Annotated in this window: 45 protein-coding genes; 27 read left to right on the top strand and 18 right to left on the bottom strand. The window is 73.8% G+C overall.

Annotated elements, in window-relative coordinates; translation table 11 throughout:
- Window positions 1-55: 55 nt before the first annotated feature.
- Window positions 56-889: an isocitrate lyase/phosphoenolpyruvate mutase family protein gene (locus tag ACIG3E_RS37900; RefSeq protein ID WP_399625108.1), complete on the top strand. Its 834-nt coding sequence runs from the start codon at window positions 56-58 to the stop codon at window positions 887-889.
- A gap of 67 nt (window positions 890-956) precedes the next feature.
- Here ACIG3E_RS37900 and ACIG3E_RS37895 read toward each other — a convergent pair whose 3' ends face one another.
- On the bottom strand, window positions 957-1373 hold the full coding sequence (locus ACIG3E_RS37895) for an SsgA family sporulation/cell division regulator (RefSeq protein ID WP_399625106.1): 417 nt from the start codon (window positions 1371-1373) through the stop codon (window positions 957-959).
- 468 nt (window positions 1374-1841) lie between these two features.
- Here ACIG3E_RS37895 and ACIG3E_RS37890 point away from each other — a divergent pair, with 468 nt between their 5' ends.
- Window positions 1842-2858 carry a WD40/YVTN/BNR-like repeat-containing protein gene (locus ACIG3E_RS37890; RefSeq protein ID WP_399625203.1) on the top strand — a complete coding sequence of 339 codons (1017 nt, stop codon included), beginning with the start codon at window positions 1842-1844 and terminating at the stop codon, window positions 2856-2858.
- Here the strand turns inward: ACIG3E_RS37890 and ACIG3E_RS37885 are convergent.
- A complete protein-coding gene (locus ACIG3E_RS37885) occupies window positions 2855-3154 on the bottom strand; it encodes a YciI family protein (RefSeq protein WP_399625104.1) in 300 nt (99 codons plus the stop codon). The two genes, ACIG3E_RS37890 and ACIG3E_RS37885, sit on opposite strands and share 4 nt — an antisense overlap.
- Before the next feature lie 347 nt (window positions 3155-3501).
- The gene (locus ACIG3E_RS37880) at window positions 3502-6594 is read right to left on the bottom strand and encodes a BTAD domain-containing putative transcriptional regulator (RefSeq protein ID WP_399625101.1); all 3093 of its coding nucleotides are present in this window, start codon (window positions 6592-6594) and stop codon (window positions 3502-3504) included.
- A 220-nt stretch (window positions 6595-6814) separates the two neighbouring features.
- Between ACIG3E_RS37880 and ACIG3E_RS37875 the strand changes: the two genes are divergently transcribed.
- Window positions 6815-9376 (top strand): ATP-binding protein, encoded by a 2562-nt coding sequence (locus ACIG3E_RS37875; protein WP_399625099.1) that lies wholly within the window; start codon window positions 6815-6817, stop codon window positions 9374-9376.
- Here ACIG3E_RS37875 and ACIG3E_RS37870 read toward each other — a convergent pair.
- Both ACIG3E_RS37870 and ACIG3E_RS37865 read right to left on the bottom strand, forming a co-directional pair.
- Window positions 9280-9669, bottom strand: a complete 390-nt coding sequence (locus ACIG3E_RS37870) for a hypothetical protein (protein WP_399625098.1) — start codon at window positions 9667-9669, stop codon at window positions 9280-9282. The two genes, ACIG3E_RS37875 and ACIG3E_RS37870, sit on opposite strands and share 97 nt — an antisense overlap.
- Entirely contained in the window at window positions 9666-10871 is a 1206-nt protein-coding gene (locus ACIG3E_RS37865) for a hypothetical protein (protein ID WP_399625096.1), read from the bottom strand. Before ACIG3E_RS37865 ends, ACIG3E_RS37870 begins: the two co-directional genes overlap by 4 nt.
- A 208-nt stretch (window positions 10872-11079) precedes the next feature.
- Here ACIG3E_RS37865 and ACIG3E_RS37860 point away from each other — a divergent pair, with 208 nt between their 5' ends.
- Window positions 11080-13227: a hypothetical protein gene (locus ACIG3E_RS37860; RefSeq protein WP_399625094.1), complete on the top strand. Its 2148-nt coding sequence runs from the start codon at window positions 11080-11082 to the stop codon at window positions 13225-13227.
- A gap of 10 nt (window positions 13228-13237) precedes the next feature.
- Here the strand turns inward: ACIG3E_RS37860 and ACIG3E_RS37855 are convergent, their stop codons facing one another.
- Window positions 13238-14926: a hypothetical protein gene (locus ACIG3E_RS37855; protein ID WP_399625093.1), complete on the bottom strand. Its 1689-nt coding sequence runs from the start codon at window positions 14924-14926 to the stop codon at window positions 13238-13240.
- A gap of 225 nt (window positions 14927-15151) precedes the next feature.
- On the opposite strand from ACIG3E_RS37855, the gene ACIG3E_RS37850 reads away from it, so the two are divergent.
- The gene (locus ACIG3E_RS37850; protein ID WP_399625091.1) at window positions 15152-15856 is read left to right on the top strand and encodes an endonuclease V; all 705 of its coding nucleotides are present in this window, start codon (window positions 15152-15154) and stop codon (window positions 15854-15856) included.
- A 21-nt stretch (window positions 15857-15877) separates the two neighbouring features.
- Here the strand turns inward: ACIG3E_RS37850 and ACIG3E_RS37845 are convergent, their stop codons facing one another.
- Window positions 15878-17065 (bottom strand): saccharopine dehydrogenase family protein, encoded by a 1188-nt coding sequence (locus ACIG3E_RS37845; protein ID WP_399625089.1) that lies wholly within the window; start codon window positions 17063-17065, stop codon window positions 15878-15880.
- Between the two features lie 206 nt (window positions 17066-17271).
- On the opposite strand from ACIG3E_RS37845, the gene ACIG3E_RS37840 reads away from it, so the two are divergent.
- The 4 genes from ACIG3E_RS37840 to ACIG3E_RS37825 all read left to right on the top strand — a co-directional run bounded on the left by ACIG3E_RS37840 (window position 17272) and on the right by ACIG3E_RS37825 (window position 23164).
- Window positions 17272-18414, top strand: coding sequence for a CaiB/BaiF CoA transferase family protein (locus ACIG3E_RS37840; protein WP_399625087.1), 1143 nt, complete (start codon window positions 17272-17274; stop codon window positions 18412-18414).
- A 79-nt stretch (window positions 18415-18493) separates the two neighbouring features.
- Complete coding sequence (locus ACIG3E_RS37835; RefSeq protein ID WP_399625085.1) at window positions 18494-19636, top strand: acyl-CoA dehydrogenase family protein; 1143 nt, start codon at window positions 18494-18496, stop codon at window positions 19634-19636.
- An 87-nt stretch (window positions 19637-19723) separates the two neighbouring features.
- Entirely contained in the window at window positions 19724-20938 is a 1215-nt protein-coding gene (locus ACIG3E_RS37830) for an acetyl-CoA C-acetyltransferase (protein ID WP_399625083.1), read from the top strand.
- A gap of 48 nt (window positions 20939-20986) precedes the next feature.
- Complete coding sequence (locus ACIG3E_RS37825) at window positions 20987-23164, top strand: 3-hydroxyacyl-CoA dehydrogenase NAD-binding domain-containing protein (protein ID WP_399625081.1); 2178 nt, start codon at window positions 20987-20989, stop codon at window positions 23162-23164.
- Window positions 23165-23189: 25 nt separating this feature from the next.
- Here ACIG3E_RS37825 and ACIG3E_RS37820 read toward each other — a convergent pair whose 3' ends face one another.
- Window positions 23190-23978 (bottom strand): MerR family transcriptional regulator, encoded by a 789-nt coding sequence (locus ACIG3E_RS37820; protein ID WP_399625079.1) that lies wholly within the window; start codon window positions 23976-23978, stop codon window positions 23190-23192.
- A gap of 262 nt (window positions 23979-24240) precedes the next feature.
- Between ACIG3E_RS37820 and ACIG3E_RS37815 the strand changes: the two genes are divergently transcribed.
- Together ACIG3E_RS37815 and ACIG3E_RS37810 are read left to right on the top strand one after the other, a co-directional pair.
- Entirely contained in the window at window positions 24241-26046 is a 1806-nt protein-coding gene (locus ACIG3E_RS37815) for an AMP-dependent synthetase/ligase (RefSeq protein WP_399625077.1), read from the top strand.
- A 184-nt stretch (window positions 26047-26230) separates the two neighbouring features.
- A complete protein-coding gene (locus ACIG3E_RS37810) occupies window positions 26231-27700 on the top strand; it encodes an amino acid permease (RefSeq protein WP_399625075.1) in 1470 nt (489 codons plus the stop codon).
- Window positions 27701-27761: 61 nt separating this feature from the next.
- Here ACIG3E_RS37810 and ACIG3E_RS37805 read toward each other — a convergent pair whose 3' ends face one another.
- Window positions 27762-29264 carry a M1 family metallopeptidase gene (locus ACIG3E_RS37805; protein WP_399625073.1) on the bottom strand — a complete coding sequence of 501 codons (1503 nt, stop codon included), beginning with the start codon at window positions 29262-29264 and terminating at the stop codon, window positions 27762-27764.
- A 269-nt stretch (window positions 29265-29533) separates the two neighbouring features.
- On the opposite strand from ACIG3E_RS37805, the gene ACIG3E_RS37800 reads away from it, so the two are divergent.
- The 3 genes from ACIG3E_RS37800 (at window position 29534) to ACIG3E_RS37790 (ending at window position 34706) form a co-directional block, all read left to right on the top strand.
- Entirely contained in the window at window positions 29534-31555 is a 2022-nt protein-coding gene (locus tag ACIG3E_RS37800; RefSeq protein WP_399625071.1) for a Xaa-Pro dipeptidyl-peptidase, read from the top strand.
- A complete protein-coding gene (locus tag ACIG3E_RS37795; protein WP_399625069.1) occupies window positions 31552-32874 on the top strand; it encodes a M14 family metallocarboxypeptidase in 1323 nt (440 codons plus the stop codon). Before ACIG3E_RS37800 ends, ACIG3E_RS37795 begins: the two co-directional genes overlap by 4 nt.
- Before the next feature lie 140 nt (window positions 32875-33014).
- A complete protein-coding gene (locus ACIG3E_RS37790; RefSeq protein ID WP_399625200.1) occupies window positions 33015-34706 on the top strand; it encodes a BCCT family transporter in 1692 nt (563 codons plus the stop codon).
- 244 nt (window positions 34707-34950) lie between these two features.
- On the opposite strand, the gene ACIG3E_RS37785 is transcribed toward ACIG3E_RS37790, so the two are convergent.
- Window positions 34951-35934 (bottom strand): FAD-dependent oxidoreductase, encoded by a 984-nt coding sequence (locus ACIG3E_RS37785; protein ID WP_399625067.1) that lies wholly within the window; start codon window positions 35932-35934, stop codon window positions 34951-34953.
- Between the two features lie 66 nt (window positions 35935-36000).
- Here ACIG3E_RS37785 and ACIG3E_RS37780 point away from each other — a divergent pair, with 66 nt between their 5' ends.
- Complete coding sequence (locus tag ACIG3E_RS37780) at window positions 36001-37014, top strand: oxidoreductase (protein ID WP_399625065.1); 1014 nt, start codon at window positions 36001-36003, stop codon at window positions 37012-37014.
- 69 nt (window positions 37015-37083) lie between these two features.
- A complete protein-coding gene (locus ACIG3E_RS37775; protein ID WP_399625063.1) occupies window positions 37084-38727 on the top strand; it encodes an ABC-F family ATP-binding cassette domain-containing protein in 1644 nt (547 codons plus the stop codon).
- Window positions 38728-38867: 140 nt separating this feature from the next.
- On the opposite strand, the gene ACIG3E_RS37770 is transcribed toward ACIG3E_RS37775, so the two are convergent.
- From ACIG3E_RS37770 to ACIG3E_RS37760, 3 genes are all read right to left on the bottom strand, one after another.
- The gene (locus ACIG3E_RS37770) at window positions 38868-41243 is read right to left on the bottom strand and encodes a Tex family protein (protein WP_399625060.1); all 2376 of its coding nucleotides are present in this window, start codon (window positions 41241-41243) and stop codon (window positions 38868-38870) included.
- 67 nt (window positions 41244-41310) lie between these two features.
- Window positions 41311-41475, bottom strand: coding sequence for an LPFR motif small protein (locus ACIG3E_RS37765; protein ID WP_399625058.1), 165 nt, complete (start codon window positions 41473-41475; stop codon window positions 41311-41313).
- 107 nt (window positions 41476-41582) lie between these two features.
- Complete coding sequence (locus ACIG3E_RS37760; RefSeq protein ID WP_399625056.1) at window positions 41583-42509, bottom strand: hypothetical protein; 927 nt, start codon at window positions 42507-42509, stop codon at window positions 41583-41585.
- Between the two features lie 144 nt (window positions 42510-42653).
- Here ACIG3E_RS37760 and ACIG3E_RS37755 point away from each other — a divergent pair, with 144 nt between their 5' ends.
- Both ACIG3E_RS37755 and ACIG3E_RS37750 read left to right on the top strand, forming a co-directional pair.
- Complete coding sequence (locus ACIG3E_RS37755) at window positions 42654-43652, top strand: GlxA family transcriptional regulator (RefSeq protein WP_399625053.1); 999 nt, start codon at window positions 42654-42656, stop codon at window positions 43650-43652.
- The gene (locus ACIG3E_RS37750; protein WP_399625051.1) at window positions 43643-44284 is read left to right on the top strand and encodes a DJ-1/PfpI family protein; all 642 of its coding nucleotides are present in this window, start codon (window positions 43643-43645) and stop codon (window positions 44282-44284) included. Before ACIG3E_RS37755 ends, ACIG3E_RS37750 begins: the two co-directional genes overlap by 10 nt.
- Here ACIG3E_RS37750 and ACIG3E_RS37745 read toward each other — a convergent pair.
- Window positions 44265-45038: an enoyl-CoA hydratase/isomerase family protein gene (locus tag ACIG3E_RS37745; RefSeq protein WP_399625049.1), complete on the bottom strand. Its 774-nt coding sequence runs from the start codon at window positions 45036-45038 to the stop codon at window positions 44265-44267. The two genes, ACIG3E_RS37750 and ACIG3E_RS37745, sit on opposite strands and share 20 nt — an antisense overlap.
- Window positions 45039-45112: 74 nt before the next feature.
- Between ACIG3E_RS37745 and ACIG3E_RS37740 the strand changes: the two genes are divergently transcribed.
- Together ACIG3E_RS37740 and ACIG3E_RS37735 are read left to right on the top strand one after the other, a co-directional pair.
- Window positions 45113-45808 (top strand): HdeD family acid-resistance protein, encoded by a 696-nt coding sequence (locus ACIG3E_RS37740; RefSeq protein ID WP_399625046.1) that lies wholly within the window; start codon window positions 45113-45115, stop codon window positions 45806-45808.
- Between the two features lie 129 nt (window positions 45809-45937).
- The gene (locus ACIG3E_RS37735; protein ID WP_399625198.1) at window positions 45938-46414 is read left to right on the top strand and encodes an ATP-binding protein; all 477 of its coding nucleotides are present in this window, start codon (window positions 45938-45940) and stop codon (window positions 46412-46414) included.
- Between the two features lie 39 nt (window positions 46415-46453).
- Here ACIG3E_RS37735 and idi read toward each other — a convergent pair whose 3' ends face one another.
- The 4 genes from idi to galE all read right to left on the bottom strand — a co-directional run bounded on the left by idi (window position 46454) and on the right by galE (window position 50783).
- Window positions 46454-47047, bottom strand: a complete 594-nt coding sequence (gene idi / locus ACIG3E_RS37730) for an isopentenyl-diphosphate Delta-isomerase (RefSeq protein WP_399625044.1) — start codon at window positions 47045-47047, stop codon at window positions 46454-46456.
- A gap of 123 nt (window positions 47048-47170) precedes the next feature.
- Window positions 47171-48463, bottom strand: coding sequence for a GNAT family N-acetyltransferase (locus tag ACIG3E_RS37725; protein WP_399625041.1), 1293 nt, complete (start codon window positions 48461-48463; stop codon window positions 47171-47173).
- A 226-nt stretch (window positions 48464-48689) separates the two neighbouring features.
- A complete protein-coding gene (locus ACIG3E_RS37720; RefSeq protein ID WP_399625039.1) occupies window positions 48690-49622 on the bottom strand; it encodes a cation diffusion facilitator family transporter in 933 nt (310 codons plus the stop codon).
- 171 nt (window positions 49623-49793) lie between these two features.
- Window positions 49794-50783 carry a UDP-glucose 4-epimerase GalE gene (gene galE / locus ACIG3E_RS37715; protein WP_399625036.1) on the bottom strand — a complete coding sequence of 330 codons (990 nt, stop codon included), beginning with the start codon at window positions 50781-50783 and terminating at the stop codon, window positions 49794-49796.
- A 276-nt stretch (window positions 50784-51059) separates the two neighbouring features.
- Here galE and ACIG3E_RS37710 point away from each other — a divergent pair, with 276 nt between their 5' ends.
- The 7 genes from ACIG3E_RS37710 to ACIG3E_RS37680 all read left to right on the top strand — a co-directional run.
- A complete protein-coding gene (locus ACIG3E_RS37710) occupies window positions 51060-52862 on the top strand; it encodes a DUF5941 domain-containing protein (RefSeq protein WP_399625196.1) in 1803 nt (600 codons plus the stop codon).
- Window positions 52859-53611 (top strand): sugar phosphate nucleotidyltransferase, encoded by a 753-nt coding sequence (locus ACIG3E_RS37705; RefSeq protein ID WP_399625034.1) that lies wholly within the window; start codon window positions 52859-52861, stop codon window positions 53609-53611. The genes ACIG3E_RS37710 and ACIG3E_RS37705 overlap by 4 nt, the downstream gene beginning before the upstream one ends.
- Window positions 53599-54663, top strand: coding sequence for an iron-containing alcohol dehydrogenase family protein (locus ACIG3E_RS37700; protein WP_399625031.1), 1065 nt, complete (start codon window positions 53599-53601; stop codon window positions 54661-54663). Before ACIG3E_RS37705 ends, ACIG3E_RS37700 begins: the two co-directional genes overlap by 13 nt.
- Window positions 54641-55420, top strand: coding sequence for a CDP-alcohol phosphatidyltransferase family protein (locus ACIG3E_RS37695; protein WP_242726371.1), 780 nt, complete (start codon window positions 54641-54643; stop codon window positions 55418-55420). The genes ACIG3E_RS37700 and ACIG3E_RS37695 overlap by 23 nt, the downstream gene beginning before the upstream one ends.
- 44 nt (window positions 55421-55464) lie before the next feature.
- Window positions 55465-56310 (top strand): glycosyltransferase family 2 protein, encoded by an 846-nt coding sequence (locus tag ACIG3E_RS37690; protein ID WP_399625193.1) that lies wholly within the window; start codon window positions 55465-55467, stop codon window positions 56308-56310.
- A gap of 116 nt (window positions 56311-56426) precedes the next feature.
- Window positions 56427-57356: an ABC transporter permease gene (locus tag ACIG3E_RS37685; protein WP_399625029.1), complete on the top strand. Its 930-nt coding sequence runs from the start codon at window positions 56427-56429 to the stop codon at window positions 57354-57356.
- A partial coding sequence (locus tag ACIG3E_RS37680) for an ATP-binding cassette domain-containing protein (protein WP_399625027.1) occupies window positions 57349-57671 on the top strand: 323 nt, incomplete at its 3' end. The genes ACIG3E_RS37685 and ACIG3E_RS37680, both read left to right, overlap by 8 nt.

The following is a 57671-nucleotide window of genomic DNA, read 5'->3' as shown; positions in this document are numbered from 1 at the left end:
GACCGTGTCGGATTCCTGCCGGACCGGGTGCGGCGGGGCTGGTTGAGTGCTGCGCATGACGCATGAGAACGACCTCGCGACCGCCTTCCGTGACCTGCACGTCCCCGGGTCCCCGCTGGTCCTGCCCAACGCCTGGGACGCCGCCAGCGCCCGGCTCGTGGAGACGGCGGGAGCCGCCGCCGTCGCCACCACGAGCGCCGGGCTCGCCTGGGCCCTCGGTGCCGGTGACGGCGACCGGCTCACCCGTGACCAGGCGCTCGCCGCCGTGGCCCGGATCGTGGACACGGTCTCCGTGCCCGTGACCGCCGACGTTGAGGGCGGCTACGCCGAGGACGCCGCGGGCGTCGCCGAGACCGTCCGGGCGGTCCTCGCCGCGGGCGCGGTCGGCGTGAACATCGAGGACGGCCGCCACACCGGGGGCGAGCCGCTGCGGCCCGTCGCCGAGCAGGCCGGGCGGATCGCGGCCGCGCGCGGCGCCGCCGACGCGGCGGGCGTGTCCCTGTTCGTGAACGCGCGCGTCGACACCTATCTGCGCGGCGCGGGGGAGGGGGTGGCGGAACGGCTCGCGCTGACCCTGGAGCGGGCCGCCGCGTTCCTCGACGCCGGGGCCGACGGCGTCTTCGTCCCCGGGGTGGTGGACCCGGAGACCGTCGAGGCCCTGGTCGCGAAGGTCGACGGTCCCGTCAACGTGATGGCGGGGCCGGGGGCACCGCCGGTGGCGCGGCTCGCCGCCCTCGGCGTGGCGCGCGTCAGCGTCGGCTCGGGCCTCGCCCAGGCGGCGCACGCGCTGGTGCGCGGGGCGGCGCGGGAACTGCTCACCGAGGGAACGTACGGATCACTGACGGGCGGGCTCGACTTCGGCGAGGTCGACGGCCTCTTCCGCCGCTGACGGCGGGGCGCGCGGGGGCCCGGCGTGACGGGTGCGGCGGCCCCGGTGTGGCGGGTGCGGCCGCGCCTCAGCAGGCGTCGCGCATCAGATCGGCCAGGTCCTGGTCCAGGTCCACGTGCCGGTGCTCCTGGCCCGCGGGGACGAGGACCATCGTGCGGTGCAGGAACCGGCGCAGGTCACCGGTGCGGATGTGCACGATGGCCGTTCCCTCGGGGGCGTGGAACTCCAGGACCGTGCGCTCGTAGCCGTACGGCCGCACCCGGACGTCGCCGTCGCCCACCGTGTTCTCCACGCCCTGGCTGAGCAGGTCGCGGGCGAAGGTCCAGTGCACCTCGACGCCCTCCAGGGTCGCCGGGGCCGGGAAGCTCATGCGCACCGCGAAGGGGTCGCGCTGGTCGTAGTGGAGCGTGGCGGGGATGGTCGGCATCCGGGGCGCGGCGGCGACCAGGCGGGCCTCGACGGCCTGCTCGATGACAGTGGACAAGGCCTGCTCCCTTGACTCTGGCGACTGGACGACCTGGGTGTGCACGACGGTGGTCGGGCACTTGAATAGACGTGGGAATCGGGGAATCCGTGCATGCGAGGCCCGGTCGGACCGAGTGACCTCTGTCACCGCGACACCGTGAACCGCGGCGCGGTTCCGGCCGTCGGCCGCACGAGTGCCCCGGTTCGGCCATCTGGACGCCACCCGCGCCGTGGGCTAGCTTCGCCCGCCAGGAGATCCACGGGGCAGCTGAGGCATGCGGATGTCAGGGGGCGTGTGGTGCGTACGGGACGTGTGACGCGACACGGGGCGAGCGGTCTGGGAGTGGCGCTGGGCGCGGTGGCGCTCGCGGCGGCGTCCCTGGTCGCGCCGGGAGCGGCCGGGGCGGCGGACGGGGCCGGGGCGGGGTCCGGGGCCGGGACGGCGGCCGGGGTCCGGGGCGGTGCGGCTGCGGAGGCCGGTGGGTCCATGGAGGCCGGTGGCGGCGGGGTCGCCGCGCACCGGGGCGGCTCCCCGCGCTGGGACCTCAAGCCCACCGGCACCGACGCCCGGTTCCGCGGCCTCGCCGCCGTGAGCCGGAGCACGGCCTGGGCGGCCGGTTCGAAGGGCACCGTGCTGCGCACCGCGGACGGCGGCGCGCACTGGCGGAACGTCTCGCCGCCCGGGGCGTCCGGCTTGGAGTTCCGCGACGTCGAGGCGTTCGACGCACGCCGGGCCGTGGCCCTCGCGATCGGCGAGGGCGAGGCCTCGCGGCTCTACCGCACCGCCGACGGCGGCAAGACCTGGACGGAGGCCTTCCGCAACGCGGAGCCCAAGGCCTTCTACGACTGCATGACCTTCTTCGACCGCCGCCACGGGCTCGCCATGAGCGACCCGGTGGACGGCACGTACCGCATCCTGTCCACCGCGGACGGCGGCCGCTCCTGGGAGGTCCTTCCGGCCACGGGCATGCCCGCCGCCCAGGAGGGCGAGAGCGCCTTCGCCGCGAGCGGCCAGTGCCTGGTGAGCGCGGGCCCGCGCGACGTGTGGCTGGCCACGGGGGGCGCCGCCCGCGCCCGGGTCCTGCACTCGGCCGACCGGGGCCTGACCTGGACGGCCACCGACGCGCCGATCCCGGCGGGGGACCCGGCGCGCGGCGTCTTCGGCCTCGCCTTCCGCGACCGTACGCACGGGCTCGCCGTCGGCGGCGACTACCGCGCCGGGGAGGCCTCGCCCCGGGCCGCCGCCGTGACCCGCGACGGCGGGCGCACCTGGCAGGCGGCCGCGCGCCCGGTGCCCGCCTACCGCTCGGGCGTCGCCTGGCTTCCGCACAGCCGCACCACGGCCCTCGCCGTCGGCCCCACCGGCACCGACCTCACGACGGACGCGGGGCGCTCCTGGCGCACGGTCGACGCCGGTTCGTACGACACCGTGGACTGCGCGCCGGACCTCGGCTGCTGGGCGGCGGGCGAGAAGGGCCGCGTGGCGCGCCTCGAACGGCGCTAGGCGGGCAGCTGCTGGCGGTACTCGGCCAGGGCGGGCGCCGTCTTCGTGGCCAGGAACTCGGTGATCCGGTACGTACACACCCCGCCGGTGACGAACGGGTCGAGCGCCGCCACCCGCTCGATCTCCTCCCGGCTGTCCCCCACGGCCAGGATCACCCCGCCGTCCCGCGGGTTCTTCCGCCCCGAGGCGAGGAACACCCCGGCGGCATACTGCGCGTCGAGCCAGGCGACGTGCTCGGCGAGCAGGGCGTCGACGCGGTCGACCGGGGCGGTGTAGGTGAGCTCCATGACGAACATGGGCTGAGGCTACTCCGCCCCGGGGCGAGCGATCAGACGCGGTCGGCGCCGCCGGTCCCGGGCATCGCCGACACATGGTGGCCGACGGGTGCGGAAGACGGCACGGACGTCCCTACCAGGGAGGGGATGCATATGGCGGTTACGAGGGCGACCGCCAAGACCACTCGCCGCATGAACTTGTTTTTCATGTGCTTGGAAATTACCTCTCAGTAGAACCCGCATGGGAAATGAGGCACCCCCGTCGCCTCGATCGCAGAGTCTTGAGCAACGGGCCTGGATTAGGCAAGACCTCTGCGGAAAGTGGTCCCGAAACGTGGGTGGTGTGTGACCGAGGCGCGTTTCCTCTGCTATTGCAGGGGATTTCCGCGAGCATGTTCGCCGCTGCGGCCGTCCGCCGCCGCGCGGGTGCGCGGCTCGCGCTGCCGGGTGTGCAGTTCGCGCAGAATCGCGCGGGCCCGGTCCGCCTCGTGGGCCATTCCCGAGCGGTCCGCCACCTCGATGGCCGCCTCCAGGTGCCCGGCCGCGGCCGCGGGCTCCCCGGTCTGCTCCTCGGCGGCGCCGAGGCCGAGCAGCGCCTGGACCTCTTCGTGGGCGGCGCCGATGCTGCGGGCCAGATCGAGGGCGCGCCGATGCTGGTCGGCCGCCTCGTGGGCGTGGTCGGCCGCGCTCAGCGCGAGGCCCATGTCGTGCAGCGTGATGGAGGCGTTGCGGCGGTCGCCGATGCGCCGGAACGTATTCAGGGAATCGCGATACAGGTCCAGCATCGCGTCGAGCTCGGCGGGCGAGTTCATGGTGTGCGCGAGATTCACCTGGGTAATGGCGTGTTCCGACGGGCTGCCCGATTCCGCCAGTAATTCGAGGGCGCGGCGCAGGAAATCCCGCGCGGATTTCTGATTGCCGAGGTTTCCTTGGAGGTCGGACAGGTTGTTGAGTACATGCGCCTTTTCTCGGTCGTCGCCGGAGGCGTGAAATCCCGAGAGCGCGGCGTTGAAATGTTCCTCGGCCCGCCGGACATCGCCCAAATACAGGCGGGTGATGCCGAGATTGTTCTGGGAGCGGGCGATCTGCCAGAGGTCGCCCGTGGGCAGGCGCAGCGCGAGGGCGGCGTTCTGGTGGGCGAGCGCGTCCAGGAGGCGGCCGAGGTTCCAGTGCAGCACGCCCAGCTGATGGCGCACCTCCGCCCTCAGTACGGTGTCGCCGAGCCGGTCCGCGACGGCACGCGCGCGCCGCAGCGCGGTCCTCGCCTGGTCGTAGCGGGCGCAGCGGGACAGCGCGGTGGCGAGCTTGAGCAGGGCGTGCACCTCCGCGTTCGGCTCCTCCGCGGCCCGCCAGTGCGCCGCCGCGGCCGCGAGCATGCGCTGGGACTCCGCCGAATAGCCCTCCTCGTCCAGGAAGTTCGCCAGCGCCCCCGCGAGCAGCGCCGCGTCCTCGAGGGCGTTCTCGGCGCGGCAGTGGCGTTCCGCGGCGACGAGGCCCGCGCGTTCGGCGGTGAGCCAGCGGCGGGCCGCGTCGGGGCTCGGCCAGGCGGGCAGGGCGTGGCCGCGGGCGGGGCGGGGCAGCTCGGGGCGGGCCCGGCGGGGATAGACCAGGCGGTCCGCGGCGTCGGATGCCTGTACGTAGAAATCGATCAACCCGCGCAGCGCCCCGTCGCGTGCGTCGGCTGGATCTTCGGACAGGGAAAGCGTGCGCGCATATTCACCCAGCAGATCATGGAAAACATAGCGCTCGGGCCTCGGCTCCTGAATGAGATGCGCGTCCAGGAGGGACTCCAGGACGCGCTCGGCGCGGTGCACGGGAAGCCCCGTGAGCGCGGCCGTCGTGAACGTCTCGAAATCAGGCCCGAGTTGGAGCCCGAGCTTCCGGAAAACGGCCCGCTCTTCGGCGGTCAAGGTCATGTACGAGACTTCAAACGCGCGCACCATTTCGCGGCTCCCGTCGCGGATCTCCGCGAGGCACCCGTGCCCGTGGGTGAGCCGGTGCAGCAGGTTCGCGGTGGTCCAGGCGGGCCGCGAGGCGAGGCGTCCGGCGGCCAGTTCGATGGCGAGCGGGAGGTACCCGGAGAGCCGGACGATGTCCGCGACCTCGTGGGCGCGGCCCGTGCGCTCCGGCCCGGCCAGGCGCCGGAAGAGCGCGACGGCGTCGTCCGGCGGCAGCACGTCGAGCAGGACGGGCCGCACCCCGGGAAGCCCGGTGATCCGGCGGCGGCTCGTGATGATCACGAGCGAGGGGGAGGCGCCGGGCAGGAGCGGGCGCAGCTGCTCGGGGCCCGCCGCGTCGTCGAGGACGATGACCGCGCGCCGGGCGCTGAGCAACGTACGCCACAGGCTGACGAGTTCGTCGAGGGTGTCGGGGACGGCGCGGGCCGGTACGCCGAGGACCCGCAGGAGCGCCATCAGCGCGGCCTCGGGCGTGAGGGGCTCCTGGCCGGGGGAGTGCGCGCGCAGGTCGAGATGGATCTGGCCGTCGGGGTAGCGGCCGCCCAGGCGCCGCGCCGCGTGCAGGGCGAGCAGGGACTTGCCGACCCCGGCCATGCCGGAGATGGCCTGGAGCGCGATGACGGCGCCGGGCTCGGCCCGCGCGGGCGCCGCGCTCAGGATGGTGTCCAACTCATGGGTGCGGCCGACCAGTTCGGGGTGGCTCGGCAGGGTGCGGGGCGCGGCCACGGCGGGCTCGGGCGGCGGCAGGAGCTCGTGCAGGGGCGCGCCGTTCAGGACGAGCCGGTGCAGCCGGGTGAGCGCGTCGCCCGGGTCGGTGCCGAGCTGTTCGCGCAGTCTTCGGCGGACGGTGTCGTACACGCGCAGGGCGTCGGACTGCCGCCCGCAGCCGTAGGCGGCGGTCATCAGCTGGCAGGCGAGCGTCTCGTCGCTCGGGTACCGCTCCAGGAGCGCGCCCACCTCGGGCACCAGCTCGGCGAAGTGGCCCCGGCGCAGCTCGATGCCGAAGCGGGTCAGCTGTGCGGCGAGGTGCTTCTCCTCCAGGCTCGCGCGCACCCGCGCGGCCCAGAGCCCCGGAAGCCCGGCCAGCGGCTCGCCGCGCCACAGCTCCTCCGCCTCGCGCAGCAGGCCGAGGGCCTCGGCGTCGCCGCCGCCGTCGGTCAAGGAGCGGGCCCGGTCGGCGAGTTCGGCGAAGCGGTGGCAGTCGACCTGGCGCGGGTGCAGTGCGAGCGTGTAGGTGTGCGCCTGCTGGAGGAGCAGCTCGCCGTCGCACACGGCCCGGAGCCGGCGGCGGATGCGCGCCGCGTACGCGTGCACGCTGGCGCGCGGCTTGGCGGGCGGGGCGTCCTCCCACAGCCGGTGGATGAGGGTGTCCAGGGAGACCGGGCGGCCCGCGTCGAGCGCGAGGGCGGCGAGGACCAGGCGCTCCTTCGCCGACCCGAGGCGGTCGCCGTGCCCGGCGCGGCGCAGCTCGACGGGGCCGAGGACGCGAATGCCCAAGTCCACCAGTGCCTCCCGGTGCTCCGCAGGTCGGCTCGCGCTCTGGTTGGGCGTTAAAGAATCGCACGCGGTCCATATCGTTCACATCAGGAGGGGGCGCGACTTCTTTTATTGGCTTGATTTGCTTTGTCGTTCGGATTGCTTAGTTATTCGATCAGATGTGGGCGGGTACAACGCTGGAACGGTAACGCGCACGGCCACGGTGAAGCGGGGAAAGGGCGGCGGAATGGAGCAGGTGACGGCCGTCGCGCTGATGGCCGCGCTGCCGCGGGCCGCCGCCCTGCCGCGCCACCGCGACGCCCTGCGCGTGCTCGCCCGCACGTCCGCCGCGCCCGCCACGGCCGCCCTGGTGCGCGCCTGGGCGGCCACGGAGGCGGGGCACCGGGGCCCGGAGGTCGTGCACGCGGTCGCCGAGGCCCTCGCGGCGGACGCGCGCGAGCGGCCGCTCCTTGCGGTGGCCCTGACGGCCTGGCTCACCGAACTGACGGACGCCGAACCGGATCTGGCCCGGCCCCACGACCCCGGCCACCCCGAGGAGGCGAGCCCCGCTCGCGGCGCGGGCCGAAGACCGGACCCGGCCACCGCCAACACCATCGGGCCTGGCGCCCACATCACCGGGCCCGTCCTCCAGGCCCACGGCATCCACGGCGACGTCCACATCCACCCCGCGGCCCGGCCCCCCTCGCCCCCGGCCCCGCGCCAGCTCCCGCCCGTGCCCGCCCACTTCACCAACCGCCGCACCGAACTCGCCGCCCTCGACCGGCTCGTGGCCGCCGCCCGGCACCCGTCGCGGATCGTCGTCATCAGCGGCCCCGCGGGCGTCGGCAAGACCGCCCTGGCCCGCCGGTGGCTGCTCGCCCACGCCGACGCCTTCCCCGACGGCCAGCTCTACGCCGATCTGCGCGGCCACGCCGACGACGGCCCGGCCCGGCCCAACGAACTGCTCGGCGAGTTCCTGCGCGCCCTCGGCCACGAGCAGCCGCCCGCGGAACTGCGCGAACGCGCGGCCCTGTGGCGCACCGCCACCGCCGGAGCGCGGATCGCGGTCCTGCTCGACAACGCCCTGAGCGCCGCCCAGGTCCGCCCCCTGCTGCCCGGCACCCAGCGCGCGCTCACCGTCGTCACCAGCAGGGGGCGCCTGACCGGCCTCGGCATGGACGGCGCGGCCTTCCAGCCCCTCGACGTGCTCGCCGCCAAGGACGCCGTACGGCTGCTCAGCCGCAGGGTCGGCGCCGACCGCGTGCACCGCGAGCCCGAGGCGGCCCTCAGGGTCGCCACGGCCTGCGCGGGCCTGCCGCTCGCCGTGTGCGTGGCCGCCGCCCGCCTCGCGGCCCGGCCCCGCCAGCCCCTCGCCGCGATGGCGGGTGCGCTCGGCCGGGGCGCCGCCCCCGCCCTGGACGCGCTGCGCATCGAGGGCGAGTACGCCGTGCGCGGCGCCCTGGACGCCTCGTACCGCCAGCTGGAGCCCGAACTCGCCCGCTGCTACCGCTGCCTGGGCCTGGCCCCGGTCGCCGTGCTCACCCCGCCGGTCGCGGCGGCCGCCTGCCGTCTGGGCCCCGGCGACGACGCCGTGGACGTCCTGGACGAGCTCGCCGAGGTCAACCTCCTGGAGGACCTCGGCCCCGACCCGCGCACGGGCCTTGGCAGATACCGGTTCCACGACCTGGTCCGGGCGCACGCGCAGCGCCTGGCCGAGGCCGAGGAGACGGCCGCGGAGGCCGCCGCCGCGGTGCGGCGCGTCGTGGACTACCACCTCGCCGCCGCGACCGCCGCCGAAGCCCTGCTGAGCCCGAGCCACCGCACCCTGCGCCGCGACTACGCCGAACCCGTCGCCCAGGAGCCGCCGTTCGCCGACGCGCCCGGCGCGCTGCGCTGGCTCGACGCCGAACGCACCCAGCTGATGACCGTGCTGCGCACCGCGGAGGCCAAGGGCATGTACGCCGGCGTGTGGCAGCTCGCCGACGCCCTGTGGCCCATGTTCCTGCGGCTGCGCCCCTACGACCTGTGGATCGAGGCGCACGAGCGGGGCCTCGCGGCGGCGCGCCGGGCGGGCGACCGCGAGGGCGAGAGCCGCATGCTCACCTCCGGCGGCACCGGGCTGCGCAACGTGGGCCGCCACGACGAGGCGATCGCCTGGTTCACCCAGGCCCTGCGCGCGGCCCGCGACGAGGTGGCCCGCCTGACCGGGCACCCCGACGGCGGCGGCCCCGCCCTGGCCGCGGCGCACCGCGCCGAGGCCCAGGCCCTGCACGGCATCGGCCAGTCGTGCCGGCTCGCCGGGCGGCTCGCGGAGGCCGCCGACCACTTCGAGCGGGCCCTCGCCCTGCGCGAGGCGGTCGGCCACCGGCGCGGCACCGCCCTGACGCGGATCTGCCTCGGCGACGTCGCCCTGGCCGCGGGCCGCCCGGACGACGCCCTGGGGCCGCTCGCGCGCGCCCGCGTCGACCTGCTCGCCGAGGACGACCCCTACGACGCCGCCCGCGCCCTGGCCTTCATCGGCCACTGCCGCACCCTCATCGGCGGCGGCGAGCGGGCCGTCGGTGAGGAGCAACTGCGCGCCGCCCTGGCCGAGTTCGAGGCCACGGGGGCGACGCACTGGCAGGGCCGGGTCCTGGAGATGCTCGGCGAGAGCGCCGAGGACCGCGGGGACCCGGCCGCGGCCCTCCACTGGTACGAAGGCTCCCTGGCCCGCTACACGTCGGCCGGGGCCCCCGACACCGACCGGCTGGCCCGCCGCATCCGGCAGCTCCCGCCGCCGGACCCCGCGGCCCCGCCCGCACCCTCCTGAACCAGGCGTCCGTACGCGGCGACGGCGAAGGCCAGGAGACCCCCGAGGCCCCCGCTCCCGGCCCGCCCGTGCCGCGCGCCGCCGCGGCTCACCGCGACGCGGCCCCCGCCCCGCACCCGCAGCACCACCAGGGCGCACCCCGGATACCGGTCCAGCAGCCGCCCGGCCACCACCGGCACCTCGGCGGCGGCGTACGGGCGGCCGCCGTACAGCACGTCCGCGCACTCCCGCCAGGCCTCGCCCGCGCCGCCGGGGCACCCCGCGTCGAAGCACACAAGGACGGGCCCGGTCACGCGGGCACCTCGTCCCGGTGGTCGCGCGAGCGGCGCCGGGGCACCGGGAGCGGCGGCAGGGCGGGCGCGTACGCGGGCTCGCCGAGGCCGAGGACGCGGTACAGCAGGCGCCGGGCGTTGCGGCCGAAGCGGCCCGGCTCGGAGGAGATGCGGCGGCCGATGCGCGCGTACCGCTCGCCCGGGTACTCGGCGCGCGCGTACGCGAGCTGTTCGGGCAGCGGGCGCGCGCACGACAGGGCCGGGGCGACCCTGGCCAGCTCGGCCCCGGGCGACGCCGGGTCGACGTCGGCCTCGGGGAAGCGCGCGAGGAGCACGGCGGCCCGGGTCAGCGTCGCGTACAGGGTCACCGAGCCGTGGTCGCCGATCACCCAGTCCGCGGCGATCAGCGGCGCCCGCCAGTCGGCCTCCGGCGGCAGGACGGCGATGCCGTGCCGCCGCGCCGCGGACAGCCAGGAGCGCACCTGCCAGTCCCCGTGCCCGGCCCACACGTTGGGGTGCACCAGGACGGCCACCTGGAACTCCTCCCGGGGCAGCTCCGTGAGCAGCCGGGGCAGGAGCGCGTCGAAGCGGCTGAAGGACGAGCCGGGCCCCCACGTCGAGCAGACCAGGAGCAGCTTGCGTCCGCCGCGCAAGCCCAGGGCCGCCCGGTAGCGGCGCCGCAGCGGCAGGCTCGCCACGATCCGGTCGTACGTCGCGTCGCCCACCACCTCGGCGACGGGCAGCGCGTCGGGGCAGCTGCGCCCCAGCGTCGTCAGGTCCTCCTCGTGCGCGAGGGCGAGCGCGGCCGGGACGACCCGCCCGTTGCGCGTCAGATACTGCGGGCCGAGCCCGCCGACCGTGCGCGGCGCCCCCGGATCCCGGTCGTCCAGGGGCCTGGACAGCTTGATGTGGCCCGCGCCGTGCGGCAGCCGCACCAGCGGGCCGCGCAGCCGGTCCACGCCCTGCGACCCGGCGGCGAGCACCAGGTCGAAGTCGCCGCGCAGCGCGGCGCGCCAGGGCAGGACGGGCGTGCCGAGCGCCCTGAGCGAGCGCAGCGCGCCCGCGTTGAAGGCGTGCGGTGCCACCGTGAAGTCGACCTGGAGCCGCAGGTCGGACTCCAGGAGCGGCAGCACGTCCCCCAGGCGCTGCCCGTACACCTCGGTGTGCACGACGACCAGGACGCGTTTGCAGCCGGGCAGCGTCAGCCACTGCGTACGTTCCACGGGATCCCCCCGGTGTGGTGTGAGACGGACTCTGCGAGGGACATGCCCGACACCGCGGACAGAAGCCTTGCCCGGGCCTTGCCGAAACCTTGCAGAACGCCGGGACCGGCGCGGCGCGGTGGTACGCGCCGCCGCCGCACGGCATACGGTGAGCCGCACGGCACCCGCCGAGGTGTCGCGTCGGCAAAGAACCCTTGCGGAGGACGAGTTGGGCGACCATGAGACACCCGTCGGGGGCAACGACCTGTCAGGGACCGTGCACGGCCACAGCGTTCAGGCCGGTCATGTCGCGGGCGACGTGACCCTCAACGTGCTGCCGTCCCCGGCGCGGCAGCACGTGGTCCCGTACGAAGTGCCGCCCCTCAGCGCCCGGTTCTTCAACCAGGTCGACGTCCTGGCGCGCCTGGACGCCCTCGCGGCGCCGGGCCGGGACGTCCCCGTGGGCGTCGCGGTGCTCCAGGGGCTGCCCGGCGTCGGTACCACGGCGGTGATCAGGCACTGGGCGGAGCGCAGGCGCGCCCTGTTCCGGGGCGGGCAGCTCTACCACGACTTCGCCGCCCTGCGGGACCGGCGGGAGGGCGCCGACGTCTCCGAGGCCGCCGGACAGTTCCTGCGGTCCCTCGGCGTCGACGAGCCCCTCATCCCCGACTCCCTCCACGAGCGCGCCGCCCGCTTCCGCTCCCGCACCGCCGAACAGCCGCTGCTCGTCGTCCTGGAGAACGTCAGCCGCGCCGCGCAGGTGCGCGCCCTGCTGCCCCGCGGCCCCGGCAGCGTCGTCCTCGTCACCTTCGGCGGCGACAGCGGTGAGCTGGGCGAACTGTCCGTCGACGCCCAGCTGGTGTACGTCGACCCGCTGGATACGGCCAGCGCGCTGCGGCTGCTCGCGGACCGGTGCGCGGGAGCCGTCGCCGCTGACCCGGCCGCCGCCGCCCGCGTCGTCGAGCTGTGCGGGCGCCTTCCGCTCGCCCTCGACATCGTCGCCGGGCGCCTGCGCACGGCCCGCAGCCTCACCCTGGCCCGCCTCGCCGACGAACTCGCCGACGCCACCCACCGCCTGTCGGGCCTGTCCGTGGGAAGGAGCCGTTCCATGACCGCCGCCCTCGACCTCGCCTACGGCGCGCTGCCGCCCGCCACGGCCCGGCTCTACCGGCTCATCGGCGCGCTGCCCCTCACCGCCCTCGACGAGCAGGCCGTCGCGGCGGCCGCCGACGTGGACCTCGCGCAGGCCCGCGCCCAGCTGCGCGAACTGGAGGCGCTGAGCCTCCTGGAGGCCGCCGAGGACGGCCGCCACCGCGTCCACGACCTCGTCCGGCTGCACGCCCGCGAGCGCGCGGAGCAGGAGGACGCCCCCGCGAGCGGCCGCGCCGCGCTCGCCCGTGTCCTGGACCACTACCTCCGGCTCACCGCCCTCGCCGACCGCGCCGTGCGGCAGGACCGGCTGCGGATCGCCGACCTCACCGACGTGCTGCGCGACACCCCCGACCCGTTCGCGGCCCCCGGCGGGGCCGCCCCGTTGACCTGGCTCGAAGCCCAGTATCCGAACATCCTCGGCGTGCTGCGCGCCGCCGCCCGCGTGCCCGGCCTCCAAGTACCCCTCTGGCAGACGGCGGAGGCGCTCACCGTCCTGTTCCTGCACCACCGGCACCTCGGGCCCTGGCTGGAGTCGCTCGCGCTCGGCGCCGAGGCCGCCGCCGCGGCCGTCGACCCCGCGGCCGAGGCCCGGCTGCGCAGCCTGCGCTCGCGGCCCCTGCTCGACCTCGGCGCACACGACGAGGCCCGCGCCGAGCTGGCCGCGGCCGTCGCCTGCGCCGAGGTCTCGGGCCACACCGTGCTGCGCGCGTCCGTCCAGGAGTTCCTCGGCCGTAGCCTCGAACACCACGACCTGGACGCGGCCATGGCCGCCTACCGCGCCTCCCTCGCGCTCAACACGGCCGCGGGGGAGGAGCGCGGCGCCGCCCTCGCCGCGTACTTCCTCGGCCGTGCCGAGGACGCGGCCGGGCGGCCCCGCGCGGCCCTCGCCACCCTGCGCGACGCCCGCGCCCGTCTGACCGCCCGCGCCGACCACCGCATGGCCGCCCGCGCCACACTCGCCGTCGGACTCGCCCACGACCACCTGGGTGAGACCGCCGACGCCGTACGCGCCCTGACTACGGCGGCCGAGGCCCTGCACACGACCGAGGCGTACGGCTACGAAGCCGACGCGCGGGCCGCCCTGGCCGACCTCCTCAGCCGCACGGGGAGCGGCCCGGACGCCGTACGGCCCCTGCTGGCCAGGGCACTTGAGGTGTACGAGGCCTACGGCAGCCCCCGCGCGGACGCGGTGCGCGCCCGGCTCGCGGAGCTCGGCCCGGCCTGAGGGACCGGCCCTAGGCGCGCCGCAGCGTCACGGGCCGCTCGGGGAGCCCGCCCACGCGCAGCGTCACCGCCGCCTCCAGGGGCAGCCCGGCCCGCAGGCACGTGTACACGACGGCCGCCGCGAGGCCGGGCGCGGTGTCCTCGCGCGTGCCCGCCACCACCGCCCGGCCGTCGCGCAGTCCCACGATGACGCCGCCGTCCGCCACGGCCGACGCGGCGAGCAGCGCACCGGGGAAGCGGTCCAGCGTGCCCTCGGCCCACCGCCGCGCCGCCGCGGCCGACGGCGCGGGCCGCGTGGCGGTCAGGACGGACGCGCTTTCGGTGAGGCGGCGGTCCCGCTCGGCCTCGTCGCAGGCGAGATGGGCGTACGTACGCGCGGTGTCACCGGCCGCGCCGGACACGGCGGCGGGCCTGCGCCACACGTCCACGACCGGGCCGTGCCCCGGCCGCGCGCCGTCCGTGACGGACGTGGTCACCGCCCAGGACGTGACCTCCCGCGACTCCGCCCGGGGCGGCGGCAGGACGAGCGCGGACGGTGCCTCGCCCGCGGGTTCGGGCAGCCCGAGCAGCCGGTAGAGGGCGGCGCGCAGCCGGGGCAGCGCGAGGCCGGGCTCGGCGAACGCCAGCCGGGCCACCTCGGCCGGGTCCGCTGGCGACGGCGCGCGCAGCGCCGCCGCGACCTGCGCGCGCACGTCGCCGTCGAGGTCGAGCCGGGGCGCGGTGCGGGCGAGGTGGGCCACGGCGGTGCCGGGCACCGCGTCGCTGCCGTACGCGCCGAGCAGCACGGGCTTGCCGAGGGCCGCGCCGTACAGGGTCACCGAGCCGTGGTCGCCGACCACGGCGTCGGCGGCGACGAGCGCGGACCGCCAGGCGTGCACCGGCGGCACGAGCAGCAGCCCGGCGTCGAGCGCGGCGGCCTGCACGGTGCGGATCTGCCAGGGCCCGTGCGCGGACCACACGTTGGGGTGCAGGACGGCGGCCACCCGGTACGCGTCGCAGGGCAGCGCGGCGAGCAGCCGCGCGGGCAGCTCCGGTACGCGGCCGAGCAGGGACGTCGGGCCCCAGGTGGAGCTGACGAGGACGAGCCGCTGCCCGGCCGTCACGCCGAGGGCGGCCTTGTAGGCGTCGGCGTGCTCCCGGCTCGCGAGGAGTTCGTCGAAGCAGGGGTCGCCGACGAGCAGGGTGTGCCCGGCCGCCTTGGGGTGGGCGGCGAGCAACTGCCGCTCCTGGTCGGGGTGCGAGGTGGCGAGCCAGGCGCGGCCGGTGTCCAGGAGCGCGTCCGGCACGGCTCCGGAGAGCCTGCTGCGCGGGGTCCGCGAGTCGGGGACGAGCTTCTGGAAGCCGATGCCGTGCGGCAGCACGAGGACGGGGTAGTCACCGTCCGGCACGTCGATGTTCTCGCTGGCGGAGAGCACGAGGTCCGGCGCGATGTCGCCGAGCCGGTCCCACGGCAGGACCCGGCAGCCCGCGTCGTGCAGCACGTCCGCGACGCCTTCGCCGAACGCCGAGGTCGGGTCGTGGGCGAAGACGACGGTCACCCGGGCGTCGCCGCGCAGCAGCGCGGGCAGGCACTCCAGGATCCGTACGGTCGAGGTGACCGTGCGCGCGGCCACGACCAGGGTCCTGCTGCCCTGGAACGTCGACCAGCGCCAGGCGTCGCCCCCGACCAGGGCCCGCAGCGGCTCCGGGCTACCGCCCACGCGGGCCTCCGGCTATGCGCTCGGGGCCGCCCGGCGCCCAGCACCCGGTTCGCGGTTCGCGGTTCGCGGTTCGCGGTTCGCGGTTCGCGGTGTGGTCGCGCGCTACCAGATATCACGTCCTGTGCCAACCCCTCCCGGCCCCGCGCGATGCGCCCGCCCTGGACGACGGAGACCCGAGAACGGTACCGGAGCCCCCTCCCCGGGAGGCCCTAGGCTGAGATCACCATGAACACGCCCACCGTGACGATCCCGCCCCTGCCCGCCGACTGGCCCGTGGACGAGGCGGCGGCCCGTGCCGTCCAGGACGCCCTGCGCACCCGCGTGGTGCGCGACGAGCCGGGTCCGCCGCCCGGCACCGGCCACGTGACGGGCGTGGACGTGGCGTACGACGACGAGCGGGACGTGGTCGCCGCGGCGGTCGTGGTCCTGGACGCGGCGAGCCTCGCCGTCGTCGAGGAGGCCACGGCGGTGGGCACCGTCGCGTTCCCGTACGTGCCGGGCCTGTTGGCCTTCCGGGAGCTGCCCGCGGTGCTCGCCGCCCTGGACGCGCTCACCGTCGACCCGGGCCTGGTCGTCTGCGACGGCTACGGCGTCGCGCACCCGCGCCGCTTCGGCCTCGCGAGCCACCTCGGCGTGGTCACCGGGCGCCCCACGATCGGCGTCGCCAAGAACCCCTTCACCTTCGCGTACGAGGACCCGGACGCCGCGCGCGGCAGCGCGGCGCCGCTCCTCGACGGCGAGGAGGAGGTCGGCGCCGCGCTGCGCACGCGCGCGGGCGTGAAGCCGGTGTTCGTGTCGGTCGGCCACCGGGTGGACCTCGCGCACGCGCGGGCCCACACCCTGCACCTCACCCCCCGCTACCGGCTGCCGGAGACCACCCGCAGGGCGGACGCCCTGTGCCGCGCGGCGCTGCGCGAGGCCACGCGCTGAACCGGCGGGCGCCGCGGGGCGTCAGCGCACCGCGGCCACCCGGAACCCGATGCCCGCCGCCGTGAGCCGCGCGATGAGCGGTTCGGCCATGGCGATGGCCGTCGTCACCTGGCCCGAGGTCTCGGGCAGGTCGTCGAGCGCGAGGCACAGGGCCGCCTCCGCGAGGATCTTCGCGGTCTCGCCGTACCCGGGGTCGCCGCCGCTCACCTCGGTGAACACCCGCTGCCCGCCGCCCTCGCCGACGTACCGCAGGGAGAACCAGCTCGCGGCCCGGCGCGCGGCGTCCGGTCCCTCGCCCGGCTTGACGAGGCCGGAGAGCCAGCGCCGGGCCGGGGGCACCTGCGCGGCGGCGAGCACCGTGCCGACCGCCGCGACGCCGCCCACGGCCACCGGCAGCGAGCGCACGGCGGCGTAGTGCCGGTAGCGGAAGTCGGGGCCGTAGCGCGGCAGCGCCCGCGCGGAGTGCCGCACGACCTGCGGGTCGATCGTCGGCAGCGGCAGCGCCCACGCGCCGACCTCCGCGGCGTAGCGGGGCGGGCCCGGCGGCGCGTCGGCGGTGCGGCCCACCAGGCGCGGCTCGTGCCGCCGCCGCTCGCGGGCGGCGGCCACCAGCTGGCGCCCGCGCGCGAACTGCTGGAGGGCGGAGGCGAGCGTGCCGCCGGAGAAGCGCGCGTGGGTGCGCACGAACCCGTCGACGCGCAACGGCACGTCCTCGGGCAGCTGCCGCACGGTGTAGTACACCCCGAGGTCGTGCGGGACCGAGTCGAAGCCACAGGCGTGCAGCAGACGTGCGCCGGTCTCCCGCGCGCGGGCGTCGTGCCGTACGTACATCCGGTCCACGAACTCGGGCTCGCCGGACAGGTCCAGATAGTCCGTGCCCGCGTCGGCGCAGGCGGCCACCAGGTCCTGGCCGTACGCGAGGTACGGGCCGACGGTGGTGGCCACCACGCGCGCGCGGGTGGCCAGTTCGCGCAGCGACGCGGGGTCGCCCGCGTCCGCCCGGAGCAGGGGCAGCTCCGCGCACGCGGGGTGGTCCTCGGCGAGGCGCTCGCGCAGCCGCTCCAGCTTCGCGGTGTCGCGCCCGGCGATCGCCCAGCGCAGCCCGGCGGGGGCGTGCGCGGCGAGGTAATCGGCGGTGAGCATCCCCACGAAACTGGTCGCTCCGAAGAGCGCGATGTCGTACGGACGGTCCTTGTCGTGACTGGTCATGGCACCTCTCTGCCGTGTCCCGCGCCGTTGTCGGGGGCTGAGGCTAGCGTGCCCGGACACCGTGCGGCGGGGCGCCCGGGCGCCGCCCCCGGCTAAGCGCTTGCTCGTTCGGGGTCGTCAAGGGCTTGTGCCCAGTGGAACACGTTCTTAGCATCACTGGTGTTACATCAGTTGTGTCATAGCGGCGGCAGAGCGCTGGGGGCTCAATGACAGTGCCGGACAAGGGCGTTCACGGACCGCTCGCCGGAGTGCGCGTGGTGGAGCTCGCGGGCATCGGCCCCGGCCCGTTCGCCGCCATGCTCCTGGCCGACCTCGGGGCGGACGTCGTACGCGTCGACCGGCCCGGGGACGCGGGGCTCGCCATCGACCCCGCGTACGACCTCACCAACCGCAACAAGCGCAGCGTCCTCGTCGATCTGAAGGCCCCGGGCGGCGCGGGCCGCGTGCTCGACCTCGTCGCGCGCGCCGACGTGCTCATCGAGGGCTACCGCCCCGGGGTCGCCGAGCGCCTCGGGGTCGGCCCCGAGGACTGCCACGCCCGCAACCCCGCGCTCGTCTACGGCCGCATGACCGGCTGGGGGCAGCGGGGCCCGCTCGCGCCGCGCGCCGGGCACGACATCGCGTACATCGCCGTCACCGGCACCCTCGGCATGATCGGCGCGCCCGGCGAGCCGCCCACCGTCCCGGTGAACCTCGTCGGGGACTACGCGGGCGGCTCGCTGTACCTCGTGGTCGGGGTGCTCGCCGCGCTGCGGCACGCCCAGGAGCACGGCACCGGGCAGGTCGTGGACGCCGCGATCGTGGACGGCGCCGCGCATCTGGCCATGATGATCCACGGCATGCTCGCGGCGGGCGGCTGGCAGGACCGCAGGGGCGCCAACCTCCTGGACGGCGGCTGCCCGTTCTACGGCACGTACGAGACGGCGGACGGCGGCTCCATGGCCGTGGGCGCCCTGGAACAGCGCTTCTACGACGAGTTCGTCGAGCTGATGGGCCTGAAGGACGTCGCCGACGCGCGCGGGGACCTGGCCCGCTGGGGCGAGCTGCGCGAGGCCGTCGCCGCCCGCTTCAAGACCCGTACGCGCGCCGAGTGGACAGCCGTGTTCGAGGGCTCGGACGCCTGTGTGGCGCCGGTGCTCTCGCTGCGCGAGGCCCCCGGCCACCCGCACCTGGCCGCCCGCGGCACCTTCACCGAGCACGGCGGCCTCACCCAGCCCGCGCCCGCGCCCCGGTTCTCGGCGACGCCCACGGCGGTGCGCTCCGGGCCCGCGCGCCCCGGCGCCGACACCGAGGACGTCGCCCGCGACTGGGACGTACCGGCGCTGCGCGACGCCGCGCCGCACCCCTGAGGCCCCGCGCACGCACCGCCCGCCACGCCTCCGACGCACGTCCCCCGACGCACGTCCCCCGACGACGGAACGGAAGACCATGGAACGGCAGATCTTCGACGCCGAGCACGACGCGTTCCGCGAGACCGTGCGCACCTTCCTCGCCAAGGAGGTGCTGCCGCACTACGAGCGGTGGGAGAGCGACGGCATCGTCTCCCGCGACGCCTGGCGCGCGGCGGGCAAGCAGGGCCTGCTCGGGATCGCCGTGCCCGAGGAGTACGGAGGCGGCGGCACCACCGACTTCCGCTACGCCGCCGTGCTGGCCGAGGAGTTCACTCGCGCGGGCGCCGCGGGCCTCGCCGTCGGCCTGCACAACGACATCGTCGGCCCGTATCTGACCGGCCTCGCCACCGAGGAGCAGCGGCGGCGCTGGCTGCCCGGCTTCTGCGACGGCTCGCTGATCACCGCCATCGCCATGACCGAGCCGGGCGCGGGCTCCGACCTCCAGGGCATCCGCACGACCGCCGAGGACCGCGGCGACCACTGGCTGCTCAACGGCTCCAAGACGTTCATCTCCAACGGCATCCTCGCCGACCTCGTCATCGTCGTCGCCAGGACCACGCCCGAGGGCGGCGCGCACGGCCTGTCGCTGCTCGTCGTCGAGCGCGGCATGCCCGGCTTCGAACGTGGCCGCAACCTCGACAAGATCGGCCAGAAGGCCCAGGACACCGCCGAACTCTTCTTCCACGACGTGCGCGTGCCCAAGGAGAACCTCCTCGGCGAGCTGAACGGCGCGTTCGTCCACCTGATGACGAACCTCGCGCAGGAGCGCATGGGCATCGCCGTCGCCGGGATCGCCGCCGCCGAGCACCTCCTGGAGATCACCAAGACCTACGTCAAGGAGCGCGAGGCCTTCGGCCGCCCGCTCGCCAAGCTCCAGCACATCCGGTTCGAGATCGCCGAGATGGCCACCGAGTGCGCCGTCACCCGCACGTTCCTGGACCGCTGCATCATGGATCACTCGAACGGGCAGCTCGACGCGGTGCACGCGTCCATGGCCAAGTGGTGGGCCACGGAGCTGCAGAAGCGGGTCGCCGACCGCTGTCTGCAACTGCACGGGGGATACGGCTACATGACGGAGTACCGCGTCGCGAAGGCGTTCACCGACGGCCGCATCCAGACCATCTACGGCGGCACGACCGAGATCATGAAGGAGATCATCGGCCGCGCCCTCCTCGACTGACCCCCGTCGGCGCCCCCGACCGCCCCGGGGCCCGCGGCCGACCCGCCGGGCCCCGCACCGACCGACCCTCCCCCGAAAGGCTTCCCAGTGAGCTCCGAAGCGTACGTATACGACGCGATCCGCACCCCGCGCGGCCGCGGCAAGGCGAACGGCGCCCTGCACGGCACCAAGCCGATCGACCTCGTCACCGGCCTGATGCGGGAGGTCACCCGCCGCCTTCCCGGCCTCGACCCGGCGGCCGTCGACGACGTCGTCCTCGGTGTCGTCGGGCCGGTCGGCGACCAGGGCTCCGACATCGCGCGGATCGCCGCCATCGCGGCCGGACTTCCGGACACCGTCGCGGGCGTCCAGGAGAACCGCTTCTGTGCCTCGGGCCTGGAGGCGGTCAACATGGCGGCGATGAAGGTCCGTTCGGGCTGGGAGGACCTGGTCCTCGCCGGGGGCGTCGAGTCCATGTCGCGGGTGCCCATGGCCTCCGACGGCGGCGCCTGGTTCAACGACCCGATGACCAACATCGACACCGGCTTCGTCCCGCAGGGCATCGGCGCCGACCTGATCGCCACCCTGGAGGGCTACACGCGGCGCGACGTCGACGAGTACGCCGCCCTCTCGCAGGAGCGCGCGGCCACCGCCTGGAAGGAGGGCCGCTTCGCGAAGTCCGTCGTGCCGGTGAAGGACCGCAGCGGCCTGACCGTCCTCGACCACGACGAGCACCTGCGGCCCGGCACCACCGCCGACACGCTCGCGAAGCTCAAGCCGTCGTTCAAGGACATCGGCGACCTGGGCGGCTTCGACGCCGTCGCGCTGCAGAAGTACCACTGGGTGGAGAAGATCGACCACGTCCACCACGCGGGCAACTCCTCCGGCATCGTCGACGGTGCCGCCCTCGTCGCCATCGGCAACAAGGACATCGGCGAGCGCTACGGCCTCACCCCGCGCGCCCGGATCGTCTCCGCGGCCGTCTCCGGGTCCGAGCCCACCATCATGCTCACCGGGCCCGCCCCCGCCACCCGCAAGGCCCTCGCCAAGGCCGGTCTGACCATCGACGACATCGACCTGGTCGAGATCAACGAAGCCTTCGCGGCGGTCGTCCTGCGCTTCGTCAAGGACATGGGCCTGAGCCTGGACAAGGTCAACGTCAACGGCGGCGCGATCGCCCTCGGCCACCCCCTCGGCGCCACCGGCGCGATGATCCTCGGCACCCTCGTCGACGAACTGGAGCGCCAGGACAAGCGCTACGGCCTCGCCACGCTGTGCGTCGGCGGCGGCATGGGCATCGCGACGATCGTGGAACGTGTGTAACCCCCAGCGGCTCGGACTGTATTCCAAGACTTCTACGGAGACCACCACATGACCACCGAGAGCACCACCATCCGCTGGGAACAGGACGACACCGGCGTCGTCACCCTCGTCCTCGACGACCCGAACCAGTCCGCGAACACGATGAACCAGGCGTTCAAGGACTCCATCGCCGCGATCGCCGACCGCGCCGAGGCCGAGCGGGACTCCATCCGCGGCGTCGTCTACACCTCCGCCAAGAAGACCTTCTTCGCGGGCGGCGACCTCAAGGAAATGATCCAGGTCGGCCCCGAGAACGCCCAGGCCGCCTTCGAGGCGGGCACCGCGATCAAGAACGCGCTGCGCCGCATCGAGACCCTCGGCAAGCCCGTCGTCGCCGCCATCAACGGCGCGGCCCTGGGCGGCGGCTACGAGATCTGTCTGGCCAGCCACCACCGGATCGCCCTCGACGCGCCAGGCTCCAAGATCGGCCTGCCCGAGGTCACGCTCGGCCTGCTCCCCGCGGGCGGCGGCGTCACCCGCACCGTCCGCCTCATGGGCATCGCCGACGCCCTGCTGAAGGTGCTCCTCCAGGGCACCCAGTACAGCCCGAAGAAGGCCCTGGAGAACGGCCTGGTGCACGAGGTGGCCGCCACCCCCGAGGAGATGCTGGCCAAGGCCCGCGCCTTCATCGACGCCCACCCCGAGTCCCAGCAGCCCTGGGACGTGCCCGGCTACCGCATCCCGGGCGGCACCCCGGCCCACCCGAAGTTCGCCGCGAACCTCCCGGCCTTCCCCGCCAACCTCAAGAAGCAGCTGAACGGCGCCCCCTACCCGGCCCCGCGCAACATCCTCGCGGCCGCCGTCGAGGGCGCCCAGGTCGACTTCGAGACCGCCCTGACCATCGAGGCCCGGTACTTCACGGAGCTGGTCACCGGCCAGACCTCGAAGAACATGATCCAGGCCTTCTTCTTCGACCTCCAGGCCGTCAACTCCGGCGCCAACCGCCCCCGGGGCATCGAGCCGCGCCAGGTCCGCAAGGCCGCCGTGCTCGGCGCCGGGATGATGGGCGCGGGCATCGCCTACTCCTGCGCCCGCGCGGGCATCGAGGTCGTCCTCAAGGACGTCTCCGCCGAGGCCGCCGCCAAGGGCAAGGCCTACTCCCAGAAGCTGTGCGAGAAGGCCGTCGCTCGCGGCCGCACCACCCGCGAGAAGGCGGACGCGCTGCTCGCCCGCATCACGCCGTCCGCCGACGCGGCCGACCTCGCGGGCTGCGACGCGGTCATCGAGGCGGTCTTCGAGAACCCGGAGCTCAAGCACAAGGTGTTCCAGGAGGTCCAGGACGTCGTCGCGCCGGACGCTCTCCTGTGCTCCAACACCTCCACGCTGCCGATCACCCTGCTCGCCGAGGGCGTCGCCCGTCCTGCGGACTTCATCGGCCTGCACTTCTTCTCGCCCGTCGACAAGATGCCGCTCGTGGAGATCATCAAGGGCGAGCGCACCGGCGAGGAGGCCCTGGCCCGCGCCTTCGACCTGGTCCGCCAGATCAACAAGACCCCCATCGTCGTCAACGACTCGCGCGGCTTCTTCACCTCACGGGTCATCGGCCACTTCATCAACGAGGGCGTCGCGATGGTCGGCGAGGGCGTCGAGCCCGCCTCCGTCGAACAGGCCGCGGCCCAGGCGGGCTACCCGGCGAAGGTCCTGTCCCTGATGGACGAGCTGACGCTGACGCTGCCCCGCAAGATCCGCAACGAGTCCAGGCGCGCCGTCGAGGAGGCGGGCGGCACCTGGCCCACCCACCCGGCCGAGGCCGTCATCGACCGCATGGTCGACGAGTTCGACCGGCCGGGCCGCAGCGGTGGCAAGGGCTTCTACGACTACGGCGAGGACGGCAAGCGCACGGGTCTGTGGCCGGGCCTGCGCGAGCACTTCACGAAGCCCGGGCACAGCATCCCGTTCCGGGACATGCAGGAGCGGATGCTGTTCTCCGAGGCGCTCGACACCGTGTGCCTCCTGGAGGAAGGCGTCCTCACCTCGGTCGCCGACGCCAACATCGGCTCCATCTTCGGCATCGGCTTCCCGGGCTGGACCGGCGGCGTCCTGCAGTACATCAACGGCTACGAAGGGGGCCTGCCCGGCTTCGTGGCCCGCGCGCGCGAGCTCGCCGAGCGCTACGGCGAGCGGTTCGCGCCGCCCGCGCTGCTCGTGGCGAAGGCGGAGCGCGGCGAGACGTTCAGCGACGCCTGAGCCGACGGCCCGCGCGGGGAGTGGCTCACGTCTCCGTGAGCCACTCCCTCAGCTCCTCCTTGAGGGACCGCTGGAACGCCGTGACCAGGGCCTGCACCACCAGCGGCTGCATATGGGCCGAGAGCGACCTCATCGCGGCCACGTGCTCGGGCTCCGACGCGTGCTCGCGGTAGGGGCCCGACACCTGGTCGCGGAAGAGCCGCGACAGCTCGTGCGCCGCCGAGCGCGTGTGCTCCATCAGGACCGTGCGCGCCGCCAGGATCGTCTCGTGCGGGATCGGTACGTCGAGCAGCCGCAGGCCGAGCCGTAGCAGCCCCGGGTCCACCCGGCAGCGGTCGGCCTCCTCGTCGTACGCGACGACGCCCATCGCGGCGAGGCGCCGCACGTCCTCCGCCGAGAGCGCCCGGCCCGCCCGGCGCTCCAGACCGGCGCGGGAGGTCTCCTCCGCGCCCTCCGGCGCCCACGAGGCCACCACCGCGCGGTGGATGGCCAGGTCGTGCGCGCTCAGGTCCGGCGGCAGCTGCTCCAGATACCGCTCGATCGCCGCGAGCGTCATGCCCTGGTGCTGCAACTCCTCGATGAGGGCGAGGCGGGAGAGGTGCCCGGGGCCGTAGTGGCCCACGCGGCGCGGGCCGATCACGGGGGGCGGCAGCAGGCCCTTGGTGCTGTAGAAGCGGATGGTGCGCACGGTGACGCCCGCGCGTGCGGCGAGTTCGTCGACCGTGTAGGTCGCCTCCCGCGGAGCCGTCGGCTCCTGCGGGTCCTCCGCCGACTCGTGGGTGCCCGTCACCGACTCCTCCGTGCCCGTCGCCATGCGGTGCGTCGCCTCCCAGGTCGTGCGGCAATGCGGTGCAACAGTATTGCTGTACCACTGCTGCTGTGAAAGTCTCCGGGGCAGTCACGCCCCGTAGCCCCTGCTGAACCTTTGGTGAGATGTGTACGCCGCCCTTCGTCTGCGGGTCCGTCGGGGCTGGTCGCGCCCACGCGGCGGCGCCGCACAGTGACACAGCCCCGCGCCCCTACGGGCGCCGCCGCATTGCACCGCACTTCCACAAGGCCACTCAGGAGGCGGTTCCATGAACAGAAGTCCGCGGCTTCCCGGAGACCCCGCCGAGCTCACGTTCCCCGCTCTGCTGCTTCGCAACGCCGAGGACCACCCCGACCTGCCCGCCCTGTCCTGGCGCTCGGGAGCGGGCTGGGCGACGCTCACCTGGGGCGAGGTGCGGCGCGATGTCGCGGTCCTCGCCGCCGGGTACGCGGCCCTCGGCGTCCGCCGGGGCGAGCACGTCCTGATGATGATGGCCAACCGCCCCGAGCACTGGCTGAGCGATCTCGCCCTGGTCCACCTCGGCGCCGTCCCGGTCACCGTGTACGGCACGTCGGCGCCCGAGCAGATCGCCCACATCGCCCGGCACAGCCGCGCCCGCCTCGCCGTCGTCGAGGGCGCGCGCGAAGTCGCCCGCTGGGAGCCCGCCCTCGCGGACGCCGAGGTGCCCCTGGAGCGGCTCGTGGTCGTCGAGGAGGCCGCGGCGGGGGAGCACGGCACGTACGCGGCGCTGCGCGCGAGCGGCGCCCGGGCGCACCGGGCCGACGCCTTCGACAAGGCCTGGCGCGAGGTCCGCCCCACCGATCCGCTGACCGTCGTCTACACCTCGGGCACCACCGGCGCCCCCAAGGGCGTGCGCCTGACCCACCGCGGGGTCGTCCTGAACGGCATCGCCCTGGACGAGGCCATCGGCTTCCCGCCGGGCGCGGCCCACCTCTGCTACCTGCCCTTCGCGCACATAGCGGAGCGCGTTCTTGGCATGTACCTGCCGCAGCTGCGCGTCGCGCCCGTGCACCTGTGCGCCGACCCCGCCCGGGTCGCCGCCACCGTGGCCGAGCTGCGGCCGCAGCAGTTCTTCGGCGTCCCGCGGGTGTGGGAGAAGTTCGCCACGGCGTTCCGGGCGGGCCTCGCCGCCCTGCCAGAGGAGCGGCGCCGCGCCGTCGAGGCGGCGAACGAGACGGCCCGCGCGCACGTGGCCTGCCGCGAGCGCGGCGAGGACCCGCCCGCCGACCTCGACGCCGCCTTCCGCACGGCCAAGGCGGAGGTCCTCGACCCGCTGCTGCGGCGCGTCGGCCTCGACCGGGTGCTGTGGGCGGCCAGCGCGGCGGCCCCGATGCCGGTGGCCCTGGCCCGGTTCTGGGCGGGCTTCGGCCTGGTGGTCGTGGACGCCTGGGGCCTGACCGAGACCAGCGGCGTGGTCACGACCAACGGCCCCCAGGCCTTCCGGCTCGGCTCGGTGGGCAAGCCGCTGCGCGGCATGGAGGTCCGTACGGCCGACGACGGCGAGATCCTGGTGCGCGGCCCCTATGTGTGCGAGGGCTATCTGCGGGCCGACGGCGGCGTCGACGACGTCCGGGACGCCGAGGGCTGGTTCGCCACCGGCGACGTCGGGCGGCTCGACGAGGACGGCTACCTGTGGGTGACCGACCGCAAGAAGGAGCTGATCGTCACCTCCACCGGCAAGAACGTCGCGCCCGCCGTCGTCGAGAACGCCCTCAAGGAGCACCCGCTCATCGGCCAGGCCCTGGTCCACGGCGACGGCCACTCGTATCTGGTGGCGCTTCTGGTCCTGGACCCCGACGCGGCCGCCGCCTGGGCGGCCGCGCGCGGCATCGAGGGCGACCCGGCGGCCGCCGCCGAGGTCCGGCGGGAGGTCGCCCGCGCCGTCGAGGAGGCCAACGCGCGCCTCAACCGCACCGAGCAGGTCAAGCGCCATCTGCTGCTCACCGAGGAGTGGGGGCCCGAGACCGGCGAGCTGACGCCGTCGCTGAAGCTGCGCCGCCGGGTCATCAGGGAGAAGTACCAGGACCTCATCGAGAGCCTGTACACCGGGTGACGCACGCCTGTACACACGGCTCTCACCGTGTGAGAAGTACCGCTATGTGACGTGCGCCACCGCATTATCGGCATTGCGTAAGGGAAGGTGTCGGGTCGGTCCGTGGTGCGTCAGGGGTGCCACGGGCCGGAGCACATCCGGACCCCGGGAGCTCTTTCCGGGCACCACAGAGTGGACCTTCCACGTGAGCAACGACGCCGTAGACACGGCCGCCGTGGACGCAGCGCGCGCCGCTGAGTCCCAGGCCCCCGCGGACGCGGGTGACGCCGGTTACAGCAAGGACCTCAAGGCCCGCCACGTCAACATGATCGCCATTGGTGGCGCGATCGGCACAGGTCTCTTCCTCGGGGCGGGCGGCCGCCTCCACTCGGCGGGCCCCGCGCTCGCCCTCGCCTACCTCGTGTGCGGCGTCATCGCCTTCTTCGTCGTACGGGCCCTGGGCGAGATGGTCCTGTACCGGCCCTCGTCCGGCTCCTTCGTCAGCTACGCGCGTGAGTTCCTCGGCGAGAAGGGCGCCTACGTCGCCGGCTGGATGTACTTCCTCAACTGGTCGACGACGTGCATCGCGGACATCACCGCGATCGCGCTGTACACGCACTACTGGAGCTTCTTCACCGACATCCCGCAGTGGGTGCTCGCGCTCGTCGCCCTCGCGGTGGTGCTCTCGGTGAACCTGATCTCGGTGAAGTACTTCGGCGAGATGGAGTTCTGGTTCGCGATCGTCAAGGTCGCCGCGCTCGTGGCCTTCATGTTCGTCGGCATCTTCCTGGTGTCCACCCAGCACGAGGTCGGCGGCGAGACGCCCGGCCTGAACATGATCACCGACCACGGCGGCTTCCTGCCGAACGGCCTGATGCCGGTCGTGATCGTCCTCCAGGGCGTCGTCTTCGCGTACGCCTCGCTGGAGCTGGTCGGCGTCGCGGCGGGCGAGACCAAGGACCCGCACAAGGTCGTGCCGCGCGCCGTGAACTCGATCATGTGGCGCGTGGGCCTGTTCTACGTCGGCTCGGTCGTGCTCCTCGCGCTGCTCCTGCCCGGCTCGGTGTACTCGGCCGACGAGAGCCCCTTCGTCACGGTCCTCTCCAAGATCGGCGTCTCCGGCGCGGGCGACGTGATGAACTTCGTCGTCCTCACCGCGGCCATGTCCTCGCTGAACTCCGGCCTGTACTCCACGGGCCGCATCCTGCGCTCGATGGCGATGGCGGGCTCGGCCCCCAAGTTCACCGCGAGGATGAACCGCAACCAGGTCCCCTACGGCGGCATCCTGCTCACCGCGAGCATCGGTGTCCTCGGCGTCGGCCTGAACAGCGTGGTGCCGGACAAGGCGTTCGAGATCGTCCTGAACGTCGCCTCGCTCGGGATCATCGGCACCTGGATCAGCATCATGGTCTGTCACCTGGCGTTCGTGAAGCGAGCCAAGGAGGGCCTGATCACGCGGCCGAACTTCCGGCTGCCCGGCAGCGGCGTCACCGAGTACGTCACGATCGCCTTCCTGATCGCCGTGCTCTGCCTGATGTGGAAGGACGCGGAGGTCGGGCGCAAGACGCTCTTCCTGATCCCGGTCGTCGCCGCCGCGCTCGTCGCGGGCTGGTACGGGATCAAGCGCAAGGCCGCGCGGGAGACCGACCGCGAGGCGGCCGAGCTCACCAAGTAGGCACCCGCGCCAGCGACGGCGGGCGGCACCCCTTGTGGGGCGCCGCCCGCCGCCGTGTGCGTCAGCTGTGGTCGTGCAGCGAGTTCGTCGCGGCGATCTTCTTCCAGGACTTCGGCTTGGCCGGCGCGTCCTTGGCCGCCGAGCGGGCGAGGCCCGCCTTCTTCGCGGCCGGGGCGGCGGGCTTGCCGGGCTTGTACAGCCACGTGTCGAAGAGCGCCGACAGCGGCTTGCCGCTGATCTTCTCCGCGTACGCCACGAAGTCGCCCACGCTCGCGTTGCCGTACTGGCGCTCCGTCGGCCAGCCCTTCAAGATCTTGAAGAAGGTCTTGTCGCCGACCTTGTTCCGCAGCGCCTGCAGGGCCAGGGCGCCCCGGTCGTACACGGCGCCGTGGAACTGGTTGTCAGGGCCCGGGTCACCCGGCTTGACCTGCCAGAACGGGTCCTCGGCGGGACGCGAGGCATAGGTGTAGTCGGCGAGCTCCTGGGCGGTGCCCTCGCCCTCCTTCTCCGACCACAGCCACTGGCTGTAGCGGGCGAAGCCCTCGTTGACCCAGATGTCCTTCCAGTTCTCCACGGAGACGCTGTCGCCGTACCACTGGTGGGCCAGCTCGTGCACCACGATGGAGACGTTGGAGCCGTTCGCGAAGGCCTTCGGGCTGTAGAACGGCCGCGTCTGGGTCTCCAGGGCGAAGCTGGTCGGCACGTTGGGCACATAGCCGCCGAGCGCGTTGAAGGGGTACGTGCCGAAGACCTCCTCCAGCCACTCCGCGACCTCGGTGGTCCGCTCGATGCTGGCGCGCGAGGCCCCCGCGTTGTCGCCGAGGTCCTTGCTGTAGGCGTTGAGGACGGGCAGGCCGCTCTCGGTCTTGTCCGTCGTGATGTCGAACTTGCCGACGGCGAGCGTCGCGAGGTACGGCGCCTGCGGCTTGTTGGAGCGCCAGTCGAAGCGGGTCCAGCCCAGGCGCGAGCTCTGCCGCTGGAGCACGCCGTTGGAGATGGCCTGGGTGCCGTCGGGGACGGACACCGACACGTCGAAGGTCGCCTTGTCGCGCGGGTGGTCGTTGGCGGGGAACCACCAGGCGGCCGACTCCGGCTCCTGGGCCGCGACCCCGCCGTCGGGCGTGCGCTGCCAGGCGGTGAAGCCGTGGATCTTCACCTCGGAGGGCTTGCCCGCGTACCGTACGACGATCGTCACGGCGCTGCCCTTGGGCAGGCCGGACTTCGGCGTGACCTCCAGCTCCTGCTCGCCCGAGCGCGCGAACGCCGCCTTCTTGCCGTTGACGCGCACCTCGCTCACCTTGAGGCCGAAGTCGAGGTTGAAGCGCGACAGGTCCTGCGTGGTGGTGGCGTTGATGGTCGCCGTGCCCTCGAGCAGGTCCGTCTTCGGCTGGTACTTCAGCCGCAGGTCGTAGTGCGAGACGTCGTAGCCGCCGTTGCCCGCGTCGGGGTAGTAGGAGTCGCCCACGCCGGGCGCCCCGGGCGTGAAGTCGGCAGCCGTCGCCGGGATCGCCAACAGGAGAGAGGCGGCGAGCGCGCCCGGGGCGATGAGTCTGCTGCGGTGCACGTAAGTCTCCAAGTGATAGGCGGTGCGGGTGGATCGCGCCGGGCGAGGCGGCCCCGCGCCACGGGGTGGCGGGCGGGGACGCGCCGTCCGGCGCCGTACAACTCACGATGCGATCGACCCTATTGAGCCCCGTGATCCCCAGTCATGTCCATGGCCGCATATGTCACACGATCGCCATTCGGCTGACATGTGCCAAGACGTCCCACGCACCTTTCACCACCTCCTGCGGCCCTCTTTCCGGCCGCAGTTGACGCGTGTACCTTCCGGCCATGCCGATACGCGCGCGCATGCGCCTGCCGATGTGGAGAACGCTTCTGACGGCGGCACTGGCCGCCCTGCTCGCCACCCTCCTCGCCCCGGGCGCCGCGCACCCCGCGCCACGCACCCCGACGGCGCACGGGACGGCGAAGGAGAGCAGACCCGTCTACTCCTACGCGGACGCGATACGCGAGTCCGTGTGGGTCGACACCCGGGTCGACGGCGACGAGGACGGCAGGACCGACCGCGTGGCCGTCGACATAGTCCGCCCCCGCGAACCCGCCCAGCACGGCCGCGAGATACCCGTGATCATGGACGCGAGCCCCTACTACGCCTGTTGCGGCCGGGGCAACGAGAGCCAGAAGAAGACCTACGACACCGACGGCAGGCCGGTGCAGTTCCCGCTGTACTACGACAACTACTTCGTGCCCCGGGGCTACGCCTACGTCGCCGTCGACCTCACCGGAACGAACCGTTCCGACGGCTGTGTCGACATCGGCGGCCGCTCCGACATCCAGTCCGCCAAGGCCGTCGTCGACTGGCTGGGCGGCCGCGCCCGCGGCTACACCTCGCGCACCGGCGCCGAACGCGCCCGCGCCACCTGGACCAACGGCCGCACCGGCATGATCGGCAAGAGCTACGACGGCACCATCGCCAACGGCGTCGCCGCGACCGGCGTCGAGGGCCTGGAGACCATCGTGCCGATCGGCGCCATCTCCTCCTGGTACGACTACTACTTCGCCAAGGGCGCTCCGCTGTTCAACAGCGGCCCCGACGGCCTGTCCGACGGCATCGAGAGCCCCGAGGCCCGCGCCCGCTGCGGCCGCGTGCAGGAGCGCCTCGTCCAGGGCGCGCCGCGCAGCGGCGACTGGACCCCGCTGTGGGCCGCGCGCGACTACGTCCCGGACGCCGACAAGGTGCGGGCCAGCGTGTTCGCCGTGCACGGCCTCCAGGACCTGAACGTGCGCATGAAGCACTTCGGCCAGTGGTGGGACGCCCTCGGCGAGGCGGGCGTGCAGCGCAAGCTGTGGCTCAGCCAGGCCGGGCACGTCGACCCCTTCGATTTCCGCCGTGCGAATGGGGTCTCCCCTGTTCGAGCGGAGCCGAGAACTCGGGGATGGGTGCGCACCCTGCACCGCTGGTTCGACCACGAGCTCCTCGGCTACCGCAACGGCGTCGACCGCGAGCCCATGGCCGACATCGAGCGCGCCCCCGACCAGTGGACCACCGACCGCGTCTGGCCGCCCCGCACCACCAGCGCCGTCACGCTCCGCCCCGCCCAGGGCACCGCCCCGGGCGTCGGCACGCTCGGCACGCGCCGCGGCAAGGGCACCGAGACCTTCACCGACGACCGGCGCCTCGGCGAGACCGACTGGGCCTCCGCCATCGACGCCTCCACGCCCGCCAAGGCGGGCTTCACCACCCGGCCGCTGGCCCGCGACCTGCGCCTGTCCGGCTCCTCGAAGGTCACCGTCACCGTCACGCCGTCGGCCCCCACCGCGCACCTGAGCGCCGTACTCGTCGACGTCGGGCCCGCCACCATCCGTGACTACGCGGCCACGGGCGAAGGCATCACGACCCTGCCCACGCGCAGCTGCTGGGGCGCGAGCACCGACGGCGACAGCGCCTGCTTCAAGGACACCGCGGCCCGCACCAAGGCCGTCGACTACACCGTCTTCAGCCGCGGCTGGGCCGACCTCGGCAACCACGCGGACGACCACCACGGCCGCCCCCTCACCCCGGGCGAGCCCGTCACCCTCACCCTCGACCTGGCCGCGAGCGACCACGTCGTGCCGAAGGGACACCGGCTCGCGCTGATCGTCGGCGGCACCGACCGCAACCTCATCACCGCCCCCGCCGACACCCCGACCCTCACCGTGGACCTCGCCCGCACATTCGCGCGGGTGCCGCTCGTCGGCGGCGCCAAGGCCCTCACGACCGCCCCGCACGCTACCGTTCCGCGCGAGTCCCGCCTGGACGGCGTGGCCCCCGCGCGTCCGCTGACCCCCCGACCGGGAGGCCGTACCTCATGACGTCCCGCATCCGCGTCCTGGCCCTGGCCTGCGCCTGCGCCGCGCTCGCCGCCCCGCTCGTGACGGCGCCCGCGCAGGCCGCCGCCACCCCGCCGCGCACCGGCTTCGAGCAGAGCGGCGGGGCCCGCTGGACCAGCCAGGCACAGGAGCAGCGGCTCCTGGCCGCCGTCGACAAGGCGAGCGCGCGCGTCTCCGTCTCCCGCATCGGCACCACCGACCAGGGCAGGCCGCTCCAGCTCGTGCGCGTCGGCGAGCGCCGCACCGCGTCCACCGTGCTCCTCGTGTGCAGCCAGCACGGTGACGAGCCGTCGGGCCGCGAGGCCTGTCTGAGCACGGTCCGCGACCTCGCCTACGCCAAGGACGCGAAGACCCGGCGGTTCCTGTCCCGCACCACGCTGCTCGTCGTCCCCACCGCCAACCCGGACGGCCGCGCCGCGAACACCCGCGGCAACGCCGACGGCGTCGACATCAACCGCGACCACATCGCCCTCAAGACCGCCGAGGCCCGCGCGCTCGCCGCCGTCATCCGCGACCGCGCCCCCGACGCCGTCTACGACCTGCACGAGTACGGCGCCACGCCGAAGTACTACGACAAGGACCTGTTCGACCTGTGGCCGCGCAACCTCAACACCGATGACGCGGTGCACCGGGAGGCCGAGCAGCTCTCCCGCGACTACGTCCGGCCCGCCGCCACCGCCGACGGCTACACCACCGGCACCTACGGCATCTGGACCGACCCCGTCACCGGCGAGCCCGTCAAACAGGTCGCGGGCGACGGCCAGGAACGCATCCTGCGCAACGTCTCCGGCCTCAAACACGCCGCGGGCCTGCTCATCGAGAGCCGCGTCGACCCTTCCCCAAGCTCTCAACTTCGTTCGAGCAGGGGAGACCCCACTTCCCAGGAGGAGAAGAACGACCCGGCCCGCAACATCCGCCGCCGCGTCCACTCCCAACTCTCCGCCCTGAAGGGCCTGTTCAGCTACGCCGACGCGCACAGGTGGCGCCTGGAGGCCGCCACCACCGCGTCCCGCCTCAAGGGCCTGCGCGACCGGGGCCCCGTCTACCTCGGCGGCGCCGACAACGACCCGGCCGAGCCCGCCGAGATCATCCAGGACCCGGCCTGCGGCTACCGCCTGACCCCGGAGCAGTACGCCGACGTCAAGGACGAACTCGACCTGCACGGCGTGAGCGCCCGCCGCGACGGCCGCGGCGGCGCCCTGGTCCCGCTGCGCCAGCCCGCCCGCGCCCTGGTGCCGCTGCTGCTCGACGCCCGGGCCGCCTATCACCTCGTCACGGGAGAGCCCGACACCGACTGTTGAGCCCGGTGGGGACACGTCACATGTGGTAGGGGGTTAGCGGAGAGAAGAACAACCGACGAACCGTCAGCCGCGATCACTCCGCGAAAGGTGCACACGTGACGCAGGAACCCCAGAAGCCGGTCGCCGGAGGAGGCCCGCCCCTGTCCGTGGGGGGCCACTCCGGCGGCGGCTCCCCCCAGACCGACCGGGTGGTGTTCGGCGTCACCGCCGTCCTCACCCTCGCCTTCGTGGTGTGGGGCGCCACGGCCACGGACACGCTCGAAGACGTCTCGTCGGACATGCTCGGGGGTCTGATCCACAACGGTGGCTGGGCCTTCATGCTGGCCGCGTCCGGCTTCGTGGTCTTCGCCCTGTGGCTCGCCGTCAGCCGCTACGGGAAGATCACGCTGGGCCGGGAGGGCGAGGAGCCCGAGTTCCGCACCGTGTCCTGGGTCGCGATGATGTTCAGCGCGGGCATGGGCATCGGCCTGATGTTCTACGGAGTGAGCGAGCCGCTCGCCCACTTCACCAAGCCGCCGCCCGGCACCCACCCCGACGACCAGGCCGCCGCCATGGAGACCTCCATGGCGACGACGCTCTTCCACTGGACGCTGCACCCCTGGGCGATCTACGCCGTCGTCGGCCTCGCCATCGCGTACAGCACGTTCCGGCGCGGCAGGCGCCAGACCATCAGCTCCGTCTTCGTCCCGCTCATCGGCGAGAAGCACGCCCACGGCGCGTGGGGCCGCGTCATCGACATCCTCGCCATCTTCGCCACCCTCTTCGGCTCCGCGGCCTCCCTCGGCCTCGGCGCGCTGCAGATCGGCAGCGGCTTCGAGGAGCTGGACTGGATGGACAAGGCGAGCACCGGCCTGCTCGTCGTCATCATCGCGGTCCTGACCGTCGCGTTCGTGGCCTCCGCGGTCTCCGGCGTCGAGAAGGGCATCCAGTGGCTCTCGAACATCAACATGGTGCTCGCGCTGATCCTGGTCGTCTTCGTGTTCATCGCGGGCCCCACCGTCATCGTCCTGGATCTGCTGCCCACCTCCATCGGCTCCTACCTGGGCGACCTGCCGCAGCTCATCGGGCGCACCGAGGCCTCCAGCGGCAAGGGCGTCTCCGACTGGCTGGGCAGCTGGACGGTCTTCTACTGGGCCTGGTGGATCTCCTGGACGCCGTTCGTCGGCATGTTCATCGCCCGCATCAGCCGGGGCCGTACGATCCGGCAGTTCGTGGGCGGCGTGATCCTCGTGCCGAGCACGGTCAGCCTGCTGTGGTTCGCCGTCTTCGGCGGCACCGCGATGACGGTCAAGGAGCGCGGTGGCCTGAAGGGCGACACCACGCCCGAGGCGCAGCTGTTCGGGCTGCTGCACGAGTACCCGATCGCCACCGCCACCAGCCTGCTCGTGATGATCCTCGTCGGCATCTTCTTCGTGTCCGGTGCGGACGCCGCGTCCATCGTCATGGGCACGCTCTCCCAGAAGGGCTCGCTCGAACCCGGCCGTCTCGTCGTCGTCTTCTGGGGCGTGGTCACGGGCGCGGTCGCCGCCATCATGCTGCTCATCGGCGACGGCAAGGACAACGCGCTCACCGGGCTGCAGAACCTGACGATCCTCGTGGCCGCGCCCTTCGTCCTCGTGATGATCGGGATGTGCGTGGCGCTGATGAAGGACCTGCGCCACGACCCGCTGATCGTGCGCGGCGAACACGGCACGGACGCGGTGGAGCGGGCCGTCCTCGCCGGTCACGAGCAGTACGACGGGGACTTCGAGCTCCAGATCGGGCCGAGCGACAGCTCGGACGCCGAGGCCGACGGCGGCGCCCCGTCGTCGCGGCCCGGCCCCGCCCGCTGAAGCGACCGCCACCCTGAGCGCGCGCTGACGTGCCCCGCCCCGGCGCCCCGGCCCTCCGGGCCCACCGGGGCGGGCTCACCCTCCGGGGCGGGCTCACCCGAGGGCGGGCCCGGCCGTGGCGAAGACCCCGGGGCTCCTCTGAGCGCCTCGCTGGAATTGCCGCGATGGGCCGTCGATCGCCTGCGGGGCCGTCGTGGCTGGTCGCGCAGTTCCCCGCGCCCCTTCGGGGCGCTGCCTGCTCGGCCTACTCCGCCCGCGCCGCCTGTTCCGTCTCCTCCGTCAGGAGTTCCGCCGCCGCACGCGCGCAGCCCCACGCCACCGTGACGCCCGCCCCGCCGTGCCCGTAGTTGTGCACGAGGGCCCGGCCGTCGGGGGTGTGCTCGCGCTCCAGGCGTACGGAGGGGCGCGCGGGGCGCAGCCCCACCCGGTGGCCGATGATCCGCGCCCCGCCGATCTCCGGGCGGACCCGGGCGCAGCGCGCCACGATGGCCTCGGCCACCGCCGGATCCGGCTCCAGGGACCACGAGCCGTCCTCGGCGGTCCCGCCGAGGACGAGGCCGCGGGGCTGCGGCAGGAAGTACGTCGTCTCGTGCGACGCGCTGTCCGCGGCGGTGAACCACGTCCGGACCCCCGGGTTCTCCACCAGGACCAGCTGCCCGCGCACCGGGCGCACCGACGCGTCCGGCACCAGGCTCCGCGCGCCCAGGCCCGAGCAGTTGACGACGTGCCGCGCCTCGGCCAGCGGCTCGGCGAGCGAGACGGCCGCCCTGACCTCCACGGACCCGCCCGCCGCGCGCAGGCGGCTCCGCAGCCACGCCAGGTGCGTCGGCATGTCGATCAACGGCAGCCGCGCCCACAGGCCGACGCCCGCGTACTCCTCGGCCGTCGTCGCCCGCAGCCCGGGCACCCGCTTCGCCCACGGGCCGAGCGTGTCCAGGCCCGTCTCGGCGTGTACGCCCTCGACCACGCGTACGCCCGTGCGCTCCGGGTCCGCCGCCAACTCCCGGTAGCGCTCCAGGGATACGAGCGACCAGTCGCCGACCAGGCCCTCCGGCTCGATGCGGTACGGCCACCACAGGCCGCCCGCAACAGCCGAGGTCGTGCGCTCCGCGGGCTCCCGCGTCCACACCCGCACCCGGCGTCCGCGCTCCGCGAGCACCACCGCGGTGGTGAGCCCCGCGACGCCGCCTCCCACCACGATCACATCCGTGTCATCGCCATGCGTCATCCCCGAAACGTAGCGGAACCCCGCAAGGGGAGCGCGGACGCCCCCACAGGTGGGGATACTCACACCATGCTTGCCGAGTACGCGACCTTCGGCCTGGCACCGGCGATGCGCGCCGGTGGAGTTCTCGCCAGCGGTGCCTACCAAGTGCACCGCGACTTCGTCGACTTCGTGGTGAACGGCCGCCCGCTGCTGTTCCAGCTCGCCGACCTCGACGCCGTCTCCCCGCTCGCGTCCGACATCCCCCCGGCGATCTTCACCACGCATGTGCGCAGGCTCCTCCTGGAGGCGGACCCGCCGCTGCTCGACGGCCGGTACGTCATCTACGGCTGTCCCGAGTGCGAGGGCCTGGAGTGCGGCGCCGTCACGGCCGTCATCGAGCGCGCCGACGACGACTACGTGTGGCGGGACTTCGCCTGGCAGACCTCCGACCACGCCGACCTGGAGCTGAACGGCTACCGCGGCATAGGCCCGTTCCGCTTCCACGGCGGGGAGTACCGCGAGCAGCTCGGCCGCCTGCTCACCGGCGACGACCCGGGCGCCGTGCGGCGCCGCGTGCTCCTGGTCGGGGCGCGCGTCGCGCTGCTCGCGAAGCTCGCGGCCGCCCTGCGCACCATCGGCATCGGCGCGGAGATCGCCGCGGACGCGGCGGGCGTACCGGCGGAGGAGCTGCGCACGTACGGGGCCGTGGCGTTCGGGCAGGCCGTGCCCGAGGGGGTGCGGGGCTCCGTGCGGGAGGCGTTCGAGCGGGCCGGGGTCGACGTCGCGTACGTCGACGGGCTCGCGCCGATCGTGCCGCTGCTCGCCGCGCAGATCGAGTACGCCCTGGACCCCGGGCCCGCGGCGCGGCGCCTGGCGCGGCTCGCGGTCACGGACGGGGCGGTGGTCACCGAGGTCACGTCGCCGTGCCGGGTGCGGCTCACGGCCTACCGGGTGGGGCGGCTGCGCCGGGCCCGCGTCCACGAGGTCTTCGACGAGGTCCTGGAGCCCGGGGAGCACCGGGTGGCCCTGCCGGGCGGGGCGCCGTACGTGGTGGCGCGGAGCTCCGACGCGGTCCTGGTGGCCGCCGCCGCTTCCGGCTGACCGCCCACGCTGCCGTCCCCGCTGTGGGCAGCTGTGGCAGCCCAGGGCAGCGGTTAGGCTCGACCTCTGATGAATGGAACCCTCGTCGCCAAGCAACTCGCCGCCGGCCACGGCGACCGCTCCCTCTTCGAGGGACTCGACCTCGTCGTCGCCCCCGGCGACGTCATCGGCCTCGTCGGCGCGAACGGCGCTGGCAAGTCCACCCTGCTCCGCCTGCTCGCGGGCGTCGACGCCCCGGAGTCCGGCCGGATCAGCCTGTCGCCGCCCGCGGCGATCGTCGGGCACCTGCCGCAGGAGCCGGACCGCCGCCCGGGCGAGACGATCCGCGCGTTCCTCTCCCGCCGCACCGGCGTCACCGCCGCCCAGCAGGCCATGGACGAGGCCACCGAGGGGCTCGTCGCGGGCGCGCCCGGCGCCGACGACGCCTACGCGGCGAGCCTGGAGCGCTGGCTGGCCCTCGGCGGGGCCGACCTGGACGAGCGCGCGGAGGACGTCGCCCAGTCCCTCGGCCTCGCCGTGGGCCTCGACCAGGCGATGACCTCGCTGTCCGGCGGCCAGGCCGCCCGCGCGGGCCTGGCCTCGCTGCTGCTCTCCCGCTACGACGTCTTCCTCCTCGACGAGCCCACCAACGACCTGGACCTCGCGGGCCTGGAGCGCCTGGAGGAGTTCGTGCGCGGCCTGCGCGCGGGCACGGTGGTCGTCAGCCACGACCGCGAGTTCCTGTCCCGCACCGTCACCAAGGTCCTCGAACTCGACCTGGCGCAGCAGCAGATCAACCTCTACGGCGGTGGCTACGACGCCTACCTGGAGGAGCGCGAGGTCGCCCGCCGCCACGCCCGCGAGGACTACGAGGAGTACGCCGACAAGAAGTCCGCCCTCCAGGACCGGGCCCAGATGCAGCGGTCCTGGATGGACAAGGGCGTGAAGAACGCCCGCCGCAAGGCCACCGACAGCGACAAGCTGGGCCGCAAGTTCCGCAGCGAGGCCAGCGAGAAGCAGGCCGCGAAGGCCCGTCAGACGCAGCGGATGCTGGAGCGGCTCGACGTCGTGGAGGAGCCGCGCAAGGAGTGGCAGCTGCGCATGGAGATCGCCGCGGCCCCGCGCTCGGGCGCCGTGGTCGCCACGCTGCGCGACGCGGTGGTGCGCCGCGGCCCGTTCACGCTCGGCCCGGTGCACCTCCAGCTCGACTGGGCCGACCGCGTCGCCATCACCGGCGCGAACGGCTCCGGCAAGACGACGCTGCTGCGCGCCCTGCTCGGCCGCACCCCCGTGGACGAGGGGCACGCCGCGCTCGGCTCCGGCGTCGTGGTGGGCGAGGTCGACCAGGCGCGGGCCCTCTTCCACGGCGAGGAGACGCTGCTCGACGCCTTCCGCGCGGCCGTGCCCGACACCGAACCGGCCGAGATCCGCACGCTCCTCGCCAAGTTCGGCCTGAAGGCCGAGCACGTGCTGCGCGCCGCGGCGACGCTCTCCCCGGGCGAGCGCACCCGCGCCGCGCTTGCCCTGCTCCAGGGCCGGGGCGTGAACCTGCTGGTCCTCGACGAGCCGACGAACCACCTCGACCTGCCCGCCATCGAACAGCTGGAGTCCGCCCTCGACTCCTACGCGGGCACGCTCCTGCTCGTCACCCACGACCGCCGCATGCTCGACGCCGTCCACGTCACCCGCCGCCTGGAAGTGGCGGACGGCAAGGTGACCGAACGAACGCCTTGACCCTCGGGGGCGCTCCGCGGAGGAGCGCCCCTGAAGGGGCGCGGGGCTGTGTCAATATGCGGCTCCGCCGCGTGGGCGCGCTCAGCCGGAACGAGTCCGCAGACGCCGGACGGCCTGGCGCGGCAGCCCCGGCGGAGCGCTCACCGCCGCTTGGGGTCGACCAACCCGGCGCGGCGCAGAGCCTCCGCCATCGCGTCGTTGGCAGGCGGCGCAGCCTGCCGCTCCTTGCGCTGAGGCCTACCGCCCCGGGCCTGCTGCCGAGGCTGCGGCGGCCGCCCACCGCGCTCCTTGCGGCCCTCACCCGGGGCGGAGCCCTTGGCATCGTCGTCCAGACGCAGCGTCAGCGAAATCCGCTTGCGCGGCACGTCGACGTCCAGGACCTTCACCTTCACGATGTCGCCCGGCTTCACCACGTCCCGCGGGTCCTTGACGAAGGTCTTGGACATCGCGGAGACGTGCACCAGGCCGTCCTGGTGGACGCCGACGTCGACGAACGCGCCGAACGCCGCCACGTTCGTGACCACGCCCTCCAGCACCATCCCCGAGGACAGGTCGCCGATCTTCTCGACGCCCTCCTTGAACGTGGCCGTCTTGAAGGCGGGCCGCGGGTCGCGACCGGGCTTCTCCAGCTCCTTGAGGATGTCCGTGACGGTCGGCAGACCGAAGACGTCGTCCACGAAGGCGGCGGGCTTCAGGGCGCGCAGCGTCGCCGTGTTGCCGATGAGGGACGGCACGTCGACGCCCGCCTCCTGCACCATCCGCCGCACCACCGGGTACGCCTCGGGGTGCACGCTGGAGGCGTCAAGCGGGTCGTCGCCGCCGCGGATGCGCAGGAAGCCCGCGCACTGTTCGTACGCCTTCGGGCCGAGGCGCGCGACGTCCTTGAGGGCCTTGCGGTTCCGGAAGGGGCCGTTCGCGTCGCGGTGCGCCACGATGTTCTCGGCGAGGCCGGAGCCGATGCCGGAGACGCGGGCGAGCAGCGGGGCGGAGGCCGTGTTCACGTCCACGCCCACGCCGTTCACACAGTCCTCGACGACCGCGTCGAGGGAGCGGGAGAGCTTCACCTCGGACAGGTCGTGCTGGTACTGGCCGACGCCGATGGACTTCGGGTCGATCTTCACCAGCTCGGCGAGCGGGTCCTGCAGGCGGCGCGCGATGGAGACGGCGCCGCGCAGCGACACGTCCAGGTCGGGCAGCTCCTGGGAGGCGAAGGCGGAGGCGGAGTACACCGAGGCGCCCGCCTCGGAGACCATCACCTTGGTGAGCTTCAGCTCCGGGTGCCTGCCGATCAGGTCGGCGGCGAGCTTGTCGGTCTCGCGCGACGCCGTGCCGTTGCCGATCGCGATCAGGTCGACCGCGTGCTCCTGGGCGAGGCGCGCGAGCTTGGCGAGGGACTCGTCCCACTTGTTCGCCGGGACGTGCGGGTAGATCGTGTCGGTCGCCACGACCTTGCCGGTCGCGTCCACGACGGCGACCTTCACCCCCGTACGGAAACCCGGGTCGAGGCCGAGCGTCGCGCGCGTGCCCGCGGGGGCGGCGAGCAGCAGGTCGCGCAGGTTCGACGCGAAGACGCGCACGGCCTCGTCCTCGGCCGCGGTGCGCAGGCGCAGCCGCAGGTCGATGCCGAGGTGCACCAGGATGCGGGTGCGCCAGGCCCAGCGGACCGTGTCCGTCAGCCACTTGTCGCCGGGGCGGCCGCGGTCGGCGATGCCGAAGCGCTGGGCCACCGCCGACTCGTACGACGACGGCACGGCGGGGTCCTCCGGGGCCTCCTCCGGCTCCAGGACGAGGTCGAGGACGTCTTCCTTCTCGCCGCGCAGCAGGGCGAGGATCCGGTGCGAGGGCAGCTCCGTGAACGGCTCGGCGAAGTCGAAGTAGTCGGCGAACTTCGCCCCCGCCTCCTCCTTGCCCGCCCGCACCTTGGCGGCGAGCCGCCCGCGCACCCACATGCGCTCGCGCAGCTCGCCGATGAGGTCGGCGTCCTCGGAGAACCGCTCCGTGAGGATGGCCCGGGCGCCGTCGAGCGCGGCCTGCGCGTCCGCGACGCCCTTGTCGGCGTCGACGAACGCGGCGGCGGCCGCGAGCGGCTCCACCCCCGGGTCCCCGAGCAGGCCGTCGGCCAGCGGCTCCAGGCCCGCCTCGCGGGCGATCTGCGCCTTGGTGCGCCGCTTGGGCTTGTACGGCAGGTAGATGTCCTCGAGGCGGGCCTTGGTGTCGGCCTCGCGGATGCGCGCCTCCAGGTCGTCGGTGAGCTTGCCCTGCTCGCGCACCGATTCGAGGATGGCGGCGCGCCGCTCCTCCAGCTCGCGCAGATAGCGCAGGCGCTCCTCGAGCGTGCGCAGCTGCGCGTCGTCGAGCGACTCGGTCGCCTCCTTGCGGTAGCGCGCGATGAAGGGCACCGTCGACCCGCCGTCGAGCAGGTCGACGGCGGCCTTGACCTGCCGCTCCCGCACGCCGAGTTCCTCGGCGATCCTGCTTTCGATGGACGCTGGAGTGGACGTCTGCAAAGGTGCCACGTTCCGGTACCGCCTTCTCACTGAGGTTGCCCGGCAATTGTGGCAGGTGGCACGGACAGCGGGGCAGTCAGACCCGGCGGGTCCGCCCCGGCCGTCGCGTGCGTCCGGTGCCCCGGCGTCCGGAACGAGAGGCTCCGCCGAAGAGCCGGGCCAGTGCCCTGAACGGCAGCGTCACCACCGTCGCGATGGCAGCCCCGATCTGTCGCAGCACGTCCGCGATCGCACGGAACACGTGGATCTCCTTTCGGCACGCGGCCCGCGACGGTCGGCGGGCCGGGGCCGGACGAGTACCGCGGAAACCGCGTGCCATGCCCCGGGCCCCGGGCCCGCCCGGTGGCGCTACGCCTTGCCGAGCAGGTCCGCGGGGAACGCCCCCGCGGACAGCGCCGCCCCGGCGAAGGCGCCGCCCAGCTCGGTGAGCCGCTCGACCCCGGCCGCGCCCAGGTGCGCGTACGGCGCCCGGTCGAGGCGGTCGGTGCGCTCCTCGACGGCCTGCCGCAGCTCCACGCCCGCCTGCGTCAACTCGCCGTCGGCGTCCAGGAGTCCGCGCTCCCGCAGCCGCTCCACGGCCCCGTCCCAGTCCTCCTGACTCCAGCCGCGCGTGACCAGGTTCCGCCCCGGTGTCATGCCCTTGCCGGTCGCGGTGTGGCTCACCAGGGCCTCCACGGCGTCGAGTTCGGCGTCCAGGAGGGCGGCCAGGTGTCCGTCGCCCCGGTGTTCGCGCAGCAGCGTCGCGGCGTGCCAGTACGCCAGGTGCGGCGCGTCGGGCACGGGCAGGTCGGCGTGGGCCGCGTACAGCGGGCGTGCGCTGCGGACGCAGGCCTCCGTGGCGCGCAGCGCGAGCCGCGCCGCCTCGGCCATCTCCGGCGACGCGACGGCCTCGTCGCCGAGCAACCGCCGCAGCGTGGCGTCGACGGCCCGCAGGCGTGCCGCGAGGACGTCCTCGGGAGCGGCGGTGCGCCACACCGCGGGAACGTGCGCGGCGACGGCCTCCGGCTTGTAGGTGAAGAAGGCCGCCGTCACCGTCCCGGCGCCGACGGCGCCCATCGCCGCCGCGCGCGCGGCGAAGTTGACGGCCCTGGGGTGGGTGATCCCCAGGGCGCCCAGCTCCCGTCCCAGGTCGGGGGAGAAGTAGTGGGTGGAGTGCAGGGTGTTGAGCACGCTGTGACAGCGCCGTCCCGCGCGCGGGTGGAGGGCGGCACCGGTCGCGGACGGGCCCGTGGAAGAGGCCGTGGGATGCGTGGGGGAGGCCGTGGGAGAGGTCATGCCCGTACGCTACCGACTGGTTGGTATGACGTGAAGGGCGGGGCCGCCGCACCCCGTGCCCCGCGCACCAGCCGGGCCCTGGTGGCAGAAAGGGTGGGGTGCCCGTCATTGCGGCCACCTCGTGCCGCCCCAAGAATCGAGGGCATGGCGCAGCGAACCGTCCTGGTCGTCCTCTTCGAAGGCGTACAGAGTCTCGACGTCACCGGCCCCGTGGAGGTCTTCGGCGGGGCCACCGGGCCCACGGGCGACCCCGCGTACCGGGTGTGCACCGCCTCCCTGGACGGCGCGCCCGTGCGCACGTCCAGCGGCCTCACCCTGGTCCCTGACCACACCCTCGCGGACGCCCCCGCGCCGCACACCCTGCTCGTGCCCGGCGGCATCGGCACCCGCCCGGACGGCCCCGACCTGGTCGACTGGGTGCGCACCCACGGCCCTCGCGCCGAGCGGCTCGTCTCGGTGTGCACCGGGGCGATCGTGCTCGCCCGTGCGGGCCTGCTCGACGGCCGCCGGGCGACGACCCACTGGGCGTACTGCGACAAGCTCGCCCGCGACCACCCGGCCGTCCACGTGGAGCCGGACCCCATCTACGTACGCGACGGACACGTGGCGACCTCGGCGGGCGTCACGGCGGGCATCGACCTCGCGCTCGCCCTGGTCGAGGAGGACCTGGGCCGGGACATGGCGCTCACCATCGCCCGCCACCTGGTCGTGTTCCTGCGCAGGCCCGGCAACCAGGCGCAGTTCAGCGCCCAGCTCGCCGCGCAGACCGCCCGCCGCGAGCCGCTGCGCGAGGTCCAGCAGTGGATCACCGAGCACCCCGACGACGACCTCTGCGTCGAGAGGCTGGCCGAGCGCGCCCGGCTCTCGCCGCGCCACTTCGCCCGCGCCTTCCAGGCGGAGACCGGCACGACACCCGGCAAGTACGTCGACCGCGTCCGCGTCGAGCACGCGCGCCGCCTCCTGGAGGACACCTCGCGCGGCGTCGAGGAGGTCTCCCGCGCCTGCGGCTACGGCACCCCGGAGGCGATGCGCCGCGCCTTCCTCAAGGCGCTCGGCACCTCACCCGCGGAGTACCGCCGCCGCTTCCACGCACCCCTGCCCGAGGCACACCCCATCACCCACGAGGAGTCCGCATGCAGATAGCCATCGCCCTGTACGAGCGCTTCACCGCCCTGGACGCCATCGGTCCCTACCAGACGCTCAGCGGCATCCCGGACGCCCAGGTCGTCTTCGTGGCCGAGCGCACCGGGCCGGTGCGCGACGACAGCGGGCGGCTCGCCCTCGTCGCCGACAAGACCTTCGCCGAGGTCCCGCACCCGGACGTGCTCGTCGTCCCCGGCGGCCCCGGCCAGAGCGACCAGATGGACAACGCGCCGCTCCTCGACTGGCTGCGCACCGCGGACACCACCAGCACCTGGACGACGTCCGTGTGCACCGGCTCCCTCGCGCTCGCCGCCGCCGGACTCCTCGAAGGCCGCACCGCGACCTCCCACTGGCTCGCCCTGGGCGAACTGGCGAAGCTCGGCGTCACGCCCTCCGAGGAGCGGGTGGTCTTCGACGGCAAGTACGTGACGGCCGCCGGTGTCTCCTCCGGCATCGACATGGGCCTCGCGCTCGTCGGCAGGATCGCCGGGGACGAGCGCGCCCAGTCCGTCCAGCTCATCACCGAGTACGACCCGCAGCCGCCCTACGACGCGGGCTCGCCGAAGAAGGCGCCCGCCCACCTCGTCGCGATGTTCCGCGAGCAGTCCCGGTTCAAGGGCGTCCCGGCGTAGCAGCGCCGTCCGGCACGGTCCAGGTGAAGCGCGGCTGCCTGCGCTCCAGGAAGGCGGCGACCCCCTCGGCGGTGTCGCCGCTGCCGCGCGCCTGGTCCGCCCAGTGGGCGTCCCGGTCGGCGCGGCCCGCCGCGAACTCCTTGGCCGCCGCCTGCGTCAGGAGCGAGCGGGAGGCGAGGACCCGCGTGAACTCCTTCACGCGCGCGTCCAGTTCGCCGACGGGCAGGACCTCGTCCGCCAGGCCCGTGCGCAGCGCCCGCGCCGCGCTGATCGACTCGCCCGAGAACAGCAGGTACTTCGCCGTGGCCGGGCCGACCAGCGTGGCCAGGCGGCGCGTCGAGGAGGCCGGGTAGACGATGCCCAGCTTCGCGGGGGTGACCGCGAACGAGGCGCCCTCGTCCGCGAACCGCAGGTCGCACGCCGCCGCGAGCTGGCAGCCGCCGCCCACGCAGTACCCGCGCACCGCCGCGAGCGTCGGCTTCGGGAAGGCCGCCAGGGCCTCCTCCGCGAGGACCGCGAGCTCCTGCGGGCGGCCGGGCTCGGCGCGCAGCGAGGAGATGTCGGCGCCCGCGCAGAAGGTGTCGCCCGCGCCGGTGAGGACGAGCGCGCGCACCGCGGGGTCGGCGGCCAGCGCGTCGAGCAGCGGCGGCAGCGCGTGCCACATGTCCGCCGTCATGGCGTTGCGTTTGGCCGGATGGTCGATGACGACGGTGGCGACGCCGTCGGCGACGGCCTGCCTCAGCTGCGGCTCCATGCGCCGGATGCTATCCGCACCGTACGAACGTACGATCAAGAAGGGGCGGCTTCGCACAGCGGACGGAGGCGCTCATGTTCGGACGTGACAAGGCGCGCGACACGACGGGTGACCCGGAGGGGCCCGGCGGCGCTGATCCCCGGTCCCTCAGCCGCAGCTTCGGCTGGCTGGCGCTGCTCGGCGCCATCCTGGCCGTCGGCGGGCTCGTCGGCCTGGTCTACGCCGGTGTCGCCACGCTCACCTCGATGCTCCTGTTCGGCTGGCTGCTGCTCATCGGCGGCATCGTGGCGCTGTTGCACGCGGTGCAGTCGCGGGGCACCAGCTTCTTCTGGCTCGGCGTGGTGGTCGCCGCGCTGAACCTCGCGGCGGGCTTCGTCGTGATCTGCAGGCCGGACGTGGCCGCCGAGGCGCTGACGATGTTCGCGGCGCTGCTGTTCCTCACCGGCGGGGTGTTCCGCCTGGTGGGCAGCCTGGTGGTGCGCGGCCCGCAGATGGCCGTGACGCTGCTGCAAGGCGCCTTCGGCGTCCTGCTCGGCGTGCTTGTGCTCGCCGAGTGGCCGAGCAGCAGCCAGTACGTCATCGGCACCTTCTTCTCGCTCGCGCTGCTCTTCGACGGCCTCGGGCTCCTCACCACGGGCATCGGCGCCCGGCGCATCATCAGCCTGGTGTCGGACCGCGTGGGCGCCGACGGGGGCGGGCCCCAGGAAGCCGTACAACCTGAAGAACCTGTGAAGGCAGCACAAGAAGAGCAGGACCAGTCGCGCAACTGACGCCGCCATGCGGCCCCGGTCAAATCCCGTCGATACTCGCTGACTTCTGGTCAGTAGTGCGGTCCGGACCAGTGCGTTCCCAACACTCGACGTGTGGTGACAATCGAGCGCGAGGGCGGCGACCGGGCGATGGGGAACGACGGGAGGGGGCCGGGCCCGCTCCCGCGGGGCGGTGCGCCCGTGCCGTACGAAGGGGTGTGGCGGTTCACCGCGCCCGCCGTCGACGCGTCCGTGCCCCAGGCGCGGCACGCGGTGCGCGACCTGCTCGCGCGCCAAGGCGTACCGGCCTCCGACGACCTGGTGCAGGGCCTGCTGTTGATCGTCTCCGAGCTGGTCACCAACGCGGTGCGGCACGCGGCGCTCCTGTCGCCGACGCTCGCCGTGGAGGTCGCGGTCGGCGCCGAGTGGGTGCGGGTGTCCGTCGAGGACAACCACCCCTACCGCCCGACCGCCCTGGTGGCCGACCACGGCCAGACCGGCGGGCGCGGCCTGCTCCTGGTGCGAGAGATCACCCGCGAGGCGGGCGGCGCCTGCGACGTCGAGCACACGGCGAGCGGGGGCAAGGTCATCTGGGCGGCCCTGCCCCTGAAGCCGAACGGCGCCTAGGGCCCGTCGGGCGGGCCCCGGCGGCGCGGGCGCGGCGGGCTACCAGCCCGCGCCCGGGCCCGTCAGCTCCTTGATGGCGGGCCGCGCCGCGTCCAGGACCGTCATGAACCACGCGGAGAACGGGCCCTTCGCGTGCCGTTCGGCCAGCTCGTCGGCCGTCACGAACACCGTCTCGCCCACCTCGGACGGGTCGGGGCGCAGCTCGGCCTGCACCATGCCGACGAACAGGTGGTTGTACTCCTGCTCCACCAGGCCCGACTCCGGATCCGGGTGGTTGTAGCGCACGGTGCCCGCCTCGGCGAGCAGCGACGGCGAGACGCCGAGCTCCTCGAAGGTGCGCCGGGCCGCCGCCGCGAACGGCGCCTCGCCGGGGTAGGGGTGGCCGCAGCAGGTGTTGGACCACACGCCGGGGGAGTGGTACTTGCCGAGCGCCCGCTGCTGGAGCAGCAGGCGGCCCTGCTCGTCGAAGAGGAAGACGGAGAACGCCCGGTGCAGCTGACCGGGTGCCTGGTGCGCGGCCAGCTTCTCCGCCGTGCCGATGGTCCTGCCGTCCTCGTCGACGAGCTCGAGCATGATTGTTTCCTCGGTGCCGTTCGACGAGCTGTGCGCCGCGGTGGCAGGTGTGATCGGCATACCCATCCTTCGCTTCGGTCTCGGAGCTCAAGTCTGCCGTACGACACCGGTGCGCCCGGCACTCCGGGGGCCCCGCATGTCCCGTCCGCAACGCTGCGAACGGGACACGCGGGAACGGCGCGATCAGACGCCGAACGCCGCCGGATAGCTGATCGTCCCGCGCGGAACGCCCGCCGGACCGGCCTGTTCACCGGGCCCGTCGAGGACCAGCGCCATCATCGCCTCGTCCGGCACCTCGAAACTTGGCTTGATCCCGTACCGCGACGCCGGAGCGAAGCCGAACCGCGGGTAGTAGTCGGGGTGGCCGAGGACGAGGACCAGATGCTCGCCCCGGGCGCGCGCGGCGCTCAGGACGGCGCGCACCACCGCACTACCGGCGCCCGTGCGCTGGTAGGAGGGGAGCACGGCCACGGGCGCCAGGCACAGCGCCGGAGCGCCGTCCACGTGGCAGCGGGTGATGAGGGCGTGCGCCACCACCTCGCCCGCGGGGGTCTCGGCGACGTACGACAGGCCGTCGAGCCAGGCACCGGCGTCCGCGCGCAGCGCGTCCACCAGGTCGGCCTCCGCCTCGGTGGGGAAGGCCGCCGCGTTCACGGCGCGCACGGCCGCCCGGTCGGCGCCGGACGCCGCCTCGGGCCGGGTGCGCCAGGCGTCGCCCGCGGGGCGCAGGACGTACCCGGTGTAGCCGTACTCGGCCGCGTGGTCGCGCCGCAGCGCGAGTTCCTCGTGGGTGGCGGCGAGCGCCTCGGCCATGCCCGGCGCCCCGGGGTCGGCCGCGTCGGCGCGCGCCCGCAGGGGGGCGTAGTACGCCTCCCAGTCCGACTCCGGCTGGCGTACGACGCCGAGGACGGAGTATCCGGCGGCGAGCGCGGCCCGGGTGTTCTCCTCGGTGGTCCGCAGCGCGTAGTGCCGGTCCCAGAAGGCGCGGGCGGCGGCGGACGGCGTGCTGGTGGTCCACTCGCACTCGGTGACGACGAGCGTGCCGCCCGGCGCGAGCAGCCGCCGCCAGGAGCGCAGGGCGGTGTCGAAGCCGATGCTGTAGGCCGAGCTCTCGGCCCAGACGAGGTCGAAGGACCCGTCGGGGTAGGGGAGTTCGCCCATGTCGGCGGCGACGGCGTGGACGGAGTCGGCGAGCCCTCGGCTCCGCGCGGCGGCGCGGAGCTCGTCGAGGAACGGCTCGTGCAGGTCGACGGCCGTCACCTCGGCGCCGGACGCACCCGCCTCGGCGGCGAGCAGGAGCGCGGCCCGGCCGGGGCCGCAGCCCAGGTCGAGGACGCGCGGACGCGCGGGCAGCTCACCGGCGAGGGCGAGCAGGCGCCGGGTGGTGGCGTCGGAGCCGGGGCCCTGCCGGGGCAGGCCGTGGTGCAGGGCGAAGAAGGCGTCGTGGACGGAGTTCTGGATCTTGTCGTGAGACAACGGGAAACCCTTGAGTAGAGGGCCCGGCCGCCGTGGGGTACGCGCGCGAAAGCGGATCGTACGGAGAAGGTCAGCCGTGAGCCCGGGAAGTGGGGATGAACGCGTCGCCACGCAGTGCGGCGAGGACCGCGACAGTCATCAACCCACCTCCTTCTGTGTCCGCGGGGACTCGCGTCCCCTGCCTGCTGCTCGGGTGCCCACTCAAGGCTTGGCCACTGTAACACGGTCAGTGACAGAGCTTCGGCTCGTGCTCCGCGTGACCGCTCGGCTCCAGCTGGAACGTGCAGTGCTCGACGTCGAAGTGGTCGCCCAGGCAGCCCTGGAGGTCGTGCAGCATCTTCTCGTGGCCGACGGCACTGAGCGTCTCGGGGCTCACCACGACGTGCGCGGAGAGCACCGGCATCCCCGAGGTGATGGTCCAGGCGTGCAGGTCGTGGACGTCCTCGACGCCGGGCAGGGCCAGCATGTGGGCCCGCACCTCGGCCATATCGACGCCCTTGGGGGCCGCTTCGAGCAGGACGTCCAAGGTGTCCCGCAGCAGCTTCCAGGTGCGCGGCACGATCATGAGGCCGATGACGAGGGAGGCGATCGGGTCGGCCGCCTGCCAGCCGGTCAGCAGGATGACGGCGGCCGACACCAGGACCGCCACCGAGCCGAGTGCGTCCGCGAGGACCTCCAGGAAGGCGCCGCGCACGTTGAGGCTGTCCTTCTGCCCGCGCATCAGCAGGAGCAGCGAGACGAGGTTCGCCGCCAGGCCGATGAGGCCGAAGACGATGGTGAGACCGCCCTCGGTCTCGGACGGCGTGACGAACCGCTGGATCGCCTCGTACAGCACATAGCCGCCGACGCCGAGCAGGAGCAGGCAGTTGGCGAGCGCGGCGAGGATCTCCGCGCGGGCGTAGCCGAAGGTGCGGCTCTCGCTCGCGGGGCGGCCCGCGAAGTGGATCGCGAGCAGCGCCATGCCGAGCCCGAGGGCGTCGGTGGCCATGTGCGTCGCATCCGCGATCAGCGCGAGCGAATCCGCGACAAGGCCGCCGACGATCTCCACCACCATCACGGTGACCGTGAGGGACAGCGCGATCCGCAGCCGCCCCTTGTACGCGGCGGTCACGGTGCCGTTCGGCGGCGGCGCGTGGCCGTGGTCGTGTCCAGCCCCCATCGCGTGGTCCTCCGGATCCGTAGCGGTCGCCGCCCGCAGCAACGATCACAGATCACAGTGAACTACGGGTGGGGGGTATCTGGCAACGCGATCGTGAACACCGTTGTCATCTGTGCTGGCCTGCGGAAACGCTCTGCTGTCCGCAGGGGAGGCGTAAGGAGACGGCCCGCGTCAGACGGACCGGGTGCCCCCGGCCTCCGGATGGCGCAGGCGCCAGCCCGCCCAGGCCGAAGCCACCATCTCGCGCACCCCGAGCTCCGCCCTGAAGCCCAGCTCCCGCGCCGCGAGGCCGACGTCCGCCACCGCGCTCGGGGCGTCCCCCGCGCGGCGCGGCTCCACCACCGGCGCGCGCGTGTCCCCGGTGACCTCACCGATGACGGCCAGGAGTTCGCGTACGGAAACGCCTTCGCCGCGGCCGATGTTCACCGTCAGATCGGTGCCGGGGGCGGCGGACCTGCGGGCGGCCGCCAGATGCGCCCCGGCCAGGTCGCTCACGTGCACGTAGTCGCGCACGCAGGTGCCGTCCGGCGTGGGGTGGTCGGTGCCGAAGACGCGCGGGGCCTCGCCGCGCGTGAGCCGGTCGAAGACCATCGGCACCACGTTGAAGACCCCGGTGTCCGCGAGCTCGGGCGCCGCGGCCCCCGCCACGTTGAAGTACCGCAGACAGGTCGTGGTGATCCCGTGCGCCCGCCCGGCGGCCCGGACCAGCCACTCCCCGACCAGCTTCGTCTCGCCGTAGGGGCTGACCGGCGCGCACGGGGTGTCCTCGGTGATCAGCCCGGCCGCCGGGGGCTCGCCGTACACCGCGGCCGACGAGGAGAAGACGAACCGCCTCACCCCGGCCGCGGCGACCGCGTCCAGGAGCGTCACCAGGCCCCCGACGTTCTCCCGGTAGTAGCGCAGCGGCTGCTCCACGGACTCGCCGACCTGCTTGCGCGCCGCCAGATGCACCACACCCGTCACCGCGTGCTCCGCGAGCACCCGCGCGAGCAGCTCACCGTCGAGCGAGGAACCCCGTACGAGAGGAATGTCCGCGGGCAGCCGCTCCGGCACCCCGGACGACACGTCGTCGAGGGCCACCACGCGCTCCCCGGCGGCGGCCATGACCCGCGCCACATGTGCCCCGATATATCCCGCCCCGCCTGTGATCAGCCATGTCATGGGCGTCCACCTTAGGCGGGCTTGCGTGGTTCGGTACCACGCGGTTTGTGGCCGCGGCCCGCCATCGACGATGATGATCGCGGCGATCAAGGGCGGCGCAGCCCGTGCCGACCCCTGCAGATCGGGCTGATCGGAGCGTGAACGGGCGGTGAACGCCCGCTTCCCCGCATCCGATAGCCTCTGCCGACATGCCGCCCGGCCGCATCCCGGCGAGGGCGCCCCCCGTCACGCATGTGCCCGCGCGCGCCGCGCCGGGAATCAAGGAGTGAGTTCGTCCTGTCGACCGCCATCCTCACCGGCCAGCCGGTGCCCGGCTCGCCCCTCGAAGGCGATCTGCGGTCCCTGGGCTTCGACGTGCGGACCGCCCGGGACGCGGCCGACGCCGAGACGCTCGTCGGAGCCGTCCCCGCGGACCAGCGCGTCGCCGTCGTCGACACCCGCTTCGTCGGTCACGTCCACGCCCTGCGCCTCGGCCTGACCGACCCGCGCTTCGCCGCGGCCGCCGTGCCCGGTGCCGTCACCGTCAAGCCCGAGGCCCGCGGCGCGCTCACGCGCGCGCTGCGCACGGCCGTCGGCGCGGGCGGCGCCGGAGCCGTCACCGTCGCGGCGGACACGGTGCCCGACCGGCTCGCCGAGACCCTCGAAGCGGCCGACGTCGACGTGTACCGGCCCGAGCTTGGCACCCTCGTCGCGGCCGTGCCCGCCGACCCCGAGGCCCGCAACACCGCCCGCCAGGCCGTCGCCGCCGTCGACGACGAGGCCGTACGCCTGCGCAGCGCGGTCAAGGCCCGGGACGGCTTCTTCACCACGTACTGCATCAGCCCGTACTCCCGCTACCTCGCGCGCTGGTGCGCCCGGCGCGGCCTCACCCCGAACCAGGTCACGACCGCCTCGCTGCTCGTCGCCCTGATCGCGGCGGGCTGCGCGGCCACCGGCACCCGCGGCGGCTTCGTCGCCGCCGGTCTCCTGCTGCTCTTCTCCTTCGTCCTCGACTGCACGGACGGCCAGCTCGCGCGCTACTCCCTGCAGTACTCGACGCTCGGCGCCTGGCTGGACGCGACCTTCGACCGGGCCAAGGAGTACGCCTACTACGCGGGCCTCGCCCTCGGCGCGGCCCGCGGCGGCGATGACGTCTGGGCCCTCGCGCTCGGCGCGATGGTCCTGCAGACCTGCCGCCACGTCGTGGACTTCTCGTTCAACGAGGCCAACCACGACGCGACCGCCAACACCAGCCCCACCGCCGCGCTCTCGGACAAGCTCGACAGCCGCGGCTGGACGGTGTGGGCGCGCCGGATGATCGTCCTGCCCATCGGGGAGCGCTGGGCCCTGATCGCCGTCCTGACCGCGCTCACCACCCCGCGCGTCACGTTCGTCGTGCTCCTGATCGGCTGCGGCCTCGCCGCCTGCTACACCACGGCGGGCCGCGTCCTGCGCTCCCTGACCCGCAAGGCCGAGCGCACCGACCGGGCCGCCACGGCCCTGGCCGACCTCGCCGACACCGGGCCCTTCGCGGGCGCGCTCGCCACGCTCCGGGGCCTGCCGGGCCTCGCCCCGGCCCTCGCCCTGGCGGGCGGCGCGGCCGTCGTCGCCACCTCGGCCCTCACCTCCTTCGGCAGCCCGTGGCCGGTCATCGCCGCCGCCGGGTACGTGATCACCTCGGGCCTCGCCGTCGCGCGGCCCCTCAAGGGCGCCCTCGACTGGCTGGTCCCGCCCTTCCTGCGCGCCGCCGAATACGGCACCGTCCTGGTCCTGGCGGCCAAAGCGGACGTGAACGGGGCCCTTCCCGCGGCTTTCGGCCTGGTGGCCGCGGTCGCCTACCATCACTACGACACCGTGTACCGCATTCGCGGTGTCGTCGCGCCGCCGCGCTGGCTGGTGCGGGTGATCGGCGGGCACGAGGGCAGGACCTTCGCGGTCACCGTCGCCGCCGCCCTGCTGACAAACACAGATTTCACCGTCGCGCTCACGGCGCTCGCCGTGGCCGTGGCACTCGTGGTGCTCGTCGAGAGCATCCACTTCTGGGTGACCGCGCACAACCGCGGCGCACCCGCCGTACACGATGAAGGAGAACCCGCATGATCGGCCTCGTCCTGGCCGCCGGCGCCGGCCGGCGCCTGCGCCCCTACACCGAAACGCTGCCCAAGGCGCTGGTGCCCGTGGTGGGCGAGGGTACCGAGAATGAGCTGGCGATCCTCGACCTCACCCTGAAGAACTTCGCCGAGATCGGCCTGACCGACGTCGCGATCATCGTCGGCTACCGCAAGGAGGCCGTCTACGACCGCAAGGCCGCGCTCGAGGAGAAGTACAACCTCAAGCTCACCCTGATCGACAACGACAAGGCCGAGGAGTGGAACAACGCCTACTCCCTGTGGTGCGGCCGTGACGCCCTCAAGCACAGCGTGATCCTCGCCAACGGCGACACCGTGCACCCGGTCTCCGTCGAGAAGATCCTGCTCGCCGCCCGCGGCGACGGCAAGAAGATCATCCTCGCCCTCGACACGGTGAAGAACCTCGCCGACGAGGAGATGAAGGTCATCGTGGACCCCGAGAAGGGCGTCCAGAAGATCACGAAGCTGATGGACCCGGCGACGGCCACCGGCGAGTACATCGGCGTCACCCTCATCGAGGGCGAGGCCGCCGAGGAGCTGGCCGACGCCCTGAAGGCCACCTTCGAGCGCGACCCCGACCTCTACTACGAGGACGGCTACCAGGAGCTCGTCAACCGCGGCTTCAAGATCGATGTCGCGCCGATCGGCGACGTCTCGTGGGTCGAGATCGACAACCACGACGACCTCGCCAAGGGACGTGAGATCGCGTGCCAGTACTGACGAGGCTCATCCCCTCGCCGGTCGTCGTGGACATCCGGCCGGGGGCGTTGAACGACCTGGCCGGTGTCCTCGCCGACCAGAGGATCTGCTCGTCGACCGGCAAGCTCGCCATCGCGATCAGCGGCGGCTCCGGCGCGGTCCTGCGGGGGCGGCTCTCCCCGTCGCTGCCGGGTGCCGAGTGGTTCGAGGTGGGCGGTGGCACGCTCGACGACGCCATCAAGCTCGCCGACGCCATGAAGAAGGGCCGCTACGACGCGGTCGTCGGCCTCGGCGGCGGCAAGATCATCGACTGCGCCAAGTTCGCTGCGGCGCGCGTCGGCCTGCCGCTGGTCGCCGTCGCGACGAACCTGTCGCACGACGGCCTGTGCTCGCCCGTAGCGACCCTCGACAACGACGCGGGCCGCGGCTCGTACGGCGTGCCGAACCCGATCGCGGTGGTCATCGACCTCGACGTCATCCGCGAGGCCCCGGTCCGCTTCGTGCGCTCCGGCATCGGCGACGCCCTGTCCAACATCTCCGCGATCCGGGACTGGGAACTCGCCGCCCGCGAGCGCGGCGAGGACATCGACGGCCTCGCCGCCGCGATGGCGCGCCAGGCCGGCGAGGCGGTCCTGCGCCACCCCGGCGGGGTCGGCGACGACGGCTTCCTCCAGGTGCTTGCCGAGGGCCTCGTCCTCACCGGCATCGCGATGTCCGTCTCGGGCGACTCCCGCCCGGCCTCGGGCGCCTGCCACGAGATCAACCACGCCTTCGACCTGCTGTTCCCGAAGCGCGCGGCGAGCCACGGCGAGCAGTGCGGCCTCGGCGCCGCCTTCGCGATGCACCTGCGCGGTGCCCGCGAGGAGTCGGCGTTCATGGCCGAGGTCCTGCGCCGCCACGGCCTGCCGGTCCTGCCGGAGGAGATCGGCTTCACCGTGGACGAGTTCGTCCAGGTCGTGGAGTACGCGCCGCAGACCCGGCCGGGCCGCTACACGATCCTCGAGCACCTCAATCTGAACACCGACCAGATCAAGGACGCATACGCCGACTATGCCAAGGCCATCGGTAGCTGAACTCCGGCCCGTCGTTCACCCCGCGGGGGTGAAGGACCGGCGCAGCGGTGAGCACTGGGCGGGACGCCTGTACATGCGAGAGATCTCGCTGCGCTGCGACCGGTACCTGGTGAACACCAGGATCACGCCCAATCAGCTGACCTACCTGATGACCGTCGCGGGCGTGCTCGCGGCCCCGGCCCTCCTGGTGCCGGGCATCACGGGCGCCGTGCTCGGCGTCGTCGCGGTGCAGCTCTACCTGCTGCTCGACTGCGTCGACGGCGAGATCGCCCGCTGGCGCAAGCAGTACTCGATGTCCGGCGTGTACCTGGACCGGGTCGGCGCCTATCTGTGCGACGCCGCGGTCCTGGTCGGCTTCGGCCTGCGCGCCGCCGACCTGTGGGGCTCGGGGCGCATCGACTGGCTGTGGGCCTTCCTCGGCACCCTCGCCGCGCTCGGCGCCATCCTGATCAAGGCCGAGACCGACCTGGTGGGCGTCGCTCGGCACCAGCAGGGCCTGCCGCCCGTGCAGGAGTCGGCCTCCGTGCCGCGCGCCTCCGGCGTGGCGCTCGCCCGCAAGGCGGCCGCCGCGCTCAAGTTCCACCGGCTGATCCTCGGCATCGAGGCGTCCCTGCTGATCCTGGTCCTGGCGATCGTGGACGCGGCCCGGGGCGACCTCTTCTTCTCCCGCCTCGGCGTCGCCGTGCTCGCCGGGATCGCGCTCCTGCAGACGCTGCTGCACCTGGTGTCCATCCTCGCCTCGAGCAGGCTGAAGTGAGCACTCCGGTACAGCGGCCGACGGTCGGCGCGGTCATCATCACCATGGGCAACCGCCCGCAGGAGCTGCGGGCGCTGCTCGACTCCGTCGCCAAGCAGGACGGCGACCCCGTCGAGGTGGTGGTCGTCGGCAACGGCGCCCCCGTGCCCGAGGTCCCGCCGGGCGTCCGCACCATAGAACTGCCCGAGAACCTGGGCATCCCCGGCGGGCGCAACGTCGGCATCGAGGCCTTCGGGCCCGGTGGCACCGACGTCGACATCCTGCTGTTCCTCGACGACGACGGCCTCCTGGCGCGCACCGACACCGCTCGGCTGTGCCGCGAGGCCTTCGCCGCCGACCCGGCTCTCGGGATCATCAGCTTCCGCATCGCCGACCCGGACACGGGCGTCACCCAGCGTCGGCACGTGCCGCGCCTGCGCGCGTCCGACCCGATGCGCTCCTCGCGCGTGACGACGTTCCTCGGCGGCGCCAACGCCGTCCGCACCAAGGTCCTGGAACAGGTCGGCGGCCTGCCCGACGCGTTCTTCTACGCCCACGAGGAGACCGACCTGGCCTGGCGGGCGCTGAACGCGGGCTGGATGATCGACTACCGCGCCGACATGGTCCTGTACCACCCGACCACGGCGCCCTCGCGGCACGCGGTCTACCACCGCATGGTGGCCCGCAACCGCGTCTGGCTCGCCCGCCGCAACCTGCCCGCGCTCCTGGTCCCCGTGTACCTGGGCGTGTGGCTGCTCCTGACCCTGGCCCGGCGCCCCTCGCGGCCCGCCCTGAAGGCCTGGTTCGGCGGCTTCAAGGAGGGCTGGACCAGCCCGTGCGGGCCCCGCAGGCCCATGAGCTGGCGCACGGTGTGGCGCCTGACCCGACTGGGCCGACCTCCTGTCATCTGACAAGCTCTGGTCTGAGAACATTCGGGCCGTATCCCGGTCCCTGGCCCGGCCTCTGCCCGACATGGCCCACGCCTACGCCCGACCGGCCGCGCATCTGAAGACGAAAGTTTCCACTCGTGAGTGAGACAACGCAGGACGGTGGGGTCGCGGTGACCGCGCCACCGTCGCCCGACGACGGCCTTTCCCCGGCCGAGCTCGCCGCCAAGTACGGGCTGTCCGTCAGCGGCGCCCGTCCGGGCCTCGTGGAGTACGTCCGCCAGCTCTGGGGGCGGCGCCACTTCATCCTCGCCTTCTCGCAGGCGAAGCTGACCGCCCAGTACAGCCAGGCCAAGCTCGGCCAGCTCTGGCAGGTCGCGACGCCGCTGCTCAACGCGCTCGTCTACTTCCTCATCTTCGGCCTGATCCTCAAGGCCGACCGCGGCATGTCGCGGGAGGTGTACATCCCGTTCCTGGTCACGGGCGTGTTCGTGTTCACCTTCACGCAGAGCTCGGTGATGGCGGGTGTACGGGCGATCTCGGGCAACCTCGGCCTGGTGCGCGCGCTGCACTTCCCGCGCGCCTCGCTGCCCGTCTCGTTCTCGCTCCAGCAGCTCCAGCAGCTGCTGTTCTCGATGCTCGTGCTGTTCGTCGTGGCGATCGGCTTCGGCAGCTACCCGCGGCTCTCCTGGCTCCTGATCGTCCCGGTCCTGGCCCTGCAGTTCCTGTTCAACACGGGGCTCGCCCTGGTCATGGCCCGGCTCGGCAGCAAGACGCCGGACCTGGCCCAGCTGATGCCGTTCGTGATGCGCACCTGGATGTACGCGTCCGGCGTGATGTTCTCCATCCCGGTGATGCTGAAGGACAAGCCGGCCTGGATCGCCGACGTCCTCCAGTGGAACCCGGCGGCCATCTTCATGGACCTGATGCGCTTCGCCCTCATCGACGGCTACGGCTCGGAGAACCTGCCCCCGCACGTGTGGGCGGTCGCGCTCGGCTGGTCCGTGCTCGTCGCCGTGGGCGGCTTCGTCTACTTCTGGAAGGCAGAGGAGCGGTACGGCCGTGGCTGACGACAAGGGCGCCGGGACGCGCCGCCCCACGGTGATCGCGGACGAGCTGCACATCGTGTACCGGGTGAACGGCGGGAAGACGGGGAAGGGCAGTGCGACGGCGGCGTTGAGCCGGATCGTGCGGCGGGGTGAGTCGCCGGGTGTGCGCAGGGTGCACGCGGTGCGGGGGGTGAGTTTCACCGCGTACCGGGGTGAGGCGATCGGGTTGATCGGGTCGAACGGTTCGGGCAAGTCGACGCTGTTGCGGGCGATCGCGGGGCTGCTGCCCGCCGAGCGCGGCAAGGTCTACACCGATGGGCAGCCTTCGTTGCTGGG

This window comes from Streptomyces sp. NPDC053474 (assembly GCF_044544845.1).
GTDB lineage: Bacteria > Actinomycetota > Actinomycetes > Streptomycetales > Streptomycetaceae > Streptomyces.
This window is presented reverse-complemented; position numbering and strand designations above follow the sequence as displayed.

Excerpts from the sequence above, each read along its gene's own strand:
- ACIG3E_RS37900 (WP_399625108.1), top strand. The coding sequence starts at position 56 with ATGACGCATGAGAACGACCTCGCGACCGCCTTCCGTGACCTGCACGTC.
- ACIG3E_RS37890 (WP_399625203.1), top strand. The coding sequence starts at position 1,842 with ATGGAGGCCGGTGGCGGCGGGGTCGCCGCGCACCGGGGCGGCTCCCCG.
- ACIG3E_RS37885 (WP_399625104.1), bottom strand. The coding sequence starts at position 3,154 with ATGTTCGTCATGGAGCTCACCTACACCGCCCCGGTCGACCGCGTCGAC.
- ACIG3E_RS37875 (WP_399625099.1), top strand. The coding sequence starts at position 6,815 with ATGGAGCAGGTGACGGCCGTCGCGCTGATGGCCGCGCTGCCGCGGGCC.
- ACIG3E_RS37850 (WP_399625091.1), top strand. The coding sequence starts at position 15,152 with ATGAACACGCCCACCGTGACGATCCCGCCCCTGCCCGCCGACTGGCCC.
- ACIG3E_RS37845 (WP_399625089.1), bottom strand. The coding sequence starts at position 17,065 with ATGACCAGTCACGACAAGGACCGTCCGTACGACATCGCGCTCTTCGGA.
- ACIG3E_RS37840 (WP_399625087.1), top strand. The coding sequence starts at position 17,272 with ATGACAGTGCCGGACAAGGGCGTTCACGGACCGCTCGCCGGAGTGCGC.
- ACIG3E_RS37835 (WP_399625085.1), top strand. The coding sequence starts at position 18,494 with ATGGAACGGCAGATCTTCGACGCCGAGCACGACGCGTTCCGCGAGACC.
- ACIG3E_RS37825 (WP_399625081.1), top strand. The coding sequence starts at position 20,987 with ATGACCACCGAGAGCACCACCATCCGCTGGGAACAGGACGACACCGGC.
- ACIG3E_RS37820 (WP_399625079.1), bottom strand. The coding sequence starts at position 23,978 with ATGGCGACGGGCACGGAGGAGTCGGTGACGGGCACCCACGAGTCGGCG.
- ACIG3E_RS37815 (WP_399625077.1), top strand. The coding sequence starts at position 24,241 with ATGAACAGAAGTCCGCGGCTTCCCGGAGACCCCGCCGAGCTCACGTTC.
- ACIG3E_RS37800 (WP_399625071.1), top strand. The coding sequence starts at position 29,534 with ATGCCGATACGCGCGCGCATGCGCCTGCCGATGTGGAGAACGCTTCTG.
- ACIG3E_RS37795 (WP_399625069.1), top strand. The coding sequence starts at position 31,552 with ATGACGTCCCGCATCCGCGTCCTGGCCCTGGCCTGCGCCTGCGCCGCG.
- ACIG3E_RS37785 (WP_399625067.1), bottom strand. The coding sequence starts at position 35,934 with ATGACGCATGGCGATGACACGGATGTGATCGTGGTGGGAGGCGGCGTC.
- ACIG3E_RS37780 (WP_399625065.1), top strand. The coding sequence starts at position 36,001 with ATGCTTGCCGAGTACGCGACCTTCGGCCTGGCACCGGCGATGCGCGCC.
- ACIG3E_RS37775 (WP_399625063.1), top strand. The coding sequence starts at position 37,084 with ATGAATGGAACCCTCGTCGCCAAGCAACTCGCCGCCGGCCACGGCGAC.
- ACIG3E_RS37760 (WP_399625056.1), bottom strand. The coding sequence starts at position 42,509 with ATGACCTCTCCCACGGCCTCCCCCACGCATCCCACGGCCTCTTCCACG.
- ACIG3E_RS37755 (WP_399625053.1), top strand. The coding sequence starts at position 42,654 with ATGGCGCAGCGAACCGTCCTGGTCGTCCTCTTCGAAGGCGTACAGAGT.
- ACIG3E_RS37750 (WP_399625051.1), top strand. The coding sequence starts at position 43,643 with ATGCAGATAGCCATCGCCCTGTACGAGCGCTTCACCGCCCTGGACGCC.
- ACIG3E_RS37745 (WP_399625049.1), bottom strand. The coding sequence starts at position 45,038 with ATGGAGCCGCAGCTGAGGCAGGCCGTCGCCGACGGCGTCGCCACCGTC.
- ACIG3E_RS37740 (WP_399625046.1), top strand. The coding sequence starts at position 45,113 with ATGTTCGGACGTGACAAGGCGCGCGACACGACGGGTGACCCGGAGGGG.
- ACIG3E_RS37735 (WP_399625198.1), top strand. The coding sequence starts at position 45,938 with ATGGGGAACGACGGGAGGGGGCCGGGCCCGCTCCCGCGGGGCGGTGCG.
- idi (WP_399625044.1), bottom strand. The coding sequence starts at position 47,047 with ATGCCGATCACACCTGCCACCGCGGCGCACAGCTCGTCGAACGGCACC.
- ACIG3E_RS37720 (WP_399625039.1), bottom strand. The coding sequence starts at position 49,622 with ATGGGGGCTGGACACGACCACGGCCACGCGCCGCCGCCGAACGGCACC.
- galE (WP_399625036.1), bottom strand. The coding sequence starts at position 50,783 with ATGACATGGCTGATCACAGGCGGGGCGGGATATATCGGGGCACATGTG.
- ACIG3E_RS37705 (WP_399625034.1), top strand. The coding sequence starts at position 52,859 with ATGATCGGCCTCGTCCTGGCCGCCGGCGCCGGCCGGCGCCTGCGCCCC.
- ACIG3E_RS37695 (WP_242726371.1), top strand. The coding sequence starts at position 54,641 with ATGCCAAGGCCATCGGTAGCTGAACTCCGGCCCGTCGTTCACCCCGCG.
- ACIG3E_RS37690 (WP_399625193.1), top strand. The coding sequence starts at position 55,465 with ATGGGCAACCGCCCGCAGGAGCTGCGGGCGCTGCTCGACTCCGTCGCC.